This window comes from Phenylobacterium sp. (assembly GCF_036963605.1).
GTDB lineage: Bacteria > Pseudomonadota > Alphaproteobacteria > Caulobacterales > Caulobacteraceae > Phenylobacterium.
Genome location: NZ_JBALUY010000004.1, coordinates 1 through 55726, shown reverse-complemented (window position 1 = coordinate 55726; position 55726 = coordinate 1). Strand labels below are relative to the sequence as shown.

Annotated in this window: 56 protein-coding genes and 1 pseudogene (1 of these 57 cut by a window edge); 30 read left to right on the top strand and 27 right to left on the bottom strand. The window is 67.8% G+C overall.

Going from position 1 to position 55726, the window contains the following annotated elements; all coding sequences use genetic code 11:
• From alr to V7702_RS01790, 7 genes are all read right to left on the bottom strand, one after another.
• Positions 1-427 carry the beginning of an alanine racemase gene (gene alr / locus V7702_RS01820; protein WP_335648432.1) on the bottom strand. The gene continues 692 nt to the left of window position 1, outside the view, so the window shows 427 of its 1119 coding nt (coding positions 1-427); it begins with the start codon at positions 425-427; its stop codon lies beyond the left edge, outside the window.
• Positions 428-473: 46 nt separating this feature from the next.
• Positions 474-1934 (bottom strand): replicative DNA helicase, encoded by a 1461-nt coding sequence (locus V7702_RS01815; protein WP_335648442.1) that lies wholly within the window; start codon positions 1932-1934, stop codon positions 474-476.
• A 180-nt stretch (positions 1935-2114) separates the two neighbouring features.
• Entirely contained in the window at positions 2115-4535 is a 2421-nt protein-coding gene (locus tag V7702_RS01810; RefSeq protein ID WP_335648431.1) for a TonB-dependent receptor plug domain-containing protein, read from the bottom strand.
• 188 nt (positions 4536-4723) lie between these two features.
• On the bottom strand, positions 4724-5308 hold the full coding sequence (gene rplI / locus V7702_RS01805) for a 50S ribosomal protein L9 (RefSeq protein WP_335648430.1): 585 nt from the start codon (positions 5306-5308) through the stop codon (positions 4724-4726).
• A gap of 12 nt (positions 5309-5320) precedes the next feature.
• A complete protein-coding gene (gene rpsR / locus V7702_RS01800; protein ID WP_335648429.1) occupies positions 5321-5596 on the bottom strand; it encodes a 30S ribosomal protein S18 in 276 nt (91 codons plus the stop codon).
• Between the two features lie 17 nt (positions 5597-5613).
• Entirely contained in the window at positions 5614-6021 is a 408-nt protein-coding gene (rpsF, locus tag V7702_RS01795; protein ID WP_335648428.1) for a 30S ribosomal protein S6, read from the bottom strand.
• Between the two features lie 186 nt (positions 6022-6207).
• Positions 6208-6771 carry a peroxiredoxin gene (locus tag V7702_RS01790; protein ID WP_335648427.1) on the bottom strand — a complete coding sequence of 188 codons (564 nt, stop codon included), beginning with the start codon at positions 6769-6771 and terminating at the stop codon, positions 6208-6210.
• A 149-nt stretch (positions 6772-6920) separates the two neighbouring features.
• Between V7702_RS01790 and V7702_RS01785 the strand changes: the two genes are divergently transcribed.
• On the top strand, positions 6921-7319 hold the full coding sequence (locus V7702_RS01785) for a hypothetical protein (RefSeq protein WP_335648426.1): 399 nt from the start codon (positions 6921-6923) through the stop codon (positions 7317-7319).
• A gap of 4 nt (positions 7320-7323) precedes the next feature.
• On the opposite strand, the gene V7702_RS01780 is transcribed toward V7702_RS01785, so the two are convergent.
• Positions 7324-7968, bottom strand: a complete 645-nt coding sequence (locus tag V7702_RS01780) for a DsbA family protein (RefSeq protein ID WP_335648425.1) — start codon at positions 7966-7968, stop codon at positions 7324-7326.
• Between the two features lie 177 nt (positions 7969-8145).
• Between V7702_RS01780 and fabD the strand changes: the two genes are divergently transcribed.
• The 7 genes from fabD to gmk all read left to right on the top strand — a co-directional run bounded on the left by fabD (position 8146) and on the right by gmk (position 14408).
• Positions 8146-9090 (top strand): ACP S-malonyltransferase, encoded by a 945-nt coding sequence (gene fabD / locus V7702_RS01775; protein ID WP_335648424.1) that lies wholly within the window; start codon positions 8146-8148, stop codon positions 9088-9090.
• A 27-nt stretch (positions 9091-9117) separates the two neighbouring features.
• Positions 9118-9858, top strand: a complete 741-nt coding sequence (gene fabG, locus V7702_RS01770) for a 3-oxoacyl-[acyl-carrier-protein] reductase (RefSeq protein WP_335648423.1) — start codon at positions 9118-9120, stop codon at positions 9856-9858.
• Positions 9859-10043: 185 nt separating this feature from the next.
• On the top strand, positions 10044-10283 hold the full coding sequence (locus tag V7702_RS01765) for an acyl carrier protein (protein WP_293318447.1): 240 nt from the start codon (positions 10044-10046) through the stop codon (positions 10281-10283).
• A 112-nt stretch (positions 10284-10395) separates the two neighbouring features.
• Positions 10396-11691: a beta-ketoacyl-ACP synthase II gene (gene fabF / locus V7702_RS01760; RefSeq protein ID WP_335648422.1), complete on the top strand. Its 1296-nt coding sequence runs from the start codon at positions 10396-10398 to the stop codon at positions 11689-11691.
• Positions 11692-11695: 4 nt separating this feature from the next.
• Positions 11696-12796 carry an endolytic transglycosylase MltG gene (gene mltG / locus V7702_RS01755; protein ID WP_335648421.1) on the top strand — a complete coding sequence of 367 codons (1101 nt, stop codon included), beginning with the start codon at positions 11696-11698 and terminating at the stop codon, positions 12794-12796.
• Positions 12797-12842: 46 nt separating this feature from the next.
• Positions 12843-13727 carry a YicC/YloC family endoribonuclease gene (locus V7702_RS01750; protein WP_335648420.1) on the top strand — a complete coding sequence of 295 codons (885 nt, stop codon included), beginning with the start codon at positions 12843-12845 and terminating at the stop codon, positions 13725-13727.
• Positions 13728-13766: 39 nt separating this feature from the next.
• Entirely contained in the window at positions 13767-14408 is a 642-nt protein-coding gene (gene gmk, locus V7702_RS01745; protein ID WP_335648419.1) for a guanylate kinase, read from the top strand.
• On the opposite strand, the gene V7702_RS01740 is transcribed toward gmk, so the two are convergent.
• From V7702_RS01740 to lptF, 7 genes are all read right to left on the bottom strand, one after another.
• Positions 14405-15655 (bottom strand): mechanosensitive ion channel family protein, encoded by a 1251-nt coding sequence (locus tag V7702_RS01740; protein WP_335648418.1) that lies wholly within the window; start codon positions 15653-15655, stop codon positions 14405-14407. The genes gmk and V7702_RS01740 overlap by 4 nt on opposite strands.
• A gap of 46 nt (positions 15656-15701) precedes the next feature.
• Positions 15702-16532: a 16S rRNA (adenine(1518)-N(6)/adenine(1519)-N(6))-dimethyltransferase RsmA gene (gene rsmA, locus V7702_RS01735; RefSeq protein WP_335648417.1), complete on the bottom strand. Its 831-nt coding sequence runs from the start codon at positions 16530-16532 to the stop codon at positions 15702-15704.
• Complete coding sequence (gene pdxA, locus V7702_RS01730) at positions 16529-17533, bottom strand: 4-hydroxythreonine-4-phosphate dehydrogenase PdxA (RefSeq protein WP_335648416.1); 1005 nt, start codon at positions 17531-17533, stop codon at positions 16529-16531. Before pdxA ends, rsmA begins: the two co-directional genes overlap by 4 nt.
• A complete protein-coding gene (locus V7702_RS01725; RefSeq protein ID WP_335648415.1) occupies positions 17530-18786 on the bottom strand; it encodes a peptidylprolyl isomerase in 1257 nt (418 codons plus the stop codon). Before V7702_RS01725 ends, pdxA begins: the two co-directional genes overlap by 4 nt.
• A 133-nt stretch (positions 18787-18919) precedes the next feature.
• Positions 18920-21232: an LPS-assembly protein LptD gene (locus V7702_RS01720; RefSeq protein ID WP_335648414.1), complete on the bottom strand. Its 2313-nt coding sequence runs from the start codon at positions 21230-21232 to the stop codon at positions 18920-18922.
• Positions 21233-21290: 58 nt separating this feature from the next.
• On the bottom strand, positions 21291-22391 hold the full coding sequence (lptG, locus tag V7702_RS01715; RefSeq protein WP_442958383.1) for an LPS export ABC transporter permease LptG: 1101 nt from the start codon (positions 22389-22391) through the stop codon (positions 21291-21293).
• Positions 22391-23530 (bottom strand): LPS export ABC transporter permease LptF, encoded by a 1140-nt coding sequence (lptF, locus tag V7702_RS01710; protein WP_335648413.1) that lies wholly within the window; start codon positions 23528-23530, stop codon positions 22391-22393. The genes lptG and lptF overlap by 1 nt, the downstream gene beginning before the upstream one ends.
• Before the next feature lie 153 nt (positions 23531-23683).
• On the opposite strand from lptF, the gene V7702_RS01705 reads away from it, so the two are divergent.
• The 4 genes from V7702_RS01705 to V7702_RS01690 are packed head-to-tail and all read left to right on the top strand — an operon-like array spanning position 23684 to position 26667.
• Positions 23684-25168 carry a leucyl aminopeptidase gene (locus V7702_RS01705; RefSeq protein ID WP_335648412.1) on the top strand — a complete coding sequence of 495 codons (1485 nt, stop codon included), beginning with the start codon at positions 23684-23686 and terminating at the stop codon, positions 25166-25168.
• Between the two features lie 32 nt (positions 25169-25200).
• Entirely contained in the window at positions 25201-25902 is a 702-nt protein-coding gene (locus V7702_RS01700) for a hypothetical protein (RefSeq protein ID WP_335648411.1), read from the top strand.
• Positions 25895-26350 (top strand): DNA polymerase III subunit chi, encoded by a 456-nt coding sequence (locus V7702_RS01695; protein WP_335648410.1) that lies wholly within the window; start codon positions 25895-25897, stop codon positions 26348-26350. The genes V7702_RS01700 and V7702_RS01695 overlap by 8 nt, the downstream gene beginning before the upstream one ends.
• On the top strand, positions 26347-26667 hold the full coding sequence (locus V7702_RS01690) for a peptidase inhibitor I78 (protein WP_335648409.1): 321 nt from the start codon (positions 26347-26349) through the stop codon (positions 26665-26667). The genes V7702_RS01695 and V7702_RS01690 overlap by 4 nt, the downstream gene beginning before the upstream one ends.
• 104 nt (positions 26668-26771) lie before the next feature.
• Here the strand turns inward: V7702_RS01690 and V7702_RS01685 are convergent, their stop codons facing one another.
• Together V7702_RS01685 and V7702_RS01680 are read right to left on the bottom strand one after the other, a co-directional pair.
• Positions 26772-29120: an ATP-binding protein gene (locus tag V7702_RS01685; protein WP_335648408.1), complete on the bottom strand. Its 2349-nt coding sequence runs from the start codon at positions 29118-29120 to the stop codon at positions 26772-26774.
• Positions 29121-29209: 89 nt separating this feature from the next.
• Positions 29210-31096, bottom strand: coding sequence for an ABC-F family ATP-binding cassette domain-containing protein (locus V7702_RS01680; RefSeq protein ID WP_335648407.1), 1887 nt, complete (start codon positions 31094-31096; stop codon positions 29210-29212).
• A 268-nt stretch (positions 31097-31364) separates the two neighbouring features.
• On the opposite strand from V7702_RS01680, the gene ndk reads away from it, so the two are divergent.
• The gene (gene ndk / locus V7702_RS01675; RefSeq protein WP_304754518.1) at positions 31365-31784 is read left to right on the top strand and encodes a nucleoside-diphosphate kinase; all 420 of its coding nucleotides are present in this window, start codon (positions 31365-31367) and stop codon (positions 31782-31784) included.
• Between the two features lie 80 nt (positions 31785-31864).
• Here the strand turns inward: ndk and purM are convergent, their stop codons facing one another.
• Positions 31865-32890 carry a phosphoribosylformylglycinamidine cyclo-ligase gene (gene purM / locus V7702_RS01670; protein WP_335648406.1) on the bottom strand — a complete coding sequence of 342 codons (1026 nt, stop codon included), beginning with the start codon at positions 32888-32890 and terminating at the stop codon, positions 31865-31867.
• A 97-nt stretch (positions 32891-32987) separates the two neighbouring features.
• Here purM and rnd point away from each other — a divergent pair, with 97 nt between their 5' ends.
• Entirely contained in the window at positions 32988-34160 is a 1173-nt protein-coding gene (gene rnd / locus V7702_RS01665; RefSeq protein WP_335648405.1) for a ribonuclease D, read from the top strand.
• Positions 34161-34171: 11 nt separating this feature from the next.
• Here rnd and V7702_RS01660 read toward each other — a convergent pair whose 3' ends face one another.
• Genes V7702_RS01660 through V7702_RS01650 form a run of 3 tightly spaced genes read right to left on the bottom strand, consistent with a single transcriptional unit; the run spans position 34172 to position 38590 of the window.
• Positions 34172-35674, bottom strand: a complete 1503-nt coding sequence (locus tag V7702_RS01660; protein ID WP_335648404.1) for a Ppx/GppA phosphatase family protein — start codon at positions 35672-35674, stop codon at positions 34172-34174.
• Entirely contained in the window at positions 35655-37868 is a 2214-nt protein-coding gene (locus tag V7702_RS01655; protein ID WP_442958382.1) for an RNA degradosome polyphosphate kinase, read from the bottom strand. The genes V7702_RS01660 and V7702_RS01655 overlap by 20 nt, the downstream gene beginning before the upstream one ends.
• Positions 37869-37924: 56 nt before the next feature.
• On the bottom strand, positions 37925-38590 hold the full coding sequence (locus tag V7702_RS01650) for a DnaA ATPase domain-containing protein (RefSeq protein WP_335648403.1): 666 nt from the start codon (positions 38588-38590) through the stop codon (positions 37925-37927).
• A gap of 184 nt (positions 38591-38774) precedes the next feature.
• Here V7702_RS01650 and V7702_RS01645 point away from each other — a divergent pair, with 184 nt between their 5' ends.
• Complete coding sequence (locus tag V7702_RS01645) at positions 38775-38993, top strand: dodecin (RefSeq protein WP_335648402.1); 219 nt, start codon at positions 38775-38777, stop codon at positions 38991-38993.
• A gap of 9 nt (positions 38994-39002) precedes the next feature.
• Here the strand turns inward: V7702_RS01645 and V7702_RS01640 are convergent, their stop codons facing one another.
• Positions 39003-39764 carry an arginyltransferase gene (locus tag V7702_RS01640; protein ID WP_335648401.1) on the bottom strand — a complete coding sequence of 254 codons (762 nt, stop codon included), beginning with the start codon at positions 39762-39764 and terminating at the stop codon, positions 39003-39005.
• Between the two features lie 113 nt (positions 39765-39877).
• Positions 39878-40786, bottom strand: coding sequence for a flagellar motor protein MotB (locus tag V7702_RS01635; protein ID WP_335648400.1), 909 nt, complete (start codon positions 40784-40786; stop codon positions 39878-39880).
• A 96-nt stretch (positions 40787-40882) separates the two neighbouring features.
• On the opposite strand from V7702_RS01635, the gene V7702_RS01630 reads away from it, so the two are divergent.
• A complete protein-coding gene (locus V7702_RS01630) occupies positions 40883-41743 on the top strand; it encodes an NAD(P)-dependent oxidoreductase (RefSeq protein WP_335648399.1) in 861 nt (286 codons plus the stop codon).
• A complete protein-coding gene (locus V7702_RS01625) occupies positions 41740-42240 on the top strand; it encodes a GNAT family N-acetyltransferase (RefSeq protein ID WP_335648398.1) in 501 nt (166 codons plus the stop codon). Before V7702_RS01630 ends, V7702_RS01625 begins: the two co-directional genes overlap by 4 nt.
• A 10-nt stretch (positions 42241-42250) precedes the next feature.
• Here V7702_RS01625 and V7702_RS01620 read toward each other — a convergent pair whose 3' ends face one another.
• Genes V7702_RS01620 through V7702_RS01610 form a run of 3 tightly spaced genes read right to left on the bottom strand, consistent with a single transcriptional unit; the run spans position 42251 to position 44141 of the window.
• Positions 42251-42652, bottom strand: a complete 402-nt coding sequence (locus tag V7702_RS01620) for an NUDIX hydrolase (RefSeq protein ID WP_335648397.1) — start codon at positions 42650-42652, stop codon at positions 42251-42253.
• A complete protein-coding gene (hemB, locus tag V7702_RS01615) occupies positions 42649-43665 on the bottom strand; it encodes a porphobilinogen synthase (RefSeq protein ID WP_335648396.1) in 1017 nt (338 codons plus the stop codon). The genes V7702_RS01620 and hemB overlap by 4 nt, the downstream gene beginning before the upstream one ends.
• Entirely contained in the window at positions 43662-44141 is a 480-nt protein-coding gene (locus V7702_RS01610; protein ID WP_335648395.1) for a hypothetical protein, read from the bottom strand. Before V7702_RS01610 ends, hemB begins: the two co-directional genes overlap by 4 nt.
• Positions 44142-44213: 72 nt before the next feature.
• On the opposite strand from V7702_RS01610, the gene V7702_RS01605 reads away from it, so the two are divergent.
• From V7702_RS01605 to hemA, 4 genes and pseudogenes are all read left to right on the top strand, one after another.
• Positions 44214-45350 (top strand): acyl-CoA dehydrogenase family protein, encoded by a 1137-nt coding sequence (locus V7702_RS01605; RefSeq protein ID WP_335648394.1) that lies wholly within the window; start codon positions 44214-44216, stop codon positions 45348-45350.
• A pseudogene (locus tag V7702_RS01600) lies at positions 45347-46405 on the top strand (enoyl-CoA hydratase/isomerase family protein). Before V7702_RS01605 ends, V7702_RS01600 begins: the two are co-directional and overlap by 4 nt.
• 27 nt (positions 46406-46432) lie before the next feature.
• Positions 46433-47365 (top strand): 3-hydroxyisobutyrate dehydrogenase, encoded by a 933-nt coding sequence (gene mmsB / locus V7702_RS01595; RefSeq protein ID WP_335648439.1) that lies wholly within the window; start codon positions 46433-46435, stop codon positions 47363-47365.
• A gap of 157 nt (positions 47366-47522) precedes the next feature.
• The gene (gene hemA / locus V7702_RS01590) at positions 47523-48752 is read left to right on the top strand and encodes a 5-aminolevulinate synthase (protein ID WP_335648393.1); all 1230 of its coding nucleotides are present in this window, start codon (positions 47523-47525) and stop codon (positions 48750-48752) included.
• Between the two features lie 12 nt (positions 48753-48764).
• Here hemA and V7702_RS01585 read toward each other — a convergent pair whose 3' ends face one another.
• Complete coding sequence (locus tag V7702_RS01585) at positions 48765-49193, bottom strand: MucR family transcriptional regulator (protein ID WP_335648392.1); 429 nt, start codon at positions 49191-49193, stop codon at positions 48765-48767.
• 156 nt (positions 49194-49349) lie between these two features.
• Here V7702_RS01585 and glyA point away from each other — a divergent pair, with 156 nt between their 5' ends.
• The 9 genes from glyA to V7702_RS01540 all read left to right on the top strand — a co-directional run.
• Positions 49350-50660: a serine hydroxymethyltransferase gene (gene glyA, locus V7702_RS01580; RefSeq protein WP_442958381.1), complete on the top strand. Its 1311-nt coding sequence runs from the start codon at positions 49350-49352 to the stop codon at positions 50658-50660.
• A gap of 36 nt (positions 50661-50696) precedes the next feature.
• Complete coding sequence (gene nrdR, locus V7702_RS01575; RefSeq protein ID WP_335648391.1) at positions 50697-51170, top strand: transcriptional regulator NrdR; 474 nt, start codon at positions 50697-50699, stop codon at positions 51168-51170.
• A 13-nt stretch (positions 51171-51183) separates the two neighbouring features.
• The gene (locus V7702_RS01570) at positions 51184-51837 is read left to right on the top strand and encodes a RibD family protein (RefSeq protein ID WP_335648390.1); all 654 of its coding nucleotides are present in this window, start codon (positions 51184-51186) and stop codon (positions 51835-51837) included.
• A complete protein-coding gene (locus V7702_RS01565; RefSeq protein ID WP_335648389.1) occupies positions 51838-52428 on the top strand; it encodes a riboflavin synthase in 591 nt (196 codons plus the stop codon). It abuts the gene before it with no gap.
• A 45-nt stretch (positions 52429-52473) separates the two neighbouring features.
• Complete coding sequence (ribH, locus tag V7702_RS01560) at positions 52474-52935, top strand: 6,7-dimethyl-8-ribityllumazine synthase (RefSeq protein ID WP_335648388.1); 462 nt, start codon at positions 52474-52476, stop codon at positions 52933-52935.
• Positions 52932-53405 (top strand): transcription antitermination factor NusB, encoded by a 474-nt coding sequence (gene nusB / locus V7702_RS01555; protein WP_335648387.1) that lies wholly within the window; start codon positions 52932-52934, stop codon positions 53403-53405. Before ribH ends, nusB begins: the two co-directional genes overlap by 4 nt.
• A complete protein-coding gene (gene thiL, locus V7702_RS01550; RefSeq protein WP_335648386.1) occupies positions 53392-54360 on the top strand; it encodes a thiamine-phosphate kinase in 969 nt (322 codons plus the stop codon). The genes nusB and thiL overlap by 14 nt, the downstream gene beginning before the upstream one ends.
• 58 nt (positions 54361-54418) lie before the next feature.
• Positions 54419-54853, top strand: a complete 435-nt coding sequence (locus V7702_RS01545) for a hypothetical protein (RefSeq protein WP_335648385.1) — start codon at positions 54419-54421, stop codon at positions 54851-54853.
• Positions 54854-55054: 201 nt separating this feature from the next.
• Positions 55055-55726 (top strand): sodium/proton-translocating pyrophosphatase (locus tag V7702_RS01540; protein ID WP_335648384.1); only part of this gene is annotated, 672 nt, incomplete at its 3' end.

Here is a 55726-nt window from a genome sequence, read left to right as displayed (position 1 = left end):
CCACCGTAATCCCCTGGCGGTTCATGCCGGTGTCCACTTGCAGCGCGCAGGGCAGGGGCGCGCGAGCGCTAACGGCGAAGGCGCTGGCGGCCGAGACCTGACCCATGCCGCTCAGGACGGGCGTCAGGTTGGCGGCGGCCAGGCGGGGCCCTGTGCCAGGCGTGAAGCCGTCCAGGACGAGGATGGTGGCGTGGCGGGGACCCAGGGCGGCCCGCAGCGCCTCGCCCTCGGCCAGGCGGGCGACGAAGAAAGTGCGCGCCCCTTCAGCCCAGAGGCGGTGGGCGAGGGGGGCTGCGCCCAGGCCATAGCCGTCGGCCTTGACCACGGGCGCGGTCTCCGCCCCGGCGGACTCCGCGGCGATCGCGTGGAAATTGTGAGCCAGAGCGTCGAGATCGACAGTCAGCCGGGCGCGGGAGGACGGAGCCATTTCACCCCCATGAACCCCCAGAGCCCGGTGCGCAAGATCAGGGACTTCAGTGAGGATCGTAGCGTCCGTCGCGGGCCAGATTGCCGAACTTGGTGAGGTCCTCGTTGAACGACAGTTTCACAGTGCCGATCGGGCCGTGGCGCTGCTTGCCGATGACGATCTCGGCCAGGCCTTTGACCGTATCCATCTGCTCCTGCCACTTGAAGTGCTCCTCGGTGCCTTCCCGGGGCTCGGTGCGGCTGAGGTAGTAGCTCTCGCGATAGATGAACATGACCATGTCGGCGTCCTGCTCGATGGAGCCGGATTCGCGAAGGTCGGAGAGCTGCGGCCGCTTGTCCTCACGGTTCTCGACCTGGCGCGACAACTGCGACAGGGCGATCACCGGCACCGACAGCTCCTTGGCCAGGGCCTTGAGGCCCTGGGTGATGGCGCTGACCTCCTGCACGCGGTTGTCGCTGGAGCCTGCGCCGATGGTCACCAGCTGGAGATAGTCGACCATGATCAGGTCGAGGCCGGAGGTCCGCTTCAGGCGGCGGGCGCGGGCGGTCAGCTTGGCCAGGCTGAGGCCGCCGGTGGCGTCGATATAGAGCGGCGCCTCCTGGATCTCGAGGGCCGCGTCGCGGATGCGGCCGAACTCCATGGCGTCGATCTCGCCCTTGCGCAGACGGTCGCCCGACACGCCCGAGGCCTCGGCCAGCAGGCGCATGGCGAGCTGCTCGGCCGACATTTCCAGGGAGAAGAAGGCCACGACGCCGCCGCTGACCGTCTTGCGGGTGCCGTCTGGCCGGGGCTCCCAGGCATAGTTGCGGGCCACGTCGAAGGCGATGTTACAGGCCAGCGACGTCTTCCCCATGGAGGGACGGGCGGCCAGGATCACCAGGTCGGAGGGGTGCATGCCGCCGATCTTCTGGTCGAGGTCGATCAGTCCGGTGGACAGACCCGCCAGGCCGCCGTCCCGGGCGTGGGCCTCGGCGGCCATGGCCACGGCGCCGTGCAGGGCGTCGGCGAAGGAGACGAACCCCGAGCTCACCCCGCCGGTCTCGGCCAGGGCGTAGAGCTGCTGTTCGGCGGTCTCGATCTGATCCCGGGCCGAGGTTTCGCCATCGGCGGTCTGGGCGCCGGCGGCGATCTCCTGGCCGATGCGGATCAGGTCCCGGCGCAGGGCCAGGTCATAGACGGCGCGGGCATAGTCGGGCGCATGGGTCGAGGGCGGCGCCCGGTCCACCAGGTCGGCCATGTAGCGCAGGCCGCCCAGCTCCTCGAAGGCCGGATCGCGGGCGAACTGTTCGGCGATCAGGATGGGTTCTGCCAGTTGGCCCTTGCGGATCGAGGTCTCGATGGCGGCGAACAGGCGGCCATGGAAGGGCTCGAAGAAGTGCCGCGCCTGCAGATGGTCGCCCAGCCGCTCGAAGACGGCGTTGTCATAGAGCAACGCGCCCAGCAGGGCCTGCTCGGCCTCGATATTGGCCGGCGCGTGGGTGGGGGTAGGGGTGTCGTCCTGCGGCATGCGCAGGTCGAGAGCCGGAACGATCGCCATGCCTTGCTGATAGCTTAACGACGGCCCTGAGACTCCTGGCGAAGTGTCACGGTGCACAGGAAAACCTGAGCCTGTGGAAAGGTCGCGCAGGGGCCACGAAAAAGGGGCGGACTTGCGCCCGCCCCCTTCGTTCGAGTTCGTTCGGTCAGCCTACCAGCGAACGCTCATGCGGCCATAGACGAACCGGCCGTTGAAGCCGAACGGCGAGAAGGACGAGAACGGTCCCGCGCCGGTGGTGTTCAGGTTCGGCGGGACCTGACGGGGATAGACGTCGAACAGGTTGTCCGCGCCCAGGGCCAGGGTGACGCCCATCGGGAAGGTCCGGCGGGCCTCGAAGTCGACGATGCCGCGATTGCCGGTCTCGCTGTCGGCGCTGCCGTCAGCCAGGGTGCCGGGCGACAGGACCGAGCCGTAGAAGGTGGTGCGCAGGGTCGCGCCCCAGGCGTCGCGGTTCCAGTCGCCCTGCAGGGTGAGCTTCTGCTTGGGCGTGCCTTCCTCGAACCGCAGCACGGCCTGGCGGCCGAACAGGCTGGTCGGGGTCGGCAGGATCGAGGTGCTGGTGGTCGGGGTCTTGGTGACCTCGAACTCGTTGATATTGCCAGCCGCGGTCAGGTCGAAGGTCCCGGCCTGCGGATCGACGATCCGGTAACGGGCGACCACATCGACGCCGTTGGTCTCGGTGTCCACGCCATTGATGAAGAAGCGCGCAGCCGTGGCGCCAAAGGGCGCCAGCAGGTCGGCGATGACCCGGGCGTTGGTGCCGGGCGCCGCCGTGGCCGAGCCCTGGAAGGTCTCGCTGAGGACGATCCGGTCCTCGACCTCGATGCGATAGGCGTCGACGGTCAGTTCAAAGGCGCCTTGGCGATAGACGAGGCCCAGGGAGTAGTTGCGCGAGGTTTCCGGATCGAGGTCCTGGCCGCCCAGCGCGACGCCGATCGGGCTCACCGACGGATAGGTGCCGGTCTCGAAGGGCACGCCGTTGATATAGAGGATCGAGGTGGCGGTGTAGTACTGCTGCTGCAGGCTGGGCGCGCGGAAGCCCGTCGAGACCGCCCCGCGGAGGGCGAAGGCCGGGGTGAAGTCGTAGCGGGCCGAAATCTTGCCCGAGGTGTTCGAGCCGAAGTCCGAATAGTCCTCATAGCGGACGGCGCCCGACGCCGAGAACTTCTCGGTCAGCTGGCCTTCCAGGTCGACATAGACGCCGACGGCGTCGCGATCGACATCCACCTCGTTGCTCGGGGTGAAGCCGGTGAAGCCGCGCGAGCCGAACGAGACATTGGTGATCGGGCCACGGCTGTAGGAGGCCGGCTCGCCCTGGTTGATCTCGAAGGTCTCGGTGCGAGCCTGCAGGCCGAAGGCCACGTTCAGCGGTCCGGCCAGGCCGACGTCGACGCCGCGGCTGAAGTCGGCCGAGAACACCGTCTGGCTGTACTCCAGGCCGCCGGCCTCGAACGAGGTCGGGGAGGCCGCGCCGAAGGACGGGTTGATGGTGTCACGAACGCCGAAATTGATGTCGTTCTTGCCGTAGGCGACGTTGAAGTCGGCGTTGAAGCCGGCGATCTCGCCGCGCAGGCCCAGGGCTGCGCTCAGGTCGCTGGTGTCGGTGGCGAGCTTGGGCAGGTAGCCGTTGGGATAGACCGAAGGCACGTTCTGGTTGGCGTCGGTCGGGGTGCGGAAGGTGGCCGCGCTGGAGGCGTCGCGCTCCTGCACGCCGAACCAGCCATAGGCTTCCCAGACATCGCCCAGGGGCTTGCCGGCGTTGGCGTAGAAGGAGATGTCCTCCACATCGGCGTCGCCGAAGCGCGAGGTGATGCGGTTGGGGGTCACGCGACGGTCGATGTCGCTGCGGTTGGTGTTTTCCCGGTCGCGATATTCCGCCGACAAGGTGAGGAAGCCGTCCGCGCCCAGGGGCAGGCCCTGCCAGCCGGACACCGTGGTGGTGGCGCCGTCGGAGATATCCTCGTCGCGGCCATAGAAGCCGTCGAACTGGGTCTCGTACTGGCCGTAGGTCACCGACAGGCCGCCGCCGCTGGCGGCTTCGCGCAGGCGCAGATTGACCACGCCGGCGATGGCGTCGGAGCCGTACTGGGCGGCGGCGCCGTCCCGCAGGACTTCGATGCGCTCAAGGGCGGTGGAGGGGATGGCGTTCAGGTCGACGGCGGCCGAACCGCGGCCCACCGAGCCGTTGGTGTTGAGCAGGGCGCTGACATGGCGCCGCGTGCCATTGACCAGCACCAGGGTCTGGTCAGGGCCCTGGCCGCGCAGGGTGGCCGGCCGGACGGCGTCGGTGCCGTCGGTGTTGGACGGCCGCGGGAAGCTGATGGACGGGACGGTGCTGGCCAGGGCCGAGGCCAGCTCGGTCACGCCGCGCTGCTGCAGGCTCTGGCTGGTGACCACGTCGACCGGCGCCAGGGTGTCCAGGCGGCTGCGGCCGGTGGTGCGGGTGCCGGTGACGACGATCTCCTGGACCTCGGCGGCCGAGGCGCTTGTTGTCGCGGTCTGGGCGAAGGCGGCGGTGGAGGTCAGGCTGGCGGCCGAAGCCGCTGCGAGAAGAAGCGTACGATACTGCATGTTGTCCCCGTTGTTTTGGGTGCGGCGATCCCGCCCCAGGTCCTTGTTGGCCCTTGGGGCTTTAGCTAGTGCGCTTCCTTCGCCAAAAGAATGACATATTTACAACACGCGGCCGTCGTCTTGCGGCCAAAGAAAAACGGCCCGGGGCGCGAGCCCCGGGCCGTTGATCATGCAGACTATTTGGCAGATCAGGATTCGACGTAATCGCCTTCAATCTGACCGGCGCCACCTTCCAGCAGATCGGCGGCGGCTTCTTCGGCGGCCGCGCGCTCTTCCTCGAACTGGGAGGTGATGATGTTTTCGCCGCGGGCCTGACGATCGGCTTCGTCCTGGCTGCGGGCGATGTTCATGGTCACCGTCACGATGACTTCGGCGTGCAGGCGGACCTTCACCTCATGCATGCCGAGCGTCTTGATCGGCTTGTCGAGCACGACCATGGCGCGCTCGATCTTGCCACCCTCGGCGTTGACGGCGTCAGCCACGTCACGGCCGGAGACCGAACCGTAGAGCTGACCGCTTTCACCGGCCTGACGGATGAGCACATAGATCTTGCCGTCAAGACCTTCGCCCGACTTGGCCGCGTCGGCGCGAGCCTCGGCGTTGCGAGCTTCGATCTGGGCGCGCTGGGCCTCGAACACCTTCATATTGGCGGTCGTGGCGCGCAGAGCCTTCTGGCGGGGCAGGAGGAAGTTACGGGCGTAACCGTCCTTGACGGTGACGACTTCGCCGAGGCCGCCACGGCCTTCGACGCGTTCAAGCAGAATGACCTTCATGATCCTGGTCCCTTACTTCACGACGTAGGGAAGAAGGGCGAGGAAGCGGGCGCGCTTGATGGCGCGGGCCAGTTCACGCTGCTTCTTGGCCGACACGGCGGTGATCCGCGACGGCACGATCTTGCCACGTTCGGACACGTAGCGCTGAAGCAGCTTCACATCCTTGTAGTCGATCTTCGGCGCGCCGGCGCCCGAGAACGGGCAAACCTTGCGGCGACGGAAGAAGGGGCGGCGGGGCGCGGCGGCGGCGGCGGCCGGCGCGGCGTCGGTGTTGGTCGTATCAGTCATGATTCCAGATCCTCCCCTTAGGCGTCGTCGCGGCGCGGTTCGTCACGGCGGCCTTCGCCGTCACGACGGGGACCGTCTTCACGGCGGGGCTCACGATCGCGGTCGCGACGGGCCAGAACCGGAGACAGCTCCAGGTCCAGTTCTTCGACGCGGACGGTCATGTAGCGCAGGACGTCTTCGTTGAGGGAGAGCTGGCGCTCCATCTCCTTGACGGCCTCGGGCTTCGCATCGATGGCCAGCAGGGAATAGTGACCCTTGCGGTTCTTCTTGATGCGGTAGGTGAGGTTGCGGAGGCCCCAGTACTCGATCTTGGCCACGGCTCCGCCGGATTCCTCGATCATCGCCTTGAGCTGGTCGTTCAGGGCTTCGGCCTGTTGCGGTGAGATATCCTGCCGCGAAATGACCACGTGTTCGTAAAGCGCCATTGTTCCTCTTCCGTTGGGGAGGGCGGCGCGTCTGGGGCGGAAGTTCCGCAGACGCGATGGATCTCAGGCGCGGCGGTCGAGCTTATCCCGACCTGTTCGCGTTCCGGCTAGAGACCGCCATCCGTGAAGAGGCGGGCTAGTACGCGAAATCCCCCCCAAGAGCAAGGGCTTGGCTAAGACGCCGCCTCAGCGGGCCGCGCTCTTCCAGGCCTTCACGGCGCTCAGGGTCTCGGTGACGTGGTCGTTCGGCGACGAGGCGCTGAAGGCGTGCAGCACTTTGCCGTCCGGGGCGATCACATAGGAGGTCCGGCTGGACCAGCCCGGACGCACCGCGAGGGTGGCGTCATACTGGCTGGCGATCCTGGCGCCCGGGTCGCTGGCCACCGGGAACTTGCCGGAGCACTTCTCAATGTCGGCGGAGAAGGCCTGCAGGCGGTCGAGATTGCCGGCGGTCACGCCGATGACGGTGGCGCCATTCTTCTTGAACTCGTCCACGGCTTCGGCGAACAGCCGGGCTTCCAGGTTGCAGCCGGCGGTTTCGGCGGCGGGAAAGAAGTAGACGACGACGGGGCCCTTGGCCCGGGCCTCGGCAAGCGAGAAGGCCATGGGTTTGCCCGCCAGGAAGGCCGAGGCCTTGAAGTCCGGCGCGCGGACGCCCGGGGCCAGCGCGGCCTGGGCAGGCGCCGCAAAGGCGGCGGCCAAGGCGACCGCGGGCAGGGTGGAGGCGAGAAGGCCTTGCAGGCGTGACATGGTGCAGCTCCGATCGAACCTGGCGTCTGTTGTACGGCCCAGGGCGACGCTTGTCTGCGCGCCCTCGCTTCGGCGGCAAATGAAAATTAATCAAGCCGATCTAAGTTGCGAAGGTCCGGACAGCCAAGAGTCCGGCAGGGAGGAAGCGTATGTCTTCCGTAATGACGTCCTCGTACCGTCGGACCGTCTCCGACCATTTCGAACCGCAGGACGATAGCGACCCGGCCGCCCAACGGCGGCTGCGTGGTCTGCTCGAACAGATCGACTACACCGCCTTCGCCTCCAACCGCGAGGTCGTCGCCCAGATGCTGGGGACGGTGGACGTGGCCAAGTTCCAGCGCCTGGCGATCGCGGCAGCCCACGCCCGGGCCGCCTGGGTGGCCGAAGCGGTCGCTCTGAGCCAGCGCTCCCACCTTCTCGGGCCAGCCGAGGTGGAAAGGCTCGCCCATCTGAGGTCGGCCTTCGAGGAACTGACCGAAGCCTATGAAGCCATGCGGCGCATGGTGGAGCGCGGCTATCTCAACTGTGGACCCGCGCCCACCACCTGAGCGTCTAGTGCATGGGCCGGCCGATCCAGTCGGCCAGGACCGGCAGCACCTGCTGAGCGGGCGCAAAGCCGCGGGTCACGGCGCCGTACTGCCCCGACTCGTCGGGTCCGCCGACCAGGGTCGGGAAGCCGGTGACGCCGGCCTTCTGTGAGATCGCATAGTCGGCCCAGGTCTCGTTGCGGGCGTCTTCGCTGCGCCAGTTGACCTGGAAGGCGTCGATATCCGCGCCGGGGACGATCTCGGCCAGGATGTCGCTCAGCACCTGTTCCTGGGTGACGTCGCGCCCCTCGCCATAGAAGGCGTGCTGGATGGCGCCCAGATAGTCCAGGGCCAGGTCCGGCCGCTCACGACGGATCACCACCACGGCCCGGGCGGCCGGGTCGGTGTCGTAGGTGAATCCCGGTTGGGCCATGGCCTGATCGCTGAAGCTCTGGCCGGAGGCCTCGGTCACATGGACCCAGTGGCCGCGAAGTTCGACCTTGGCCGCCTCGGTCATCGGCTCGGCGACGCCGGGGCGCAGGCCGCCCATGACCAGACGGATCGGCAGGGTCTCGCCGAAGGCCGCCCGAACCGCCGCGATCACCGGCCAGAACCCGTAGCACCACGAGCACATGGGATCGGCGAAGTAGATCAGATGGCGGTCGTCCATGGGCGGCTCCCGGGTCGGTTGAGGCCGCTGAGTCTGACTCATCGGAGCGCGCCCGTCACCCCGGGGCGGGGCCCCACGCTTGCCGCCCTTTGACTAATCCCCTAACCCTCGCGGCTCGGAATCGACCAGAGCGCGCGCCGCCAGCCGGACGCCGCCATGCTAAGGGAGCGCAAGCCCATGAGCCTCGCCTTCATCTTCCCGGGCCAGGGCAGTCAGGCCATCGGCATGGGGGTCGATCTGGCCACCGCCTTCGCCCCGGCCCGCGAAGTCTTCCAGGAGGTCGATGACGCCCTGGGGCAGAAGCTGTTCGCCCTGATGCGCGATGGCCCCGAGGGCGACCTGACCCTGACCGAGAACGCCCAGCCGGCCCTGATGGCGGTCAGCCTCGCGGTCACCCGCGCGCTGGAGCACGAGTTTGGCCTCGGTGTCGATAAGGCCGCCTTCGTGGCCGGCCACAGCCTCGGCGAATACTCCGCCCTGGCCGCTGCCGGCGCCATCAGCCTGGCCGACACCGCGCGCCTGCTGAAGCTGCGCGGCCAGGCCATGCAGCGCGCCGTACCGGTGGGCGAGGGGGCCATGGCCTCCCTGATCGGACCCAAGACCGATGTCGCCCTGGCAGAGGCCGCCGCAGCCGCCGGCGCCGAGGTCGGCGTCTGTGTCGTGGCCAATGACAACAACCAGGGCAATGTGGTGATCTCCGGCGCCAAGGCCGCCGTTGATCGGGCCGTAGAGAAGGCCAAGGAGCTGGGCGCCCGCGCCATTCCGCTGAACGTGTCGGCGCCCTTCCACTGTCCGCTGATGCAGCCGGCCGCCGATGAGATGGCCGAGGCCCTCGCGGCCGCCACCATCGTCTCGCCCCGCGCCCCGCTGGTGGCCAATGTCACCGCTCGCCCGGTTCATGACCCCGAAGAGATCCGCCGCCTGCTGGTGGAGCAGGTGACCGGCCGGGTGCGCTGGCGCGAGAGCATCGCCTGGCTGGTGGAGACCGGTGGCGTGACCCGTTTCGCCGAGGCCGGCGCCGGCAAGGTGCTTTCGGGCATGGTCAAGCGCATCGCCCCGGACGCCGAGGCGACGCCGCTGAATGCGCCCGCCGACCTCGAAGCCTTCGCCAAGTCCCTCTGAGCCGAAACCGCCATGGAGGCCCTCTAGATGTTCGATCTTTCCGGAAAGACCGCCCTGGTGACCGGGGCGACGGGGGGCATTGGCGCAGCGCTCGCCCGCGCCCTGCACGCCCAGGGCGCTCACGTGACCCTGTCAGGCACCCGCGAGGCCGTGCTCGAAGAGCTGGCCGGCGAGCTTAGGGACCGGGTCAGCATCGCCTCGGCCAATCTGTCGGACGCTGAGTCCGTCGACGGGCTGGTGGCCAAGGCCGAGGCGGCCGCGGGCGCGCCGCTCGACATCCTGGTGGCCAATGCCGGTATCACCCGCGACGGACTGCTCATGCGGATGAAGGATGAGGACTGGGACGCGGTGATCCGGGTGAACCTCGAATCCTATTTCCGGCTCAGTCGCGCAGCTGTGAAGGGCATGATGAAGCGCCGCCATGGGCGAATCATCGGCATCACCTCGGTGGTCGGGGTGATGGGCAATCCCGGCCAGACCAACTATGCGGCCTCGAAGGCCGGGATGATCGGCTTCTCCAAGGCCCTGGCCCAGGAAGTCGCCAGCCGGGGAATCACCGTCAACTGCATCGCCCCCGGCTTCATCGAAAGCCCGATGACCGAGGCGCTGAACGAGGCTCAGAAGGGCCAGATTCTCTCGACAATTCCGGCGGGCCGCCTGGGCACGGGGGACGAAATCGCCGCCTCCTGCGTCTATCTGGCCAGCGCCGAGGCCGCCTATGTCACCGGTCAGACTCTGCATGTGAATGGTGGCATGGCGATGATCTGAGGGCCGGTTTTAGGCGTCCGCTGCCCGCTGGCTTCGCCGGTGGGAACATGCTACGGCGCACGCCGATTGAGCTGGCCTGGACTGCCCGGGACCATGTCCGAGGTCTCAAACCCAACACCGCCAACGGTTGACAAGCAGTCTCCCGTCGCGGATGCATCAGTTGAAATTAGAGGGACTAAAAGCGAATGTCCGACATTCTGGAACGCGTGCGCAAGATCGTCATCGAGCACCTCGACGCCGATCCCGAGAAGGTCACTGAGAAGGCCAGCTTCATCGACGACCTGGGCGCGGACAGCCTCGACAACGTCGAGCTGGTCATGGCCTTTGAAGAAGAATTCGATATCGAAATCCCGGACGACGCCGCTGAGCATATTCAGACGGTCGGCGACGCCGTGAAGTTCATTCAGGAACGTCTGGGCGCCTGACGCCTGGGCGTCTCGCCCTGAAGTACCGACAATGACCGCCGCGTCCCTTAGGCCCCTGCGCCGGAGAGGCGCGGCGGTTTTCGTTTAGGCGGCTGGGGAGTAGAAAAACGCCATGTCGAACGCCAACACCCGCCGCGTCGTCGTGACCGGCCTCGGCCTTGTGACCCCGCTCGGCTCGGGCGTCGAGGTCACCTGGAAGGCGATCCTGGCCGGCAAGTCCGGCGCCGGGAACATCACCACCTTCGACGCCAGCGACTATGCCTGCAACGTCGCCTGCGAAGTGCCGCGGGTCGACGGTCGTGGCGGCGGCGGTCCGGATGTGGAAGGCGCCTTCGATCCCGACGCGGTCATGTCGTCCAAGGACCAGCGGCGGATCGACGACTTCATCCTCTACGCCATCGCCGCGGCCGATGAAGCCGTGCGCGATTCCGGATGGGCGCCCGAGGACGACGAGGGCCGCGAACGGACCGGCGTCATCATCGGTTCGGGCATCGGCGGTCTGGCGACCATCGAAAAAACCAGCATCGAGCTGCACGAAAAGGGCCCCCGCCGGGTCAGCCCGTTCTTCATCCCCTCCGCCCTGATCAACCTGGCCTCGGGCCAGGTCTCGATCCGTCATGGCTTCAAGGGTCCGAACCATTCGGTGGTGACGGCCTGCGCCACGGGCGCCCATGCGGTCGGCGACGCCGCGCGCCTGATCAAGTATGGCGACGCCGACGTGATGATCGCCGGCGGCGCCGAGGCGGCCATCTGTCCGGTGGGCATCGCCGGTTTCATCGCCTGCCGCGCCATGTCGACGGACTTCAACGACAACCCGACCAAGGCCAGCCGACCCTATGACAAGGACCGGGACGGCTTCGTGATGGGCGAGGGCGCCGGCGTCCTGGTGCTGGAAGAGTACGAACACGCCAAGGCTCGCGGCGCGAAGATCTATGCCGAAGTCGCGGGCTACGGCCTGGCCGGCGACGCCTATCACATCACCGCCCCGGCCGATGACGGCGATGGCGGCTTCCGCGCCATGCAGGCGGCCATCAAGGACGCCGGCATTTCGCCGGCCGATATCGACTACATCAACGCCCACGGCACCTCGACGCCCCTGGGCGATGAGATCGAGCTGGGCGCCGTGGAGCGCATGCTGGGCAATGCGGCGTCCAAGGTGACCATGTCGTCCACCAAGTCGGCGACGGGGCATCTGCTGGGGGCGGCGGGCGCCATCGAGGCGGCCTTCACCTGCCTGGCCATTCGCGATCAGATCGCGCCGCCGACCATCAATCTGGACAATCCCTCGGTGCAGACGCCCATCGACCTGGCCGCCAACAAGGCTCAGCCGCGGGAGATCAAGGTGGCCCTGTCCAACAGCTTCGGCTTCGGCGGCACCAACGCCTCCGTGGTGTTCAAGCAAGTCTGAGCCGATGGCCCGAAAGACCCGCGCCCGACCGGCCCGAAAGCGCGCCGGGTCTTCACCCCTGCGTCGCCTGGTCGTGACGCTGAGCAGCGCCGCCTTGACCTTTGTCCTGGTTCTGGCGCTGGCTGGCCTTTGGGCGCTGTGGATGTACCGGGGACCCGGCCCGGAAGCCGCGTCCGAGACCACGACGGTGATGCTGCGCCGGGGGGCCGGCCTGCCTGAAATCGCCAGCACGCTCGAAACCTCCGGGGTCATCTCCTCGGCGCCGATCTTCCTCGCCGCGGCCCAGGCGACGGGTGCGGCGCGGGAGCTCAAGGCCGGGGAGTATGAATTCCCCAACCGCGCATCCATGGCCCGGGTCTTGGATGATATCCGCGCCGGCAAGGTGGTCCGCCATTTCGTCACCGTGCCGGAGGGCATGACCTCGGAGATGGTCGTCGAGATTCTGGCCGAGAATCCCCTGCTGACCGGTGTGGCGCCGGCGCCGCCGGAGGGCGCGCTCCTGCCCGAGACCTACCAGATCGAGCGGGGCGAGGACCGGGCCGCGGTCCTTCAGCGGATGATGGACGCCCACGACGAGGTCCTGGCGCTGCTCTGGTCCAAGCGTCAGCCGGGCCTGCCAGTGCAAAGCCCGCAGGAGGCGGTGATCCTGGCCTCTGTCGTGGAGAAGGAGACGGCGGTGGCCAGCGAGCGCCCGCAGGTGGCCTCGGTGTTCGTCAACCGCCTGCGCCGGGGCATGCGCCTGGAGAGCGATCCGACCATCATCTATGGCCTGACCAAGGGCCGGCCGCTGGGGCGCGGCATCCGCATGTCTGAGCTGACCGGCGCGACCCCCTACAACACCTATATGATCGATGGCCTGCCGCCGACGCCGATCTGCAATCCCGGCCGGGCGGCCCTGGCGGCCGTGCTGGATCCGCCGCAGACCGACTATCTGTTCTTCGTGGCCGACGGCAGCGGTGGGCACGCCTTCGCAGCAAGCTATGAAGAACACCGCCGCAATGTGAGCCGCTGGCGAGAGCTGGAACGCAACCGCGCGCCCGCGCCGCCAGCCGCCGGGGCGCCACAGGCGCCCGCCGGCTCGCCTGAACTCTCGGCGGAACCTTGAGGGGCCGACCGATCGACGGGACCGTTTCAAGGGAAGACGACTGATCATGCCGATTTCGGGGATGACGGGCTTCGGCCGGGTGGAGGGCGCTCAGGACGACTGGAGCTGGGCGGCCGAGGCGCGCTCGGTCAATGGACGCAATCTCGACGTGCGCTTCCGCGGTCCTCCCGGCTTCGACGGACTGGAGCGGGCGGCGCGGGAGGGCGCTCAGGCGCGGTTTCAGCGCGGGCAGGTGACCGTCGGCCTGCAGGGTAAGCGGGCCGAGGGCCAGGTCCAGGTGCGGATCAATCTCGACCAGGTGGAGCGCTACCTGGAGGCCACGGCGCCCCTGGTGGCGGCCGGTCGCGCCGCACCCCCCAGCCTCGATGGCCTGCTGGCCCTGCGCGGGGTGATCGAGGCCGCCGAGCCCGACGCCGACCCCGAGGCCCAGGCGAGCCTGGAGCAGGCCATGGCCGCTTCGGTGGGGCAGGCCCTGGACGCCCTGAAGGCCGCGCGGGACGCCGAGGGCGCGGCCCTGAGCGGTGTGCTGACTGGCCTGACCGAGAAGATCGCCCAGCTCACCGCCCAGGCTGGCGCCCTCGCCGACGAGCAACCGGCGGTGCTGAAGGCGCGGTTCGAGCGGCGGATGCGCGAGTTGATCGGCGATCCGGCCGGCCTCGATGAGCGGATCGTCCAGGAGGCCGCGGCCATGGCGGTCAAGGTGGATGTTCGCGAGGAGCTGGACCGCCTGGCTGGCCATGTGGACTCAGCCCGCGAACTGCTGGCCAGCGATGGCCCGGTGGGCCGCCGGCTTGATTTCCTGACCCAGGAATTCATGCGCGAGGCCAACACCCTCTGCTCCAAGTCGGCCCTCGCCAATCTGACCGCCGTGGGCCTGGAACTGAAGGCTGTGATCGAGCAGCTTCGCGAGCAGGTGCAGAATGTGGAATAGAGAGCGCGATCCCTCCCGCCGCGCACAGATCGAATCCTGATGCCCCACAGCTCCATCCCCCGCCGCGGCCTCATGCTGCTGATCTCCAGCCCTTCTGGAGCCGGCAAGACCTCGCTATCGCGCCGCCTGGTGGCCGATCACGCGGACCTGAACCTGTCGATCTCCGCCACCACCCGCGATCCGCGGCCGGGCGAAGAGGATGGACGCGAATACCATTTCGTGGACCGGCCGGCCTTCGACGACATGATCGAACAGGAGGCCTTCCTCGAATGGGCCAATGTCCATGAGCATCGCTATGGCAGCCCCAAGGCGCCGGTGATGGAGGCCCTGGGGATGGGCCAGGACGTGCTGTTCGACATTGACTGGCAGGGGGCGGCCCAGATCGCCGAGAAGGCTCCGGACGATGTGGTGCGGGTCTTCATCCTGCCCCCCAGCATGGCCGAGCTGTCGCGCCGGCTCCATGCCCGCGCCCAGGACCGCGAGGATGTCATCCAGCGCCGTCTCGGGCGGGCCTACGGGGAGATCGAGCGGGCGGTGGACTACGACTACGTCATCGTCAATGACGACTACGACCGGGCCTTCGCCGATCTCGCCCATATCTATCACGCCGAGCGCCAGAAGCGGGTCCGCAACCCGGGCCTGAAGACCTTTGTGCAGGCCCTGCTGGACGAGCAGATCTAGGCTTCGGGCGCCGCCCTCATGCCCTCGGCCACGGCCCGCATGTCCCGGCCCGTGGGGGCCTGGAAGAGGCGCAGGTCAAACTCCGGCAATATGGAGAGGAAGTGATCGAACAGGTCGCTCTGGATCGCCTCGTAGGCGTTCCACTCGACCGTATTGGCGAAACAATAGACCTCGATCGGCAGGCCTTCCGGGGTGGGGGCGAGCTGGCGGACCATCAGGGTCTTCTCCTTGGCCACGCCTGGATGGACCTTCAGATAGGCCTCCATATAGGCCCGGAAGGTGCCGACATTGGTCAGGCGCCGGGTGTTGACCGGATCGCGACCCGACCGGACCAGAGACTCGTTCCAAGTCTCCAACTCCCTGGCCTTGCCATCCAGATAGATGTCGAGCAGCGCGAAGCGGCGCAGGGCTTCGCGCTCTTCAGGGCTCAGGAACCGGATGGTGGTCTGATCGAGCAGGAGGGCGCGCATGATGCGGCGGCCGCCGGACTCCTGCATGCCGCGCCAGTTGACGAAGGACTCATTGATCAGCCGCCAGGTGGGAATGGCCGTGATCGTCTTGTCGAAGTTCTGAACCTTGACCGTATGCAGGGCCAGATCGACCACGTCGCCATTGGCGTTCAGCTGCGGCATCTCGATCCAGTCGCCGACCCGGATCATGTCATTGCTGGTCAGTTGCACCGAGGCCACCAGCGACAGGATGGTGTCCTTGAACACCAGCAGCAGCACGGCCGCCATGGCGCCCAGGCCGGAGATGAGCAGCAGGGGCGAGCGATCGAGCAGGGTGGCCACCACCAGGATGGCGGCGGCGGCGTAGAGGATGATCTTGCCAACCTGGATATAGCCCTTGATCGGCCGTTGTCTGGCTTCTGGCCGTCGGGAGTAGAGCTCATTGGCCAGGTTAAGCGCCCCGGTGAGGGCCAGGATCACCGTCAGGATCATGAAGGCCGCGGCGACATTCCTGACCACGGTTTCGGCCTCGGTCGGCAGGTTCGGGACCACCAGGACGCCCTGATAGATCACGATGGCCGGCGCCACATTGGCCAGACGGGCGATGACTTCGCGGAAGACGGTTTCGGCCCGGTCCTTCAGCGACAGGCTGAGCGCGCGACGAACGATGCGCAGCAGGACATGCTGGGTCAGCCAGTTGACGATGACGGCCAGCAGCGCCAGCGCGCCGAGGCTCGCCAGGGTCTGGAGGTGCGGGTAGTCGTTGAGGCTGCTCAGGGTCAGATCAAGTTCGAACATGGCCCGGTCCTAGAGGAGCCGACCCAGCCGGGGCAAGGCTTGTGAGCTAGGGACGCTCAAGGAGCTTGTTCGCCAGGCTCAGAAACTCCTCCAGCGCCAGGGTCTCAGCCCGCCGTGAGGGATCGATACCTGCGGCTTCGCAGAGCTCAGCGCCGCCCAGGACCTTGAGGCTGGAGCGCAGCATCTTGCGACGCTGACCGAAGGCGGCCTGGGTGACCTGTTCGAGCGCCGACAGCACAGGCTCCGGCGGCCGGATCTCATGGGGATCGAGGCGGACCACGGCGGAGTCGACCTTGGGCGGCGGGGTGAAGGCGCGGCCCGGCGCCTCCATGACGATCTTGGCCTTGGCCGTGGCCTGGGCGATGACGGCCAGGCGCCCATAGGCCTCGTCCCCGGGGCGGGCGACGATCCGTTCGGCGACCTCCTTCTGGAACATCAGGGTCATGGAGGCGGGCCGATAGGTCCCCGTCAGCCACTTGATGAGCAAGGCGGTGCCTACATTGTAAGGAAGGTTGGCGACGATCGGCACGGGCTGGTTCGCCGCCAGTTCAGCTTCATCCGCCTTGAGGGCGTCGCCCATGACGATTCGAAGCTTGCCCTCAGATACATCGGACAGCTCGTTGAGAAGTGGAAGAAATCTGGCGTCTTTCTCAATCACCGTAACCGTCGCGCCAGTCTCCAACAGGGCTCGGGTCAGGCCGCCGGGGCCCGGGCCGACCTCAATCACGGATAGGCCTTCAAGCGGTCCCGCCAGGCGGGCGATCTTGCGGGTGATGTTGAGGTCGAGGAGGAAGTGCTGGCCCAGGCCCTTGTCGGCCATCAGGCCGTGGGCCTCGAGGCTCTGACGCAGGGGCGGCAGGTCTGTCAGCGCGCTCATAGCCGACGGTCAGCGATCTCTTTGGCCATGCGGATGGCGGCGATCATGCTGTCGGGGCGGGCCAGGCCGCGGCCGGCGATGTCGAAGGCCGTCCCGTGGTCGGGCGAGGTGCGAACGATGGGCAGGCCCAGGGTGATGTTCACCCCGCCCCAGAAGTCCAGCATCTTCACCGGGATCAGGGCCTGGTCGTGATAGAGGCAGAGCACGGCGTCATACTTGGCACGCGCCGCCTCGTGGAACAGGCTATCGGCGGGGCTAGGACCCGAAGCCTCGACGCCCAGGTCGCGCAGGGCGCGCACCGCCGGGCCGACGATCTGCACCTCTTCGCGGCCGATCGTGCCGTTCTCGCCAGCGTGGGGGTTAAGTCCTGCGACCGCCAGGCGCGGGCGATCGATGCCGAAATCGCGGCGCAGGGCCTGGGCGGTGACCAGGCCGGCATTGACGATCTTCTCCACGCTCAGCGCCGCCGGCACCTCAGCCAGGGGCTTGTGGACCGTCACCAGCGAAACCCGCAGGCCCGGCGCGGCCAGCATCATGATCGGCCCGCGGGCGCCATCATAGCGGTGCGCCAGGGTCAGTTCGCCGAGGAATTCAGTGTGACCAGGGAAGGGGAAGCCTGCGCCATAGAGGCTCTCCTTGGCGATCGGGGCGGTCACGACGCCGCCGACTGCGCCCGACAGGGCCAGGCCAACGGCGGTCTCGATCCAGGCGATCACGGCCTTCGCCGCCCGTGGCGAAGGATTGCCGGCGACCACCGGCTCCAGCAGGGGAATGTCGATGACCGGGACGGCCTGCCCGAAGACGCGGTTGGCGTCCTCCGCGGCGCTGACCTGTCGCACAAGCCCCGCTGTGCCCCCTGAGCCTGCCGCAACCTGCCGAAGATCGCCGACCACGACAAAGCTTGGCCCCGAATGCCGAAGGGCGCTCCAGGCCTTGAAGACGATCTCTGGGCCGATACCGGCCGGGTCGCCGAGGCTTACGGCGAGAGGGCGATTTTTCAACGGGTCTCGATGGTCGCGGAATTGCGAAGGTCACGCATATAACGCCGGGCGATCAGGCCCAGTTGCTGGAAGAACAACCGGCGCTCGACAAGCTCGGCCGTAGGTTGGTCGCCGCCGGTGGCCCGTTTGCCGCAGACGGCGACAATATGCATGCCTGCCTCGGTGCGGATCGGCTCGGAGAGCTGGCCCACCTCAAGCGATTCAGCCGCCGCCCGGAAGGCTGGGGCCAGATCGCCGATCTCGGCCTCGCCCAGATCGCCCGCGACGACGCCTTCCTGGCCGCTGGCCACGGCTTCAAGGTCACCGCAGCCGGTGATCTGCGCCCGCAACGCCATGAGACGCGCCCGCGTCGCCTCGACCACTGAAGGGGCAGAACCCGCCGGCAGGCCGATGGCGGCCTGCTTGAGGTTGACCATCGTGGCGCCAGCGCCGGACCGCTTGTCCCGCAGATAGACGATGTAGACCCCGTCGGAGACCGGGATCGGCTGCGACAGCTGGCCCGGCCGCATCTGTTCCAAGGCCCGCTCGACCTCGGCCGGCATTTCGCCGGGACCGATCCAGCCGGCGTCGCCGCCAGCCGCGGCGGTCGGTGCGGCGGAGAACTGGCGGGCCACGGCCTGGAAGGGCGCGCCCTGCTGCATCTGGGTGACCAGCTGCTCACCGCCTCGCAAGGCGGTGTCCATGCCGCCGACCCGGGCGGCGTCGATGAAGACTTCGCTGACCTGGAACTGCGGACGCGAGGCCTGGGCGGCCTGCTGGGCCAGCACCGCCTGCACCTGGTCATCGCCGATCCGCAGGCGTGAGCCATAGCGACCCTGGATCCAGCGCTGCCAGCTTGACTGGGCGCGGAGCTGCTCGCGGAGGGAACCGAGCACGCCCTGGCTCTGAAGCATGGAGGTGAACTGTTCGGGCGTCATCTCGTTGCCCGCGGCCATCTCGGCCAGCTCCTCGTCCACATCCTCGTCCGAGGCGATGATCGAGAAGTTCTGTTCCTGCTCCACGCGCCGCAGTTCCTGGAACTGCAGGGCCTCGTCCACCAGGGAGATCAGGGCCTCCTGCTGGATCTGCGGCAGGGTCTGTTCGCTGGGCTGAACGCCCGTGGTGGCGATCAGCAGGCGCATCCGCTGCGCCAAGTCATAGGTCGAGATGATCTCGTCATTGACCACGGCGGCGGCGTATTCGGTCATGCCCTGCGGCTGGGCCGGGGCGGCGGGCGCAGCCGCAGGCGCCTCGGCCTCGGAGGATTGAGCCATCGCCACGCTGGAGGGAGCGGCGGCCGCCAGAAGGGCCGCAAGGGCGACGCCGCAGGCCGCTTGGCCGCGGACTGAACGCGCAGAAAACATCGCTTGGGTCATTCCTTCGTGGCGGCTTGAAGCGCCGCTGGTCCTAATTGGCATAGATAGGTTCGCCCAATGTGGCGAGGGTTAGGCGCACGGCGACCGACTCGCTGGGCCCCAGGCGACCTATGACGGTGTCCTCGCGACGGTAGATGACTTCGATCCGCGTACATTCGTCCCGATAGACCACGCCGATGTCGCGCACCACCCAGGCGTCCTGCACCATGTCGCGATTGCCATAGGCGGTGAGGCCCCAGTTCTTGGTCAGGAACACTTCGCCGCCCAGGTCGAGATTCTCGCGCTTCACGCCGTTGATGTCGAGATCATCCCAGAGATAGCGGAAGAAACCCGACCCCCGGGCCATGGCCAGGTTGGCGCCGGATTCGGCCCGGCGGACGTCCAGGCTCTCACCGTCGAGGCGGGCGCGGCTGAAGACCGAGAGGCCTCGGATCGGCTGGGCCTCGGCGGCGACGATCCAGTCGGACTCGGTGTCGCGAAGGCCGGTGCGGGTCGAGAAGGCCTGCTCCTCGGAATCACGGAAGCTTCGGCCGATCAGGAGGCTGGCGCGACGGCCGTCATCCCACAGCACGCTGGCGCGGCCCGCCACACTGGCGCGTAGGCCGCCCTCCATGAGGTCAAAGCCCGGAAACTTGTCGGCCAGGAAGAGATTGGTCTCGTCGAACTCGAAGGCCAGGCTGTCCTCGTCCAGATAGACCGGGTCGCCATTGGCGTCGACGTCCACCTGAATCTGATTGGGACGCGGAGAGGCGGCGATCTGGACTAGAGGTTCAAGAACTACCGTCTTATCATTGAATCTACGGTAGAAAGGCCAGCTGAGATCAACGCCGACTGTGGCCATGCCCCGGGTCTCGGTCTTGCCGCCGTGGTTTTCGGATGGAACATCGCCCAGGCTATAGGCGTCGGCCCGGAGGTTGACGAAGGGCTGGATGCGCGTCCCACCGGCCAGGATGTAGTTGGCGCGCCAGTCCGCCTGGCCGATCACGCGGCGGCTGTCCAGCCCGGGCAGGTTCGAAAGGGCCGGGCTCGAAGGCGAGCGGTCGCGTTCCAGGGCGACGGCGTCCAGTTGGAGATTCAGCCGGCCGCCGGCCAGGCGGGCGTCCGGCGACCAACGGCCCTCGATCAACGGGGCGACGGTCGGGAAGGTGGCGTCATCATCACCCGGGCGCAGGCCCTGAATGTCCAGGACGGCTGTGGAGAGGTAGGAATTGTCGTTCTGGCGGATCGCGTAGATCTGCGAGATCAGTCGGCGGTCATCGGCGATATAGGGGCCGCGGGACTGGAAGACGTCGCCGACCTCGTACTTGTCGAACAGCAGGTCCTCAGAGGCCCGTTCGGCGGTGAAGCCCCACTCCCAGTTCTGGTCGATGGCGAAGGCGCCCCGGGCCAGGATGTAGCTGCGCGACGTCCGATCGCCGAACCGGCCATTGCTGTCGAAGTCCTGGGCGTAGGTATAGCCCCCGCGCACATCGATCTCGCCGGAATAGAATCGCTTGCGGTAGCGGGCGTTGAGGAAGGGCGCGACCTTGGTGTTGATCTGCGGGCTGACAGTCAGGTCGGAGTAGGGCGACAGGACGAACAGATAGGGCTGCTCATACGAAAACCCCCGCCGATCCGAGGCCGAGATGTCCGGAGTGAGCAGGCCGGACTTGCGCTCTGCGGTAGGGTCGGGATGCCAGAAGAGCGGCAGATAGAGCACGGGCGCGCCGAACAGGCGGAACACTGCGCCGCGATAATAGACCAGTTGGCGCTCGCGATCCTGGACCACCTTGTCGGCCTGGATCGACCAGGTCGGGGTCTTGTCGGTGTTGTCGGCGCAGATGTCGCAAGGGGTGTAGATCGCCCGGTTCAGCTCGTTGACGTTCTCATTGCGCCGGACCGCGCTGGCCGCCGCCAGCTTGACGTTCATCGGCAGTCGCGCGGAGAAGCCGCGGGCGACCCCGGCCTTCATCTGGTCGTCGAACACGATCTCGCGGGCGAACTCCACGCTGCCGTCGGGATTGAAGATCTCGACATTGGAGGCTTCCAGCACGCCCTGGGCCTCGTCATAGACCAGGGCGTCAGCGCGCAGATTGCGACGGTCGTAGCGGGCCTCGACCTCGCCTGTCGCGGTCGTCCGCTTCCGGGTGTCGTCGCGCACCATCGAGTCGGCTTCCATGTAGATGGAGCCGGGCAGGAGGCCGTCGGGGCCCGGGACCGGCGCCTCATTCGCCGCTGCGTCGGCCATGGGCTCATCCGCCGTCTGGGCGGCGGCTGCGCCGGCGCACAGGCTGGCCGCCGCCGCCCCGGCCAGGAGGCTGCGCTTGACCGAGGCGAGCGATACGCGCCGAGGTGACGTCTTCAAGCGTGAATCCCTTCTTGCCCCGCCCAGTGTGCAGGGAATAGCGGCGTGGCGGCGTGTTTCAACCGTCTTCGGTGTAGCAGAGCAGCGTAACGCCCGACAGGAGGGCGATCACGGGCGGCGCCCAGGCGGCCGCAGCCAGGGGAATGACGTCGGCATTGGCCAGGGCGCCGGCGAACTCATTCAGGAAGAAGAAGACGAAGCCCAGGCCCACGCCCGCCCCGGCCAGACCCGCCAATCCGCCCAGGCGGACCAGGCGCAGGGAGAAGGCCGCGGCCAGTATGGTCATGGCGGCGAACAGCACCGGCGTGGCCAGAAGCTGGTGAAACCGAAGCTGGTACCGGCTGGCGCTGAAGCCGGCCTGCTCGGTCGTGCGGATGGCCGCCGGCAGCCGCCAGAAGGCGATGGCCTCAGGGGAGGCGAACCGCTCCATGGCCGACTCGCTGTCGAGGCTGGAGCGGAGGGAGAGACTTTCGGAGCGTACCGAGCTCTCGCCTGCGGCGGCTTCGCGGACATCGGTCAGGCGCCAGAAGCCGGGCAGAAGCCTCGCCTCGGCGGCTTCCAGCCGGCGGGTGAACTGCGGTGTGCCATCCTCGTCCTTCTGGTAGACGAAGAGCGACACGCCCCGGAGCACGACCGATCCCTCGATGATCTCGCGATCGCGGGCATGGATCACGATTTGGCTGCGTTCGTCGCCCTGGCGCAGCCAGACATCCTGCGGCGTATCGACGAGATAGTTGTCCATGACCCGGGCACGTTCGCTGGCGAACCTGGCGTTCGATGCGGCGGCCAGGGGATTGAGCAGGGTCACGGTGATCACGCCGACCACGGCCGCCGCCGCCGCCGTCGGCAGGATGAAGCGCCACGCCGAGACGCCGGCGGCCCGCATCGCCACCAGTTCGCTGCGCCGATTGAGGCTGACATAGGCCGACATGCAGCCGAACAGGAATACGAACGGCAAGAGCACCAGGATCAGGGACGGCATGCCCAGGGCGGTCAGACCGAAAAGCTGGCTGACGCTGACCTCGGCCCGCACGCCCACGGAGCGGGAAAGTTCCACAAACTGCACCAGCAGGATGACCGCCGAGATGACGGCCAGGGCGACCCCGACGCTGAACAGGCTGCGGCCCAGGACATAGGCCTCGATCCGACCAAATCGCATCAGGCAGCGCCTCCCCGGGCGATCCGGCTGGGGCGGTTGCGCATGTCGATGAAGCGCGACACCTTCTGGCGGAACACGTTGCGCAGGGCCAGACTCATGGCGGCCAGGGGCATGGCGTACTGGAGCAGGTTCAGCCAGGCGTGAGACTCGCTGGCCGCCTGGACGATGAAGCCCAGGATCCGGGTGATCGCCGCGGCGGCGCCGGCCCAGGCGATCCGCCGGCCATAGCCCATACGGTCGTAGCCGCCGCCCAGGATGGCGGCCAGGGCCATGGCCATGAAGGCGATGTTGTATAGCGGGCTGGACAGCCGGGCGTGCCCTTCGGCCAGCATTTCCAGGCGGTTGCGCTGCTCCCAGTCCTGGGTGAGGTCAGGGAAGAACAGCTCGTGGAGATAGCGGTCGGAGGGCTTGTAGTGGACGAGCTCCTCGGACGCGACGAGGGGACTCAGGTCGAAGATGTACTCGTCAAAGGTCAGATAGTTCAAAACCCCGGTTTCGCTGAATTCCTGGGTCGACCCCCGGGACATGACCAACACGGGCGAACCGGCGCGGGTCGCCAGCCGGCCCTCGTCGGCCGTGTAGGTGGTGGCCATGCCATCGGTTTCGGCCACATGGATGAAGAGGTTGCCCATTCCCCCGCGGCTGTCGACGTTCTGGGCGTAGACGGTCAGGCCAGGCGCCGGCTCGGTGAACTCGCCCTCGCGCACCAGGGTGGCGGCCAGGTCGGTGCGCACGTCGAACAGCGTGTCGCGCAGTTCTCGGAACGCGGCCGGTTGAACAAAGAGGTTCAGCACCAGGGCCGCCAGGGCGATCACTGCGGCCAACCGCATGGGCGGGGCGATGACCCGCCAGCGGCTCATGCCGCCTGCATAGCAGACGACCAGTTCCTGCTCGCTCTGCAGCCTGTTGAGCGCCACCAGGGCGGCCACGAACAGGGCGATGGGCATGACCATGTTGATCAGTTGCGGCATGGCCAGCAGCGTGATCTTCAGAAACACGCCCGCGCTCTGACGCTGGTTGATGATCACATCAAGCGCCGAGAGGCTCTGACTCAGCAGGGCCACCGAACTCAGGGCGAGCGCCGCCAGCAGGGTGGGTCCCAGCAGTTGGCGCAGCAGATATCGATCGATCAGGCGCATGAAAAAAAGGCGTCGCCGGCGTGATTTGGCGCGCCCTTGGCGCGAAGCTGTTCTAAACCATGCGTTGCTGCGCCACACAACCGCCGCAGGAGACGCCAGTCTGGGCGCCCTGGCGGCGGAGCGCCTTCAGCTTTGCTTTTGTAGAGAATTCGCATGGACATCCAATTCGTCACGCCCGGTTCCGAGATCGCCGACAAGACGGCGCTCGCCCTCATCGTCTTTGAAGGTTCTGTCCTTTCCGGGGCGGCCGCCGAGGCTGACCAGCAGGCCGCAGGTGTGGTGGGCCGCGCCCTGGCGCAAGGGCGCTTCACCGGCGCCAAGGGACAGGTCCTGGATCTGACGGCGCCGGCCGGCCATGCGGCGGATCGGATCGTCCTGGTGGGCGCCGGCAAGCGCGAGGCCTTCGATGATGTCGGCGCCGAGCACGCCGCGGCCAGCGCCTATGGCGCGGTCAAGCTCTCGGGACTCACCGTGCTGCGCGTCGCCTTCGCCGATCCGACCGCCGGCAAGCCGGAGCGGGCGGCGCTGGGCCTGCGCCTGGCCGCCTATCGCTTCGATCGCTATCGCACCAAGGAGCCGGTCGACAAGAAGCCCTCCATCCTCAAGGCCGAGATCGTCAGCGCCGACGCCGTGGCCGCTCAAGGCGCCTATGTGGAACTGGCGGCCCTGGCCGACGCCATTTCGTTCGCCCGCGACCTGGTGTCCGAACCGCCCAACGTGCTCTATCCCGCCGAATTCGCCCGCCGGGTGAAGGGGCTCGAGAGCCTCGGCCTCGAGGTCGAGATTCTCGGCGAGGCCGAGATGGAAGAGCTCGGCATGGGGTCGCTGCTCGGCGTCGGCCGCGGCAGCCGCAAGGACAGCCAGCTGGCCATCATGCGCTGGAACGGCGGGACCGATCCCGCGGCCCAGCCGATCGCCTTTGTCGGCAAGGGCGTCTGCTTCGACACCGGCGGCATCTCGCTGAAGCCGGCTGACGGCATGGAAGACATGAAGTGGGACATGGGCGGCGCCGCCGCCGTGGCCGGCCTCATGCATGTGCTGGCCGGCCGCAAGGCCAAGGTCAACGCCGTGGGCATTCTCGGCCTGGTGGAGAACATGCCCGATGGCGACGCCCAGCGTCCCGGGGACGTGGTCACCAGCATGTCTGGCCAGACCATCGAGATCATCAACACCGACGCCGAGGGCCGCCTCGTGCTGGCTGACGCCCTCTGGTACTGCCAGGACCGTTTCAAGCCGAAGTTCATGGTCGATCTAGCCACCCTGACGGGGGCGATCATCATCAGCCTGGGCAACGACTACGCCGGCGTCTTCTCCAACAATGACGAACTGGCCGACAATCTTCTGGCCGCCTCCAAGACCGAGGCCGAACCTCTGTGGCGGATGCCGCTGCCGGCGGCCTACGACAAGCAGATCGACAGCATGATCGCGGATGTGAAAAACACCGGTGGCCGTCCCGGCGGCTCGATCACGGCGGCGCTCTTCCTGCAGCGGTTCGTCAACGGCCTGCCCTGGGCGCACATGGACATCGCTTCCACGGCCTGGAAGAAGCCTTCCAGCGTGCCGACCAGCCCCGAAGGCGCCACCGGCTACGGCGTTCGCCTGCTGAACCGCATGGTCGCCGACAAGTACGAGGGCTGATCGGTTCGCGCGGTGCGATTTAGGAGGCCGCGGTGAAGTTCGTCCTGCTGCATAGCCCCCTGCTGGGTCCTCTGACCTGGCAGGGCGTGGCTCAATCGCTCGCCGACCGAGGCCTTGCTGCGGAAGCGCCGGCCTGGACGCCTCTGACCGAGGTGGATGGTGACTTCTACGCGAGCCTGGCCAAGGCCATGGCCCGCACCGTCGAGGCGCGCGGCGACGATCCCGTCGTGCTTGTGGCCCACAGCGGGGCAGGGGCGCTGGCGCCGGCGATGACCCAGGCGCTCAGCATCCCAGTGGTCGGGACCATCCTTGTGGACGCCATCCTGCCGCATCCCGGACTCAGCTGGCTGGACACTGCGCCGCCGGCGCTTCGGGAGGATCTGACCCTGGGCTCGCAGGGCGGAGAGCTTCCATCCTGGGACGCCTGGTGGCCGCCGGGCGCGTTGGAGCGGCTCGTTCCGGAGCCCGAAGTGCGGGCTGCGCTACTGGCCGAGCTTGGTCCCCTGCCGCTGGCCTATTTCGAAGAGCGCGCCCCGCCCGGCGAACTGTCGGGCCCGGGCGGATATCTGCAGCTCAGCGGCGCCTATGAGGATCAGGCCGAGGCGGCGCGGCGCATGGGCTGGCGCGCCCGGCGCCTGCAGCTCAACCATCTCTCGCCGCTCACGGCGCCGCGGGAGGTGGCCGGCATGGTCCAGGCCCTGGGACGTGAGATCGCGCAGGACGCCCATGGCTGACCCCTGCGAGGTCTGGTTCTACCATCTGGAGCGTTCCGGCCTCGACCAGGTGCTGCCCGATCTCCTGGAGAAAACCCTGGCCCGCAACTGGAAGGCGCTGGTCAGGTCGCGGCTTCCGGAACGCCTGGAGCATCTGGACAGCTGGCTCTGGAGCTACCGGGACGACAGCTTCCTGCCGCATGGGGAAGCCGACGAGCCGCACGCCGCCGCCCAGCCGGTGCTTTTGACCACAGGAATGGACAACCCGAACCACGCCGATGTGGTTTTCCTGCTCGACGGCGCCGACGCGGGCGTGCTTGACGGGTTTGTCCGATGCATCGTGCTGTTCGATGGCCGTGATGAGGCCGCCCTCGCCACAGCACGGGCGCAATGGGGCGCTATCAAGAAGCAGGGGCTGCCAGTGAGCTACTGGCGGCAGTTGGCCCGAGGCTGGGAGAAACAGGCATGACACGCAATCTCGTCCTGGCGATGGCCGCAGGGCTTCTCCTCTCGGCCTGCGCAAGCGAGCCCGCGCCCGCGCCACCACCTGAGCAACCCGCAGCGCCGCGTCCGACCCAGCCGACCGAACCTGCCGATCAATGTGGCGCGGCGCAGGCCCAGCGCCTGGTCGGCCGCCATCGCAGCGAGATTCCGGTGCCGGTGAATCCGGGACTGCAGCGGGTGGCCTGCACGACCTGCCCGGTGACCATGGACTTCCATCCGCGACGCCTGAACTTCTTCTATGACGCCGAGACCGGGCTGATCAAAGAGGTGCGCTGCGGGTGAGGCCTATCTCCGGTTCATCCAGCGCCGGATGATGGCGACGCCGGCTGGCGCCAGCAGCGCCAGGAGCAGCAGGAGATAGATCAGCCGCGCCCAATCCGGCATGGCTAGGACTCGCTGTCGGGGCTGAGGACGGCGTCCAGGGCGCCCAGCAGCCGCTCGAGCTCGATAGGCTTGGGCGTCAGGGCGTCCATGCCAGCGTCGAGATATTCCTTTTCATGGTGGGACATGGCGTTGGCTGTCAGGGCGATGATCGGCGTCCTCGGTCGCCCCTCGGCCTCTTCCCGGGCGCGGATGGCGCGGGTGGCGGTCGGCCCGTCCATCCTCGGCATCTGTACGTCCATCAGGATGACGTCCCATGCGCTGTCGGCCCAGGCTTCGACCGCTCGCTCACCGTCGTCGACGATGTGCAGATCGATCATCATGGGCGAGAGAAGGGTCTTCAGAACCAGCTGGTTCATGGGGTTGTCCTCGGCGGCCAACACCCGGATGAGTCGGCCCGCATGGGCCGTCAGGCCGGGCGGGCCCGCCTGCGATGGGGCGGGCTCCGGCGCATCGGCGGGGGGAAGGGGGAGGCGCACCGTGAAACTCGACCCTTGGTCCACCACGCTCTGGACCGTGATCGTCCCGCCCATCAGGCCGCAGAGCTCCCGGCAGATCGCCAGGCCCAGGCCCGATCCCCCGAACTTGCGGGTGGTCGAGGCGTCGGCCTGGACAAACTTGTCGAAGAGCGTTTCCAGCCGGTCCGGTGCGATCCCAGGCCCGGTGTCGATGACGTTGAGGACGAGGTGAGAACCTTTGCGGGCGACATTGACCTGCACCGACCCCCGCGCCGTGAACTTCACGGCGTTTGAGACCACGTTATAAAGCACCTGCCGCACACGGGTCGGATCGCCGCGCCAATAGCCACGGGCGGAGTCTTCGATCTCGAGGCAGAAATAGAGATCCTTTTCAGCCGCCAGGGTGGTGAAAGTCGCCTGCGTGCCTTCAGCGATCCTGACAATGTCCACCAGCCCGTCTTCCAGTTCCAGGCGCCCAGCCTCGATCCGTGACAGGTCGAGAAGATCGTTCAACAGCACCAGCAGGGTTTCCCCCGCCTGCCGGATCACCGCCAGGCGTTCGCGCTGAGCTTCAGGCAGTTCGTCCCGCGCCATGGCCTGGGCCATGCCCAGCACGCCGTTCAGAGGCGTCCGGATTTCGTGGCTCATGGTGGCGAGGAAGGCGCTCTTGGCCACATTGGCCGCATCGGCCTGGTCGCGAGCGCGCTTGAGGTTGGCGTTCAGTGTTCGCAACCGGCGCTCGGAGCGCTTGAGGTCGGCCACCGACTGGGTGAACAGCACCGCCCGCACTGGGCCCTCGCCACGGAAGCGCGACGCACTGAGGCGGAACCACTCGCCGTCCTTGGCTTCATAGGCCCTGATGAAGGTCTCGCGCTCGCCGGCCAGCACGCCGCGCACGCCGCGCTCCAGGGCGCGCCCATGGCCGCTGGGGAGGCCCCTGAAGATATCAAACATGCTCCGGTCCATCGGATAGTCATCCCGACCCCGAATAGCCGCGCCTGTCTCGCGGAATGTGCGATTGGCTTCCACCAGGCGCCCATCGGCGTCGATCACGGCGACCATGGCGGCGATGCCGTCGATGACGCCGCGGGCGAACCCCTCGGATGATCGCAGATCCGCCAGGGCGCTGCGGGTGGCGGTTATATCCTGACTGGCGCCGCGGATGGCGACGCAGACGCCGTCGACGATCTCGGCAGCTCCCATGACCCGCAACCAGATGCGCGCGCCAGCCGCCGTCATGGCCTCGGCTTCGAAGTCCATACGCGTGCCGTTCTGGGCGGTTTCGACCAGGGCGGCCAGCACGGCTTCGCGGTGTTCAGGCAGATAGACATCCATGGCTGACCGGAAGGAGTCAGCCTCGAGAGGATGCCCCATCATGGCGCGGAGCTCTTCGGTGTAGCGCACCTCACCCTTGCGGAAATCGATCTCCCAGCCGCCTAGCCCGGCCAGTCGTGCGGCCTCGCGCAGGGCGCTCGAGGCGGCTTCTGAGCGGCGCTGCTCTTCCCGGCTGGTCGTGACGTCAACCAGGGTGAGAACAAAGCCGTCATCCGAGCCGTCCTCGGCCGAGACGACGCGAAGGTCAGCGTCCGCCCAGAAGGTCTCGCCGGATTTTCGTCGGCCCGCAACCTCTGCGCGGCGACCCGGCTCGCCCGGCTTAAGGCTGAACCAGGCCCCGGCTTGTTCATCGTCGAACAGCAGTTGGCCGACGCGCTGTCCCAGGGCGTCGGCGGCGGTGTAGCCGGTGATGTCCGTAAAGCCGTCATTGATCCAGGACATCAGGCCGTCCGGTTCAATGAGCGCCACCCCATGGGCGGCGGCGCTGAGCGCCCGCGAAAGTCGATCCGCGAAGGCGGCCGCCGCGGGGTCGGGGCTGGCTGAGCTCTCTGAACCGTCCATACGCATCTTGGGGCCGAACCTAGGCCTCGGGGGTGAACAAAGCTGAAAAGGCCAGGGCGATTCGCTTAGCCCGACACCTTGCAGCCACCCTAGCCGACGCCGGCCTTCAAGGCCTCATATGCCTCGACGGCGGCCATCCATTCGGCTTCGGCCGCCTCCAACTTGGCCTGCGCGGCGTCACGTTCCCGGCCCAGGGCTGCGGCCTTGTCTGGATTCTGGGCGAAGACGTCAGGGTCGCTCAGCCGCCTGTCGATCTGGGCGACGGCTTCGGTGGCCCTGGCCAGGGCCGCCTCGGCCGCCTCGGCGCGGCGTCGCGCATTGCCGGTCGGCGGCTTGCGTCCTGTCGGCGGCGGCGGGGCCGGAGCTGGTGCGGGCGCCTCATCCCGCACCTGGGTCGGCGCCCGGACGCGGGCCTTGGCCCGCTCGATCACATAGCGGGAATAGTCTTCAAGATCGCCCTCGAAGGGGACGATCGTTCCGTCGGCGGCCAGCCAGAGACGGTCGGCGACCATCTCCATGAGGGAGCGGTCGTGGGTGATCAGGATCACGGCCCCGGCGAAGTCGTTCAGCGCCTCCAGCAGGGCGCGGCGGGAGTCGATATCCAGATGGTTTGTGGGCTCATCGAGGATCAGCAGATGGGGGGCCTCTGCGGCCACCATGTTGAGCAGCAGTCGCGCGCGTTCGCCGCCGGACAGGTCGGCGACCGTGGTCTCCACCTTGTCGCGGTTGAAGCCGTACTGGGCGAGCCTTGAGCGCCGCGAGGCCTCCGACGCCTCGGGCATGGCGCGGCGAATGATGTCGAGCGGGGTGTCCGTCGGATCCATGGCCTCGATCTGATGCTGGTGGAACCAGCCCACCCGCATGCGGCGGTCCCGATGCAGGTGGCCGTGCTCGATGGGCAGGGCCTCGGCCACCATCTTGGCGAAGGTGGACTTGCCCGCGCCGTTGACGCCGAGCAGGCCGATGCGGTCGTCGATATCCAGCCGCAGGTTCAGGTCGCGCAGAATGGGCGGCCCGCCGTAGCCGACGCTGACCCCTTCCATCCGCACCAGGGGCGGGGCCAGGGGGCGTTCCGGCGAGGGCAGGGTGAAGGGGGCGACGCTCTCGCTGTCGATCGAATCGATCACCGGCAGCTTGGCCAGGGCCTTCAGGCGCGACTGCGCCTGGGTCGCCTTGCTGGCTGTGGCCCGGAACCGGTCGACGAAGGACTGCATGTGCGCCCGCTTGGCCTCGATCTTCGAGCGCATGGCCTCCTGCAGCCGCGCCTTCTCGGCCCGTTGGGTTTCGAAGGCGTCGTAGCCGCCGGCATAGAGGGTCAGCTTGCCGTCGGCGAGATGCAGGGTGTGGTCGATGGAGTTGTTCAGCAGCTCACGGTCATGGCTGATGATCAGGGCGTTGTAGGGATAGACGCGCAGGCGCGCCTCCAGCCAGAGCGCGCCTTCCAGGTCGAGATAGTTGGTAGGCTCGTCCAGCAGCAGCATGTCGGGCTCGGAGAAGAGGGCCGCGGCCAGGGCCACCCGCATCCGCCAGCCGCCGGAGAACTCGGCCATCGGCCGTTCCAGGTCCTCGGTGGAAAAGCCTAGGCCCGCGAGGATTTCGGCGGCCCGCGACGGCGCACGGTCAGCGTCGATCTCGATCAGGCGGGCATAGATTTCGCCCATCTGCTCGGGCTCGGCCGTCTCGAGGTCAGCCAACAGACCATGACGGATCTCGTCGGCGGCCAGCACCGTGTCAATCAGTGACACCGGGGTGGCCGGATGCTCCTGGTCCACAGAACCCAGGCGCGCGCCCTTGGGCAGGCTGATCTCGCCCGAGCCCAGAACCAGTTCGCCCTTGATCAGCTTGAACAGGGTCGACTTGCCCACGCCGTTGCGGCCCACCAGGCCCACCTTGGCGTTGCGCGGCAGGCTGACCGTGGCGCCGTCGAAGAACCGGCGGCCCCAGGCGTCGAAGACGAGTTCGTGAATTTGCAGCATGGGCGTCAGGGCACAGCAATAAGAGGCAGGCAAGATTGCGCGCGGCCGCTCGCACGCAGGCGGGCTCGCCGTCACAGGGGGGAGGGGCCGGGAGTTTCGAGATCTGCGCCGCCGCCGTCCCGACCGTGGCCGCGCTCATAGCAGACCTGGCCTCGCCCGTCAGGGGGTATCGCCCCGCTGCGGCTTGGCGCGGGCCGGAGGGGAAGCTATACACGCGCGCCTCTGGGCGAAGCCCCGCCCCTAGACCCCATTCCTGAAGAAAAATCCCATGACCGAACGCACCTTCTCGATCCTGAAGCCGGACGCCACCGAGCGGAACCTGACCGGCAAGATCAATGCGGTCATCGAAGACGCCGGCCTGCGCATCGTCGCCCAGCGCCGCATTCGCATGACCGAAGCCCAGGCCAAGACCTTCTACGAGGTCCACAAGGAACGTCCCTTCTACGGCGAGCTGGTCGGCCAGATGACCTCGGCCCCCGTGGTCGTCCAGGTCCTGGAAGGCGAAAACGCCGTGGCCAAGTATCGCGAGATCATGGGCGCGACGAACCCGGAACAGGCCGCCGAAGGCACCATCCGCAAGCTGTTCGCCAAGAATGTCGGCGAGAACTCGGTCCACGGCTCCGACAGCCAGGACAACGCCAAGCTGGAAATCGCCCAGTTCTTCACCGAAGACCAGATCGTCGGCTGATCGGCTTAACGCCGGAAGCTTAGAGGGCCGCAGCGGTCAACGCTGCGGCCCTTTTTTCGTGGGCCAAGGGCGAGCGCGGCTCAGGCCGCCGCCAGCTCCCCGCAGATGAAGGCGTCCTCACCAGCGGCCAGCAGGGCTTCGAGGACCGCCGGGGCGTCCTCGGCGCCGACGATCAGCACCATGCCGAGGCCGCAGTTGAAGGTGCGACGCATCTCCGACTCGGCCACGCCGCCGATCTCCTGCAGCCAGCCAAAGACCGGCGGCAGGGCCCAGGCGCTCCAGTCGAAGCGCGGGACGAGGCCCTCGGCGATGGCCCGGGGCGGGTTCTCGGTCAGGCCGCCGCCGGTGATGTGCGCCAGACCCTTGATCTGGCCCGCCTTGATCAGCGGCGTCAGGCTGCGGGCATAGATGCGCGTCGGCGTCATCAGCGCCTGGGCCAGCGTCTGGCCCTCGGCGAACGGCGCGGCCGCGTCCCAGGCCAGGCCTGAGCGCTCGACAATCTTGCGGATCAGGGAATAGCCGTTGGAGTGCGGACCCGACGAGGCCAGACCGATCAGCAGGTCGCCCGCGGCCTGGTCGTCCATTCGCGGCAGCACGCGATTGCGATCCACCGCGCCGACGGAGAAGCCCGCCAGGTCATAGTCGTCGCCGCCGTACATGCCCGGCATTTCGGCGGTCTCGCCGCCGACCAGCGCCGCCCCGGCCAGCTTGCAGCCCTCGGCGATGCCGGCGACTACCCGGGTGGCGACGGCCACGTCGAGCTTGCTGGTGGCCAGATAGTCCAGGAACATCAGCGGCTCGGCGCCCTGGGCCAGCAGGTCGTTGACGCACATGGCCACCAGGTCGATCCCGACCGTGTCGTGCAGGCCCGTCTCAATGGCGATCTTCAGCTTGGTGCCGACGCCGTCCGTGGTCGTCACCAGCAGGGGGTCGTGATAGCCGGCCGCCTTGAGGTCGAACAAGGCGCCAAATCCCCCCAGGGAAGCCTCGGCGCCGGGGCGGCGCGTGGCCTTGGCCAGGGGCTTGATGGCGTCCACAAGGGCGGCGCCGGCGTCGATGTCGACACCCGCCTGGGCGTAGGTCAGGCCGTTTGGCCGATCGGTCATTTCGTATGCCCTGGCCCCTTCGGGGGCGGAAAGAAATTGATGCGCCCATGCATCGGGCGCTTGCAGACTCGGTCGCGCGCGAGGCTATAGCTACCGGATGACGCCGATTACAACCACCGCCGAACTCGCGGCGTTCTGCGACAGACTGAAGGGCCAGCCCTTCGTCGCCGTGGACACCGAGTTCATGCGCGAGACCACCTACTGGCCCAAGCTCTGCCTGATCCAGGCCGCGACCCCCAGTGACGAAGCGGTCATCGACCCCATGGCCGAGGGCATGGACCTTGAGCCGTTCCTGGAAATCATGCGTGACGAGACCATTCTCAAGGTCTTCCACGCCGCCCGCCAGGACGTGGAGATCTTCAATAACCTGAAGGCCATGCCCAGGCCCCTGTTCGACACCCAGGTGGCCGGGATGGCTGCAGGTTTCGGCGAGCAGATCGCCTATGACGCCCTGGTCCGACAGATGCTGAAGATCGAGCTCGACAAGTCGAGCCGCTTCACCGACTGGGCCAGGCGACCTCTGGCGGAGTCGCAGCTGACCTATGCGCTGGCCGACGTGACCCACCTGGCCAAGCTCTATCCCATGCTGCGCGCGCGGCTGGAAAAGGAGGGCCGCCTCGTCTGGGTGACCGACGAGATGCAGGCCCTGACCGACCCGGCCAATTACGATGTCGAGCCGGAGAACGCCTGGAAGCGGCTGAAACCCCGCCGGCACACCTCCAAATACCTGTCGGTCTACAAGGCCGTGGCCGCCTGGCGCGAACGCACGGCCCAGAGTCGCGACCAGCCCCGCGGGCGCATCCTTAAGGACGACGCCATCGACGAGGTGGCGACCCAGGCCCCCACCGATGCGGCCGGCCTTGATCGCCTGCGTTCGGTGCCCAAGGGCTTTTCGGGCTCCAAGTTTGGCCCGGACCTGCTGGAAGCCATCCGCGAGGGGCTGAAGAACCCTGAGGCCAATGCGCCGCAGGTCGAGCGCGCCCGCAGCACGAACTCACCGGCCGCCGGCGCCGTGGTCGAGCTGCTCAAGGTGCTGCTGAAGGCCCGCGCCGAGGACGCTGGCGTGGCCTCCAAGCTGATCGCCACCGTCTCCGATCTCGAGCAGATCGCCAATGACGATGAGGCCGAGACGCCTGCCCTGCAGGGCTGGCGCCGGGAAGCCTTCGGCGAGGACGCTTTGCGGGTGAAGCGCGGCGAACTGGCGCTGGTGCTCGACGGCGCCCGCGTGCGGGTGGTCGAGGTTCGCCGGGCGCCCCGCGCCTCAACCTAGGCGGCGTCGAGCTAGAGCGCGTCCAGCTCGAGCTTGAGCTTCAGGGCGGCGGCCAGGGTCGCCGCCCTTTTTCTTGTCTGTTCCCCCAACAGCAGGTCCGACCAGCCGGCAGCCGCCGTTAGCCGCAGCACCGGCCCGTCGATCTCCAGTCGCGCTTCGGAGAGCAACTGCCCGTTGCGGCCCGAGAGATCGGCGCCCAGGCGCAGGGCGGCCCCCAAAGCTCGGGCGCGGCCCCGACGCTCGGCGCTCAGAACCCGCATGATGGTGGCGGACTCCGGGATATTGCTGGAGGCGGAGTGACGGGCGAAGGTCGTTAGCGCCAGGAAGCACCGCTCGGCGTGGCTCATGCCGGCGATGGGCGCCCTCAAGACCTGGGCGAAGGCCAGTTCGGCGCGATGGTCGGGGTGGAGACGCCCGCCGAGATCGGCCAGCCGGCAAGCCGCGGCGATCAGAAGCGGATCTCGGTCTTCGAAGACGGGCGGCAGGACGCGCAGGGCCGGCGTGACCCAGGCGTGCAGGGCGCTGGTCAGATCGCCTGCCGACAGGCCGCGCATGGCGCTCATGGCCACACAGCCCTCCAGCAGCGGATCGCGCCGGCGGACCGCCTCGTCCATGCCGTGCCACAGTAGGCCTTCGCGCAGGCCGAAAGCCGAGATCACTATGCGCTCAAGACCCAGGCGCTCGATCAGAGATTCCAGCACCAGGGCGGCATAGGGCAGGGTCTCGTAGCGCTTCTTCGAGAGGCCTTCGATCCGCTCCAGCGAGGTTCGCGATTGCCGGACCACGAAGCGGCTCAGATCAAGGGCCTCGGAGCGCGACATCTCGTACTGGTGGGCCACCCGCAGGGGATAGTCCGTCATGATCATGTGCAGCAGGCCCAGGTTGCGCCAGGCGCCGCCGACGGCATGGAATTCCGCACAGTTGAGGCCGTCGGCCAGGGGATCGAGGCTGGAGTCGATGAGCCGGCGGGCGTCATCCACCGCCAATGGCCGCGGCGCCCCCAGGGCGAATGGTCCAAGGGGCAGGGTCACCCCCGGCTCGGGTCCGTCATGGCCCAGCCGCACCAGCTCGAGGCTGGACCCCCCGAGATCGCCTGCCAGGCCGCGGGCGCCGGGATGGCCCGCCTGCACGCCGGCGGCGGCGAAATAGGCCTCTTCTTCGCCAGACAGCACCCTCAGCGGCAGGCCGAGCTCGCGGCGCACGCGCTCGGCGAAATCGGGGCCGTCCTCGGCCTCGCGGACCGCGGCCGTGGCCACCGCCACCACCTCATGCGGCTCCCAGCCCTGGAGGATGGCGCGGAACCGCCGCAGGGCGCTCAGGGCGATCTCCACGCCGTCGGCGGCCAGTCGCCCGGTGTCGGCCATCTCGCGGCCGAGGCCCGCCAGGGCCTTTTCATTGTAGACGGTCCAGATGGCGCGGCCTTCCAGCCGGTAGATCACCAGTCGGACGGAGTTGGAGCCAACGTCGATGACCGCCGCCTGGCGGCTTTCAGGCCTAGCTTCGTGCGGCGACATGGTCGATCGCGCGCGGCATATCCTTCACACGTTGTCCCCGGCCCGAGAGGCTTGGATTGGTCATGAAGTACTCGTGCGCGGAAAAGGCGCTGGGATGGTCCCAGTTGGGATCGCGGGTGTAGCGCCCCGAGGCGTCCAGCGTCCAGCTCTGGGCTTCATCCTTGAGGTTGGCCACCATGATCTGCTGCAGCACCTGCTGGTGAACCGTCGGGTTCTCCACCGGCACCAGGCTTTCGACCCGGCGATCGAGATTGCGCGGCATCCAGTCGGCCGACGAGATGAAGACCCGCGCCTTGCTCGACGGCATGGTCTGGCCGTTGGCGAAGGCCACGATCCGGGAGTGCTCCAGGAAGCGCCCGACGATGCTTTTGACCCGGATATTCTCCGACAGGCCCGGCACGCCCGGGCGCAGGCAACAGATGCCGCGGATGACCAGGTCGATGGAGACACCGTCCTGGCTGGCGGCATAGAGGGCGTCGATAACCTCGGGATCGACCAGGGCGTTCATCTTGCCCCAGATGGCGGCAGGCTTGCCCGCCTTGGCGTTGGCCGCCTCCTGGCCGATCAGGCTGACCAGATCGTCCTTCATGGTCACCGGCGAGAAGGACAGCTTCTCCAGCTGGGTCGGCCGGGCGTAGCCGGTGATGAAGTTGAACACCCGCGAGGAATCCCGCGCCAGGGCCGGATCGGTCGTAAACAGGGAGAGGTCGGTGTAGATGCGCGCGGTGACGGGATGATAGTTGCCCGTGCCGTAGTGACAGTAGGTGCGGACCTGATCGCCCTCGCGGCGGACCACGACCGAGAGCTTGGCGTGGGTCTTGTACTCCACGAAGCCGAAGACCACGTGGACGCCGGCCCGTTCCAGATCCCGGGCCCACTTCAGATTGGCCTCCTCGTCGAACCGCGCCTTGATCTCGATGACCGCGGTGACGTTCTTGCCGTTCTCGGCCGCCTCGATCAGGGCCGCGACGATCGGGCTGTCCGATGAGGTCCGATAGAGGGTCTGCTTGATCGCCAGGACGTGCGGGTCCCGCGCGGCCTGGCGGACGAACTGCACCACCACGTCGAAGCTCTCGAAGGGATGGTGGACCAGGATGTCCTTTTCGCGGATCGCCGAGAAGCAGTCGCCCCCGTGATCGAGGATGCGTTCGGGGAAACGGGCGGTGAACGGCTTGAACTTCAGGTCCGGACGATCGGGCGGAATCAGCTGCGACAGCTCATCCAGACCCAGCAGGCCATCGATCAGCAGGACGTCGTCGGGCTGAGCGCTGAGATTTTCGCAGATGAAGCCGCGGAGGCTCTCGGGCATGGCCTGCTCGATCTCGACCCGGACCACCGAGCCCAGTCGCCGCTGCTTCAGGCGGGCCTCGAACTCACGGACCAGATCCTCGGCCTCTTCCTCGATCTCCACGTCGGAGTCGCGGATCAGGCGGAACACCCCGCTGGCCTCGACATCGCAGCCGGGGAACAGGTGATCGACGAACAGGGCGACCATGCCCTCAAGGGAGATGAAGCGCCGCTGCGGCTTGGCCGGCTTGCGGCCCCCCCGCGGGGCTTCAAGTTGCCAGAACCGCGCCACCTGGGCGGGGATCGGCACCAGGGCGTTGAACTTTTTCCCATCGGAATCCCGACGAAGCGTCAGGGCCAGGGAGAAGGCGAGGTTCGGAATGAACGGGAAGGGGTGGGCCGGGTCGATGGCCAGCGGGGTCAGGATCGGAAAGACCAGGCTGAGGAAGGCCGCCTCCAGGCTCGCTCGCTCGGCCGGCGTGACCTCGTCGGCCTCGACCAGCCGCAAGCCCTCGGCGGCCAGCTCGCGGCGGAGATCGCGCCAGCGGTTTTGCTGATCGGTCATCAGCATGGCGGCCTCGGCGTTGACCTTCTCCAGCTGCTCGCCGGCGGTCAGGCCGTCCTGGCTGATGGAACGAACCCGCTCGCGCACCTGGGCCTTCAGGCCCGCCACCCGCACCATGTAGAATTCGTCGAGATTGTTGGCCGAGATTGACAGGAACCGCAGCCGCTCCAGCAGCGGGTGGCGCGGGTTCTTGCTCTCCGAAAGCACGCGCTCATTGAAGGCCAGCCAGGAGATTTCCCGGTTGAAGAACCGGTCGCGCGAGGCGGCCATTTCGGCGTCCCAGCCCAGGTCTGTCCCCGTCTGGGGTTCGCCTTTGGGCGGTTGGGACGCGACATAGGACATGGAGGCCTCTCAAAGGTCAGGGAACCGCGCAAGCCTCGCTGATCCCGGCCTGAGGGTCACTCGAAAAGGTCAAGATTTTCGGTGTCGGTTTCAAGAACCTGCCGCGCCAGGACCCGGGACACAGGCCGGTGGCTTTCCCCCGATGCGGCGTCCAGACGGCGGACGACATCCCAGGCCGCCGGCGCCGAGCGCTCGATCCGGCGCAGGATGTAGGGGATGACGTCGTCGTGCGGGGTAATGTTGCAGCGGGCGAATTGCCGCCGCAGGATCGCCTCAAGCACCTCATCGTCCGGCGCTTCGATCTCGGCCACCTGAATGGCGTTGAGGCGGGACCGGAGGTCGGGCAGCTGCGCGGGCCAGCTGGCCGGGGCGGTCCGGGCGGTCAACAGCAGACCTGCGCCGGGGCGGCTGGCCATATTGATCCTGTGAAACAGGAACTCTGCGTCAAAGCCCCGGTCAACATCCTCGATGAGCACCGGCGCCCCCTCCGATAGATCCCCGCCCTGCGGGTCAAGCCGGGCGGCGCCGACATCCTCGGCCCAGAGGCTGGCCAGATGGGTCTTGCCCACCCCCTCAGGCCCCACCAGCACCAGGGCGCCCCCATGCCAGTGCGGCCAGGCGGCCAAGGCGGCGCGCGCCGCGGCGTTGGAAGGACCGGTGGCCAGGGCGTCCCGGTGATAGGACGGCGGGCGTCGAAGCTTCAGCCGAAGCTGCCGGGCCATGGTCCATGTCCTAAGGAGTTCATTTCACGAACGAATCTATCAGGACCGCCCCGGCCGGTCGATGCGTATGGGCGCAACCCTTGGGGATGAACGCCACGCTCCTGTGCAGAGGCGGCGGAACGGGGAAGGGGCTGGGGACGCTTAGAGGTGCTGCGCCATCGGGGCGCCTATGAGGGAGTTCATCATGTCGGAGCATGTCTACAGGGTCGTCGAGCTTGTCGGTTCGTCCAAGGACAGCATCGATGATGCGATCCGCAACGCGATATCCGAAGCCAGCAAGTCCCTGCGCGAGATGCGCTGGTACGAGGTCACGGCCACCCGTGGCGAGATCGTGGACGGCCAGGTCGGCCACTTCCAGGTCTATCTGAAGGTGGGCTTCACCATGGAAGACTCCCGCGACTAGGGAAGCCGGTCAGCCGCGGGGGCCCAGCGCCTCGCGGCTGGCCATCCGCACCCAACCCTCGGGACGCAGCAGTTCGATCGGCGAGAAGCGGGCCTTGTAGTCCATCTTGTCGCTGCCCCGCACCCAGTAGCCCAGATAGACGCAAGGCAGGCCTATGAGTCCTGCCTGAACGACATGGTCGAGGATCATGAACGAACCTAGGCTCCGGCGGGTCTCGGCCGGGTCGTAGAAGCTGTAGACCATCGACAGGCCGTCCGACATCAGGTCGATCAGGGCGCAGGCGATCAGGTCGCCCGGGCCGCCGTCGTCGGACTGGATGCGATACTCCACCAGATGGGTGCGGACGGCGGTGTCCTCGACCATGGCCACATAGTCAGGCCAGCTCATCTCGGCCATGCCGCCCTCGGCGTGGCGGGTCACCAGATAGCGCCGGAGCAGATCGAACTGCTCCATGGTCGCCTCGGCCTCGACGACCGAGCGGATGATATCGTCGTTGCGCGCCAGGATGCGCCGCTCCGAACGCGAGAACACATAGTCTTCGACGGGCAGGCGGGCGGAGACGCAGGCCACGCAGGCTTCGCAGGCGGGGCGATAGGCGATGTTCTGGGAACGCCGGAAGCCGATCTGGGTAAGGGAGTCGTTGACGCTGGGGCCGTCGGCCATGGGCAGGTGCGCGAACACCTTTCGCTCATAGCGACCCGGCAGGTAGGGGCATGGCGATGGCGCGGTCAGGAAGAACCTGAGCTGTCGCGTCGGGAAATGCTGCGTCACGGACCTGCGTTCGCCCTCGAACCCCTGCGGATAAACCAATTAGGAGCCATGTCTGGCTCTCAGGCAAGCCGACACATTTCGGTGAGCTGTTTGGGCGCGAGCCGGAGTCGGGGTCAGGGCCGAACATCCGGGGGAAGCACAGGCGCCTCTCGCAGCAGGACGATGGCGATCCGCCGATTGCCGGGCAGGGTCGGGTCATCGGGATAGAGCGGTTCTGAGTTGGCCTTGCCGGAGACCTGGTAAATCCGGTCCGATGCGACACCGGCGCCCTGGAGCACCCGGCGCGAGGAGTCGGCGCGGGTCGCCGACAGGGCCCAGTCGCCCTCGGCGCGGGCGCCGTCGGCGTTGACGCTGGTATGACCGTAGACGCTGACGCGGTTCGGCAACTGGTTGATCACCTTCGAGACCGCCCGCAGCAGCAGCCGGGCCCGGTCGTTGGGCTGGCCGGAGCCTTCGGCGAACATGGAGCGGCCTTCCTGGTCCACCAGCTGAATGCGCAGCCCTTCGGGCGTCTGGTCGATGATGATGTTCTTCGACAACTCGGCCAGTTCGGGCATGTCCTGCAGCGCCTGGCGGAGGGACTGGGCGGCCGACTGGAAGGCGGCTTCCTCGCGCTTTTGCAGGGCCTCGCGCAGGGCCTCGGTGCTGGCTTCCTGCAGCTGGCTCTTGGCTGAGGGGTCCTGGGTCTCGCCGTCCTCTTCCGGGTTCGGCGATTCGGGGGACATCTGTTCGATGATCGACATCGAGCCCGACGACTTGGCGCCGTCGGCGCCCAGGGCCGTGCCCCCAAGGATGCCGCCCGACCCTGAGGTGGTCGAGGAGATGCTGGCCGGCGCGAAATAGTCGGCGATGCCGCGCTTCTGCTCCGGGCTGGTGGTGTTGATCAGCCACATCAGCAGGAAGAAGGCCATCATCGCGGTGACGAAGTCGGCATAGGCCACCTTCCAGGCGCCGCCATGGTGCCCATGACCGCCGCCCTTCTTGACCTTCTTGATAACGATCGGCCGCTCGCCCGACGCCATCGCCCCACCCCGGTTAACGCTAATTGAGCCGCAAGGTGGCGCGCGGCTCGTTAAGATGGCGTTGCCATTCAATGAGTCTGAGAAAGGCCGAACCTTATGAAACTGGCGTTTGCGGGCCTGGGCGTGATGGGATTTCCCATGGCTGGCCATCTGGCCAAGGCCGGCCACGAGGTCGCGGCCTTTAACCGTAGTCCGGAAAAGGCGGCCCGCTGGGTCGAGGTCCATGGGGGACGGGCCGGCGCCACGGCGGCCGAAGCCGCGGAGGGCGCCGAGATGCTGCTGCTCTGCGTCGGCAAGGATGACGACGTCAGCGCCGTCGTGACGCAGGCTCTTCCGGCCCTGGCGCCCCACGCGGTGATCGTCGACCACACCACCACCTCGGCCAGGCTGGCCCGCGAGATGGCGCAGCTCTGCGCCGAAGCCGGCGCCAGCTTTGTCGACGCGCCGGTCTCCGGCGGACAGGCGGGGGCCGAAGCTGGCCAGCTGACCATCATGTGCGGCGGCGATCCCGAGGCTTTCGCCCGCGCAGAGCCCGTGATCGGCGCCTATGCCAAGGCGGTCAAGCTGATGGGGCCGGCGGGCGCTGGCCAACTGACCAAGATGGTCAACCAGATCTGCATTGCCGGCCTCGTCCAGGGACTGGCCGAGGGCGTGCATTTCGCCAAGCGCGCGGGCCTAGATCCAAGCGACGTGCTGGAGGCCATCTCCAAGGGCGCGGCCCAGTCCTGGCAGATGGACAATCGCTGGCCGACCATGGCCGAGGGGCGCTTTGACTTCGGCTTCGCCGCGGACTGGATGCGCAAGGACCTGGGCCTGGTGCTGGATGAGGCCGCCGACAACGGCGCTCGCCTCGACGTGACCCGCCTGGTGGACAGCTACTATGCCGAGGTCCAGGCCATGGGCGGGGGCCGTTGGGATACATCGAGCCTTGTGGCGCGGCTGGAGCGGCCGGAATGATCCTGGAGACGGCGCGGCTGCGGTTGCGGGCGGCGGAGGCCGGCGATGCGGCCTTCGTCCTCGAACTGCTCAATGCGCCGGGCTTCGTCCAGGGGATCGGCGATCGCGGCGTGCGCACCCTCGATGAGGCGCGAGCCTATGTCGAGACGCGGATCGTCAGCAGCTATCGCGACCATGGGTTCGGCATGTGGGTCGTGACGCCGAAGGACGACGCCGAGCCCCTTGGTCTGGCGGGTCTCGTCAAGCGAGAGGTGCTGCCCCATGTCGATGTCGGCTACGCCTTCCTCGAGCGGGCCTGGGGCCAAGGCTACGCCCAGGAGGCGGCCGCCGCCGTACTGGCCTACGGTCATGGCAGCCTGGGACTTGAGACGATCGCGGCGATTGTCAATCCGGAGAACCTGGCCTCGCGCCGCGTGCTGGAGAAGATCGGCCTGCGGTTCATCGACGTCCGCCAGTTGGACGGATGGGACCAGCCCAGCGCCTACTACTGCAGCTAGAGCGCGACCTTCAACGCGTACCCGGCCCGAGACGCGGCAGAACCTCGACCTCCAGCAGGGGGGCCAGCGGCGCGGAATACGGGGGGGCGGGATTCAGCCAGAGCATCTCGGCGATTTCCGCAGCGACGACCGGGGCGTCGGCTGTTTCCGCGGCGTAGATGGCCCCCACCACCTGCAGGCCGGGTTCATTGGCCGCGGGGGCCTCGAACTGGCCGAGGAACTCGGACACCGTCACGACAATACCCAACTCCTCACGAAGCTCTCGGGCCAGGGCTGTGAGGTCATCCTCGCCAGCTTCGCGCTTACCTCCAGGCAGCATGAACCGCGACGCGCCGGCTTTGCGCGCGGTGAGCACGCGGCCGGCGTTGTCGCGGATAACCGCAGCTACGACCTCGATCGCCGGTCCGCTCACGCGCCCAGCAGCCGTGCCGCATGGGGGGCGAAATAGGTGATGGTTCCGGCCGCGCCGGCGCGCTTGAAGGCGCCGAGGCTTTCCAGGATGGCCCGGTCCTCGTCGATCCAGCCATTGGCGCCGGCGGCCTTGATCATGGCGTACTCGCCCGACACCTGGAAGGCGAAGGTCGGAAGGCGATAGGCCTCCACAAGCCGGCGAAGGATGTCGAGATAGGGCAGGCCCGGCTTGACCATGACCATGTCGGCCCCCTCGGCGATATCCAGGGCGACCTCGCGCAGGGCCTCCTCGGTATTGGCCGGGTCCATCTGGTAGGTCTTCTTGTCCCCAGGATTATCCACAGCGCCTGTGCCCAGTTTCCCCGAGCCGATGGCGTCGCGATAGGGGCCGTAGAAGGCCGAGGCGTACTTGGCGGCATAGGACATGATCATCACGTCCTGCAGGCCCTCGGCCTCGAGCGCCGTGCGCAGGGCGCCGACCCGGCCGTCCATCATGTCCGACGGGGCCAGGATGTCGCAGCCGGCCCTGGCCTGGACCATGGCCTGCTCCACGAGGCGCTCAATGGTGGCGTCGTTGAGGATGCGGCCGTTCTCGATCAGGCCGTCGTGGCCGTGGTCGGTGAACGGATCGAGCGCCACGTCGCACATGATGCCGACTTCGGGGGCGGCGTCCTTCATGGCCTTGACGGCCCGGCAGATCAGGCCGTCCGGGTCGGCGGCCAGCGAGCCTGCGGCGTCTTTTCGGGCCATGTCGATGTGCGGAAAGATGGCGATGGCCGGGATGCCGAGCTGGCGGGCCTCGACCGCAGCCTTGGCGGCCTCGGCCACCGATAGCCGGGCGACGCCGGGCATGGAGGCCACGGGAACCTGACCCTCGCCCTCATGCACCACCATCGACCAGATCAGGTCGGACGGGGTGAGGACGGTCTCGCGGACAAGGCTGCGGATCCAGTCGGCCTGGCGCAGACGGCGCAGGCGCAGGGCGGGGTAGGCGGCGAGGGGAGGCAGGGTCATGGGACCCGGCTCTTACCCATCGTCTTGTCCGACGCAAGCCTGACGGCGCCGATGATGGAGGCCCCAATCAGCCAGAGGCCCGACAGAAACCCCAGGGCGATGGCGCCGACGATGAGGAACAGCAGGGTCGCATCGATGGCGACCTGGCCAATCACCACCTCCATCTGATCGACGCCGCCCCAGCCGGCCGTGTAGGCGAGGCCGTAAAGCGAGGCGAGGATGTGGATGACGGCGGCAAGGCCACAGATTCCGGCCAGCAAGGCGAGGAAGAAGGCCACCCAGAAGCTGCGGATCTGGAACCCGAGATGACTGTGCGCCGGCTCTGGGGCCGAATCGCGCTGGGTATAGGCGATGATCACCGCCGCCAGAGCCGGCACGCCGGCGAAGAACACCGCCGCGAACATCAGGGCGTAGTTCAGGAGGGCCAGGTTGCGGGACGACTCGACGGAGCTGGCGCCGCCGCTGTTGAAGGTCATTCTGATCTCCCCCTGTCGTTGACAGGGTGCGCCGCCCGCGCGACTTCCTCAAGCCCAGGGAGACCCAAGGCCATGGATTTCGAGCTCTCAGAGGACCAGCGCGCCCTTCAGGCCGCGGCCCAGGCCTTCGCCGCGGCCGAACTGGCCCCCTTTTCGGCCCAGTGGGACCGCGAAAGCCATTTTCCCGTGGAGACTCTGCGCAAGGCGGCGGGCCTCGGGTTCGCGGGCGTCTACCTGTCGGAGGATGTTGGCGGCTCTGGGCTCTCGCGCCTGGACGCCTCGCTGATCTTCGAGGCCCTGGCCTATGGGGATGTGGCCACCACGGCCTACCTCACCATCCACAACATGGCCGCCTGGATGATCGACCGGTTCGGCGATCCCGAGCTTCGCGCCCGCTATCTGCCACGGCTGACGACCATGGAGCTGGTGGCGTCCTACTGCCTGACCGAGCCTGGGGCCGGATCGGACGCAGCAGCCCTGGCTACGATCGCCAAGCGCGACGGCGAGGCCTATGTGTTGAATGGCTCCAAGGCCTTCATCTCCGGCGGCGGGACCTCCGACATCTATGTGGTCATGGCCCGCACCGGAGGGGCAGGGGCCGGCGGCGTCTCGGCCTTCGTGGTGGAGGCGGGGACGCCAGGGCTCTCCTTCGGCGCACGAGAGCGGAAAATGGGCTGGAACGCCCAACCCACCGCCCAGGTAAATTTTGACGGCGTGCGCGTGCCGGCCAGCAACCGGATCGGCGGCGAGGGCGAGGGCTTCCGCTTCGCCATGATGGGTCTGGATGGCGGGCGGCTGAACATCGCCTCCTGCTCCCTGGGCGGGGCGGGGCTCGCCCTGGACACCGCCCAGGCCTACCTCGCCGAGCGCCGCCAGTTCGGCCGACCGCTACGCGACTTCCAGGCCCTGCAGTTCAAGCTGGCGGACATGGCCACCGAGCTGGAGGCCGCCCGGCTGATGGTCCGGCGCGCCGCTGCGGCCCTGGACGCCGGGCGTCCGGACGCCACCAAGCTCTGCGCCATGGCCAAGCGCTTCGCCACCGACGCCGGCTTCCATGTGGCCAATGAGGCCCTGCAACTGCATGGCGGCTATGGCTACCTGGCCGACTACCCGCTGGAGCGAATTGTCCGCGACCTGCGCGTCCACCAGATCCTGGAGGGGACGAATGAAATCATGCGGGTGATCATCGCCCGGGAGATGTTTCGATGACCGACGAGCCCGAAGTCCTGACGCGCATCGAGGGCTCGGTCGGGCGGATCACGCTGAACCGTCCCAAGGCCCTGCACGCCCTGACCACGGACATGTGTCGGATGATGATCGACGCCCTGGTGGACTGGTTGGGCGACCCGGCCGTGGATTTCGTCCTGATCGATCATGCCGGCGAGCGGGGATTCTGCGCCGGCGGCGACATCCGCATGCTGGCCGAAAGCGGCGCTCGCGACGGCTTCGCCGCCCGGGAGTTCTTCTTCACCGAGTACCGGCTGAACCACCTGATCTTCGAATAACCCAAGCCGGTGATGGCGATCATGGACGGGGTGACCATGGGCGGCGGCGTGGGCCTCGCCCTGCCGTCGCGCTATCGGGTGGCCACCGAGCGGACCACCTTCGCCATGCCCGAGACCGGGATCGGCCTGTTCCCCGATGTGGGTGGCGGCTGGCACCTGCCGCGGCTACCGGGGAAGTCCGGCCTGTGGCTGGCCCTGACCGGCGCGCGCCTCAAGGCGGCGGACTGCGAACTGCTGGGCCTGGCCACCGACTATGTGGAGTCCGCCGATATCGAGCGGCTGAAGGCGCTGGTGATCGCCGATCCTGCTGCGGTCGAGACACACCTCACCTTGCTGGAGGCTGACGCGGGACGCCCGCCCCTGGGTCTGCATCGTGACGAGATGGACCGCCTGTTCGACGGCGAGAGCGTCGAGGCGATCTTCGCCGCCCTGGAAACCGACGGTGGCGCCTGGGCCGCCACCCAGTTGGAGGTCCTGAAGACCAAGTCGCCCCAGACCCTGAAGGTCGCCTTCCGTCAGTTGGCGCTAGGCGCCCAGGCTGAGACCTTCGCCGAGAACATGGAGATGGAGTACCGGATCGGCGCCCGGGTGGTCGGCCTTTACGACTTCATCGAGGGCGTGCGCGCAGTGATCGTCGACAAGGATAATGCGCCGCGCTGGAATCCGACCAGCCTGGAAGGCGTGAGTGAGGCCATGCTCGACGAGATATTCGCCCCCCTGCCTTCCGCCCAGACCTGGCGGCCGCTACCCTTGGAGTAAGGCGGCGTCCGTCCGCCACCAAGGGAGATCCGCCATGAAAACCGCCGGTCCCGCGAGGGGCGCATGACCTGCTACGGCTTTATCGGCCTGGGAAATATGGGCGGCGGCATGGCCGCCGTCCTGGCCGCGGCGGGTCACAGGGTTCAGGCCTTTGATTTGTCCGCCGAGGCCCTGCAGCGCGCCGTCAGCGCCGGCGCGCAGGCTACTGAAACGGCGGCGGCTGCGGTCGCAGGCGCCGAGGTGGTCATCACCATGCTCCCGGCCGGCTCCCACGTGCGGGACGTCTATGAGCAGGCGGTCCTGCCGGCCGCCGCTAGAAACGCGCTGGTGATCGACTGCTCCACCGTCGATGTCGACACCGCCCGCGCCGTGGCCGAACAGGCGCAGGGGCTGGGCTTTCGCGCAGCCGATGCGCCGGTCTCCGGTGGCGTGGCCGCCGCCGCCGCGGGCGCGCTGACTTTCATGGTCGGGTGTCGCGAAGCCGACTTCGCTGCGGTGGAGACGGCTCTGGCGCCGATGGCCAAGACCGTCGTACGGGCCGGCGAGGCCGGCGCCGGGCAGGCGGCGAAGATCTGCAACAACATGCTGCTCGGCGTCTCGATGATCGGGGCCTGCGAAGCCCTCTCCCTCGCCGAGGGTCTGGGCCTGGATCCCGAGCGGTTCTTCGAGATCGCCTCGGCCTCGTCGGGCCAATGCTGGTCGCTGACCGCCTACTGTCCCTGGCCAGGGCCGGTGGAGGCCGCTCCGTCCAACCGCGGATACGAGGGCGGCTTCGCCGTCGCCATGATGCTGAAGGACCTGAAACTGGCTCAGGGCGCTGCGGCCTCGGTCGGGGCCTCAACCCCCCTGGGGGCGCAGGCCGAGGCGCTTTATGCGCTGTTTGACCGTCTCGGCTATGGCGAAAAGGACTTTTCGGGCCTAATTCAGATGCTTCGCGGGCGACTGGACCTGCTGGCCTGAGGGTCGGCGAAGACTGGGCGTACGTTGACGCAGATCAAGCCGGCGTGACACAGCGCCTTATAGACATGCTCCGAACCCGGTGCGAAAAGCCGGGCGGAATCTTTAGGGGACCGGTTGCGGCGTGAGATCGTCGAGCGTGCAGCCGGATTTCGTGTCGATGGATTACAGGACCGCCTTCCACAACGCCCTCGAGCGGGTTCACGCCGAAGGCCGCTATCGGGTCTTCGCCGACCTGAAGCGCCACCGCGGGAATTTTCCCCGCGCCACCTGGACGCGCCCAGACGGCGAGGCCCAGGACATCGTGGTCTGGTGTTCCAACGATTATCTCGGCCAGGGGCAGAACCCGGTCGTGATCGAGGCCATGAAGCAGGCCATCGACGAGGCCGGCGCCGGCTCCGGCGGCACCCGCAACATCTCGGGCACCACCCACTATCATGTGGAGTTGGAGCACGAGCTCGCCGATCTGCACGGCAAGGAAGCCGCCCTGCTGTTCACCTCGGGCTATGTGTCCAACGAGGCCTCGCTCTCGACCCTCTATAAGATCCTGCCCGGTCTCATCATGTTCTCTGATGAGCTGAACCACAATTCGATGATCTCCGGCATCCGCGCCGGCGCCCGCGAGCAGCGCCGCGTATTCCGCCACAACGACCTGGCGCACCTGGAAGAGCTGCTGGCCGCTGCGCCGGCCGACGCGCCCAAGCTGATCGCCTTCGAGAGCGTCTATTCCATGGATGGCGATATCGCCGACATGCCGGCCATGGTCGCCCTGGCCAAGAAGTACGGCGCCATGACCTATCTCGATGAGGTCCATGCGGTGGGCATGTATGGCCCCCGCGGCGCCGGCGTGGCCGAGCGCGACGGGGTGATGGATCAGATCGACATCATCGAAGGCACGCTGGGCAAGGCGTTCGGGGTCATGGGCGGCTATATCGCCGCCGATGCGGTGATCATCGATGCGATCCGTTCCTATGCCGACGGCTTCATCTTCACCACATCGATCCCGCCGGCCCTGGCCGCCGGCGCGGTGGCGTCGATCCGCTATCTGAAGGAACACAATGAGGTCCGCGTCGCCCATCAGGGTCGCGCCCAGGCCCTCAAGGAACGCCTGACCCAGGCCGGTCTGCCGGTCATGCCGTCGGAAAGCCACATCGTGCCGGTGCTGGTGGGCGATCCTGTCCACTGCAAGATGATCTCGGACATCCTGCTCAGCGACTACGGCGTCTATGTGCAGCCGATCAACTATCCCACCGTCCCGCGCGGCACTGAGCGGCTGCGTTTCACGCCGTCTCCGGCGCACAGCGATGAGATGATCGACCATCTGGCCAAGGCGCTGGAAGCCCTCTGGGTCCACTGCAACGTGCAGCGGGTCGGCGGCGTCGCCGCCTAAGACGGCCCGGCGCTAGCTGCGCCGGCGCACGCCGCGGCCCAGGCCAATCTGCTTGGCGAAGTCAGAGCGCCGCGCGGCATAGGTCGGCGCCACCATCGGATAGTCCGGCGACAGGCCCCAGCGGCGACGGTAGTCTTCCGGGCTCATGTCGTAGCGCGAGCGCAGATAGCGCTTGAGCATCTTCAGCCGCTTTCCGTCTTCCAGACAGACGATGTAGTCATCCTGGACGGACTTGCTGATCGGCACGGCGGGCTTGGGCCGTTCTTCTGGCGCAGGGGGCTCAGGCTCTCCCAGGCTCGCCAGGGTGTCGTGGACGGCGCGGATCAGGTCCGGCACGGCGTCTGTGCTGACAGGATTGCGGCTCACATAGGCGGATACGATATCGACGCCCAGGCGAAGCATATCGCTCGAACGCTCCGTGAGGCCGCTGTCAACACTCATACTTTTCCCCTCTGGATACTGGCCCGGCGCGACGCTCGGAGGCTCTCCAACGTGCGATGAACGCGACCGATTAGACTTCGTTCCAACAGATTGCGCCGATGGTTGGAACCCGGGCAGGAATGGGAGTAAAAGGCGCCTCCGCCCCAGCAGATTCCGATGCGAGCCCCGCCCTTGACCGCACAAGCCCAGACCGCCTCCGCCGCCGACGCCTTCTTCACCCAGGGCCTGGCCGAAAGTGATCGCGAGATCGCTCAGGTTCTCGGCCGCGAGCTGAAACGTCAGCAGGACCAGATCGAGCTGATCGCCTCGGAGAACATCGTCTCCCGCGCGGTGTTGGAGGCCCAGGGCTCGGTCCTGACCAACAAGTATGCCGAGGGCTATCCGGGCAAGCGCTACTACGGCGGCTGCGAAGAGGTCGACGTGGCCGAAACCCTGGCGATCGAGCGGGCCAAGCGCCTCTTCGGCGCCGAGTTCGCCAATGTGCAGCCTCACTCCGGCAGCCAGGCCAATCAGGCGGTCTTCATGGCCACCATGAGCCCGGGCGACACCTTCATGGGCATGGATCTGGCGGCGGGCGGCCACCTGACCCACGGCAAGAACGTCAACCAGTCGGGCAAGTGGTTCAATCCCGTGTCCTATGCGGTTCGCCAGCAGGACCAGCTGATCGATTACGATCAGGCCGCCGAGGTGGCCCTGGCCGCCAAGCCCAAGGTGATCATCGCCGGCGGTTCGGCCTATAGCCGCGAGATCGACTTCGCCCGGTTCCGGGAGATCGCCGACAGCGTCGGCGCCATCCTGATGGTGGACATCGCCCACTATGCCGGCCTGGTGGCCGGCGGCGCCTATCCCAACCCCATGCCGCACGCCCATGTGGTGACCACCACCACCCACAAGACCCTGCGCGGTCCCCGGGGCGGCATGATCCTGACCAATGACAAGAAGCTGGCCAAGAAGATCGACTCGGCCGTCTTCCCCGGTCTGCAGGGCGGCCCGCTGATGCATGTGATCGCCGCCAAGGCCGTCGCCTTCGGCGAGGCCCTGCGGCCGGAATTCAAGCTCTATGCCCGCCAGGTGGTGGAGAACGCCCGGGCCATGGCCGACGCCTTGGCGGCCGGCGGTCTGAAGATCGTATCCGGCGGCACCGACAGCCACCTGATGCTGGTCGACCTAACCCCCAAGAACGTCACCGGGGCCGACGCCGAGGCGGCGCTGGAGCGGGCGAACATCACCTGCAACAAGAACGGCATTCCCTTCGACCCGCTGCCCTTCACCCAGACCTCGGGTCTGCGCCTGGGCTCGCCGGCCGGCACCTCGCGGGGTTTTGGCCCGGCCGAGTTCCGCCGCATCGGCCAGATGATCGCCGAGGTGGTCGATGGCCTGGCGGCCGGGGGTGACAATTCGGCGGTCGAGGCCAAGATCCGTGACGAGGTGCTGGCCTTGACCCGCCGGTTCCCGATCTACAACTAGGCCTCAAGAGGATACGGCCGGGGAGGGGCTGACCTGATGCGATGCCCATTCTGCGGCCACACCGAGAGCCAGGTGAAGGACAGCCGCCCGTCGGAAGACGGGGCGGCGATCCGTCGCCGGCGGCTCTGTCCTGCCTGTGGCGGCCGCTTCACCACCTTCGAGCGCGTGCAACTGCGCGAACTGACCGTGATCAAGCGGTCAGGACGGCGCACGCCCTTCGACCGTGAAAAGCTGCTGCGCTCCATCGACATCGCCACCCGCAAGCGCTCCATCGACCCCGAGCAGGTCGACCGGATGGTCAATGGGATCACTCGCCAGCTTGAGAGCATGGGCGAGACCGAGATCGGCTCCGAAGTGGTCGGCGAACTGGTGATGAAGGCTCTGAAAGCCCTCGATGACGTGGCCTATGTTCGCTACGCCTCGGTCTATCGGGATTTCCGCGAAACCCGCGACTTCGCTGACTTCCTGGGCCGCGAGGGCCTCTCCGAAATCCCGGAGGAGGAGCGCTGAGGGGCGCCCGCCCATGGCCTCGCCTCTGATTACCCTGAAGCTCGCCACCTCGCTGGATGGCCGCATCGCCACCGCCGGCGGCGAGAGCCGCTGGATTACCGGACCTGAGGCCCGCGCGCAGGTCCACCGGCTGCGCGGCGAACACGACGCCGTGCTCGTCGGCGCGGAGACGGCCCTGGCCGATGACCCCGAGCTCACCGTGCGCCTGCCCGGCTATACAGGCCCCCAGCCGGCGCGGGTGGTGCTCGACAGCCGGCAGCGATTGCCGACCACCTCGCGGCTCGCCCGATCCGCAGGCGAGATCCCGGTCTATGTGGTGGCCACCGGCGTCCCGTCGCATGATCTCGTCGAGGCCGGCGTTCAGATCGTGCAGGCCCCGGGACCTGGCGACGGCCGGCCGGATCTGCCCGGCGTCGTTGTCGCCCTGGCGGAGCGCGGCCTGACGCGTCTCTTCGTCGAAGGCGGCGGGCAGGTGGCCGCCAGCTTTCTACGCTGCGGCCTCGTGGACCGCCTGGAGTGGTTCCGGGGGCCGCAGATCATCGGCGGCGACGGCCGTCCGGCCGTGGGCGACCTTGGCCTGGCAAGCCTCGACCAGGCGCCGCGCCTGCGCCGGATCGACGTCTCCGTCCTCGGCGAAGACCTTTGGGAACGCTACGAAAGGATCTGAATGTTCACGGGAATCGTCACAGATGTCGGCAAGGTGCGCGCCGTGCGCGACACTAATCGCGACCGCCGGTTCGAGATCGAAACCGACTTCGATCTGTCGACCGTCGAGCTCGGCGCCTCCATCGCCCATGCCGGCTGCTGCCTGACCGTGGTGGAGAAGGGCGAGGGCTGGTTCGCCGTCGAGGTCTCCGGCGAAACCCTGGATCACACCACCCTGGGCGAATGGAGCGAAGGCCGACCGGTCAACCTGGAGCGCTCGGCGCGGGTCGGCGACGAACTGGGCGGCCATATTGTCTCGGGCCATGTGGATGGGGTGGGGGAGATCATCTCCATCGTTTCGGAAGGCGGCTCGCACCGGGTGAAGGTGCGCGTGCCGCGGCCGCTGCATCGCTACATCGCGCCCAAGGGCTCGATCGCCATCGAGGGCGTCTCCCTGACCGTGAACGAGGTCGAGGACGACGTGTTCGGCGTCAATCTGATCCCCCACACCTGGGAAGTGACGACGCTGGGCGGGCTTTCGGTCGGGTCTAAGGTCAATCTGGAGATCGACATGCTGGCGCGCTATCTCGCGCGATGGCGCGAAACCGCCTAAAGGCTGTCCCCTTAGGATCGCCTCCCGCGATCGCTGGATTTTGTGATGCAAGACGAGAAGCTGCGCGTCCTCGTGGTCGAGGCGCGGTTCCATGGCCAGATCGCCGACGCCCTGCTGGCCGGCGCCACTGACGTCCTGTCGGCCCATGAGGTCGAGTTCGACGTGGTGAGCGTGCCTGGCGAGCTGGAAATCCCGGCCGCCATCGCCTTCACTGACGCCGCGGGCAGCGGCGGGGGCGTGGCCTATGACGGCTACGTGGCCCTGGGCTGCGTGATCCGCGGTGAGACCCACCATTTCGAGGTGATGGCCAACGAATCGGCGCGGGGCCTGATGGACCTGGCGATCAGCCGGCGACTGTGCATCGGCAACGGTATCCTGACCGTCGATGAAGAGACCCAGGCCTGGGAACGCGCCCGGGTCAGCCAGGGCGACCGCGGCGGGGCGGCGGCGCGCGCCTGCCTGGAAATGATCAGCCTGAAGGCGCGGCTGTCGGGACACGACCAATGAGCCAGGACATCCCCGTGCCCACCGGTCCGGTGTCGCGTCAGTCCCGGTCGGTCGCGCGCCTGGCGGTTGTCCAGGCCCTCTATCAGATGGAAGTGTCGGGCGCCGGCGTCGAGGCGGTGATCCGCGAGTTCTCCGACCATCGCTTTGATCGCGACGTGGAGGGTTTCGCCCTGAGCGGCGCCGACGAAGCCTTCTTCGCCGAGCTCCTGCGCGGCGTGATCACGCGCCAGGCTGATGTGGACAAGGCCGTGGTCAAGCGGCTGGCCCAGGGCTGGCGGCTGGAGCGCCTGGACGCCACCGCCCGCGCTATCCTGCGCGCCGGGACCTATGAGCTGGTGGAACGCACCGACATCCCCACAGAGGTGGTGATCGACGAGTATGTCGAGCTCGCCAAGTCCTTCTTCGAGGGGCCTGAGCCTGGCTTCGTCAACGGCGCCCTCGATGGCGTGGCCCAGGATGTCCGGGCCTGAGGACAGCCCAGCCCAGCCGGACGAGTTCGAGCAGATCGCGCGGCTCTACCGGCCCCTGACCCGCGGGGCGCCCGAAGCCCTGGGGCTGCTGGACGACGCCGCGGTGATCCCGCAACGCCCGGGCTTCGACCTAGTGGTGACCAAGGACGCCCTGGTGGAAGGCGTGCACTTTCCGGCGGGCGAGGCTCTCGACCTCGTGGCGCGGAAGCTGCTGCGGACCAATCTCTCCGATCTGGCGGCCATGGGCGCCGAGCCCTATGGCTATTTTCTCGCCGTGGCCTGGCCCTCCGGGACCGACTTCGCCGCGCGCCAACTCTTCGCCGATGGCCTGCGCCTGGACGGCGAAGCTTTCGAACTGAACCTGCTGGGCGGCGACACCGTGTCGATCTCCGGGCCGATGGTGGCCAGCCTGACCCTGTTGGGCTGGGTCCCGCAGGGGCGCGCCGTGCGTCGCGCCGGCGCGCGGCCGGGGGATCTGGTGATGGTCGGCGGGCCGATCGGGGACGGCGGGCTGGGTCTCAGGGCCGTCATGGGTCAGCTCGACGATCCAGACGGCTACCTGGCCGAGCGTTACCGCCTGCCGCGACCACGCCTGGACCTCGTCGCATCCCTTCGAAACCAGGCCAGCGCCTGCGCCGACATCTCCGATGGCCTGATCGCCGACGCCGGCCATATCGCCAGGGCCAGCGGCGTGGCCCTTCGCCTGGCGCTCGATCGAATGCCCCTGTCGCGCGCCGGCGCCACCTGGCTCGCCGATCAACCAGATCGCCGACAGGCCCTGATGACGCTGGCGACATCGGGGGATGACTACGAACTCGTCCTGACCGCGCCCCCTGAAGCGGCCGCCGGGCTCGGGTTGCCGGTGATTGGCGTGGTCGAGGCCGGGGAGGGGGTTGAGGTCCTGATCGATGGAAAGCCCGCGACGACGGGACAGAGGGGATGGACTCATCCCTGAGTTCTGACCCCGGGCAGCGTAAAGACTGCGGCAACCCTGTTGGCCCTAGGCTAGACCCATGCTGCGCCGCGTCTTCATTTCAGCCCTTCCCCTGACCTTGCTGGCTGGACCAAGCCTTGCGGCGGGTGGCGCGCCCGCCGAGAAGGCCCCGACGGGCCAGCACGTGGACATTTCCCCAGTGGCCCTGCCGGTGGTGGTGCGCGACCTGGTGGTCAACTACGTCTTCGTCGCCGTTCGGCTGAACCTGTCTCAGGTGGCCAATATCCAGAAGCTTCGCGAGCGTGAACCCTTCTTTCGCGACGCCCTGGTCCGCGCCGGTCATCGCACCCCGTTCACGCGCAAGGACGACTATCTGAGCCTCGACGTCGATCGCCTGAAGGCGGTGATGCTGAAGGAGGCCGTGCGTCTGGGCGGCAAGGACATTCAGTCGGTCTCAGTCATGTCCCAGACGGCCAAGCGGCGCACGGGGCTGCCCAAGCCTCCCAGCGCCTGATCGCGCGCGCCTGAAGGCGAGCCACCCGTCAACCACAACCGTTGCGCCCCCCTGGCAACCTTGGCACAGTCCCCGGGCTAGGAAGAACAAGGGCCAGCGCATGTACGCCGGCCCACCCAAGAGGAAACGTAGCGACCGGCGGCGGCCTCCATCCGGGGGCGGGCCTGAGCCGGTTCGCGCCATCAAAGGGGCGCCTAAACGATGAGTCTCGTGCTTACGCTGGTGATTGTCGCCGGCTTGCTGGCGGTGCTTTACGGCATCGTCCAGTCCGCATTCCTGATGCGGGCTTCACCCGGCAACGAACGGATGCAGGAGATCGCTGCGGCGATCCAGGAAGGCGCCCAGGCCTATCTGCGCCGCCAGTACACCACCATCGCCCTGGTCGGGGTCGTGATCCTGATCGCGGTCTGGCTGCTGCTGGGCCCGGAGCCGGCCATCGGCTTCGTGGTCGGCGCCGTGCTGTCAGGCGGCGCAGGCTTCGCCGGCATGTTGATCTCGGTCCGCGCCAATGTGCGCACCGCCCAGGCCGCTTCCGAGAGCCTGGAGAAGGGCCTTTCGCTCGCCTTCCGATCCGGCGCGGTCACCGGCATGCTGGTGGCGGGCTTCGCCCTGGTGGGCGTTGCGGGCTATTTCTTCGTCCTCACCGGGCCGCTCAATCATGAACTGACCAGTCGCACCGTGGTCGACTCCCTGGTCGCCCTGGGCTTTGGCGCCTCGCTGATCTCGATCTTCGCCCGCCTGGGCGGGGGCATCTTCACCAAGGGCGCCGACGTGGGCGGCGACATGGTGGGCAAGGTGGAGGCCGGCATCCCCGAGGATGACCCGCGCAACGCCGCGACCATCGCCGACAATGTGGGCGACAATGTCGGCGAC

Bases quoted from the DNA above. Each gene is read 5' to 3' on its own strand.
- V7702_RS01610 (WP_335648395.1), bottom strand. From the start codon at position 44,141: ATGACCTTCAACAGCGGCGGCGCCAGCTCCGTCGAGTCGTCCCGCAAC.
- V7702_RS01740 (WP_335648418.1), bottom strand. From the start codon at position 15,655: ATGTTCGAACTTGATCTGACCCTGAGCAGCCTCAACGACTACCCGCAC.
- lptG (WP_442958383.1), bottom strand. From the start codon at position 22,391: ATGCGATTTGGTCGGATCGAGGCCTATGTCCTGGGCCGCAGCCTGTTC.
- V7702_RS01690 (WP_335648409.1), top strand. From the start codon at position 26,347: ATGACACGCAATCTCGTCCTGGCGATGGCCGCAGGGCTTCTCCTCTCG.
- V7702_RS01790 (WP_335648427.1), bottom strand. From the start codon at position 6,771: ATGTCACGCCTGCAAGGCCTTCTCGCCTCCACCCTGCCCGCGGTCGCC.
- nusB (WP_335648387.1), top strand. From the start codon at position 52,932: ATGAGCCAGGACATCCCCGTGCCCACCGGTCCGGTGTCGCGTCAGTCC.
- V7702_RS01625 (WP_335648398.1), top strand. From the start codon at position 41,740: ATGATCCTGGAGACGGCGCGGCTGCGGTTGCGGGCGGCGGAGGCCGGC.
- rplI (WP_335648430.1), bottom strand. From the start codon at position 5,308: ATGAAGGTCATTCTGCTTGAACGCGTCGAAGGCCGTGGCGGCCTCGGC.
- lptF (WP_335648413.1), bottom strand. From the start codon at position 23,530: ATGCGCCTGATCGATCGATATCTGCTGCGCCAACTGCTGGGACCCACC.
- V7702_RS01785 (WP_335648426.1), top strand. From the start codon at position 6,921: ATGTCTTCCGTAATGACGTCCTCGTACCGTCGGACCGTCTCCGACCAT.
- V7702_RS01815 (WP_335648442.1), bottom strand. From the start codon at position 1,934: ATGCCGCAGGACGACACCCCTACCCCCACCCACGCGCCGGCCAATATC.
- V7702_RS01780 (WP_335648425.1), bottom strand. From the start codon at position 7,968: ATGGACGACCGCCATCTGATCTACTTCGCCGATCCCATGTGCTCGTGG.
- gmk (WP_335648419.1), top strand. From the start codon at position 13,767: ATGCCCCACAGCTCCATCCCCCGCCGCGGCCTCATGCTGCTGATCTCC.
- V7702_RS01655 (WP_442958382.1), bottom strand. From the start codon at position 37,868: ATGTCCTATGTCGCGTCCCAACCGCCCAAAGGCGAACCCCAGACGGGG.
- V7702_RS01605 (WP_335648394.1), top strand. From the start codon at position 44,214: ATGGATTTCGAGCTCTCAGAGGACCAGCGCGCCCTTCAGGCCGCGGCC.
- rpsR (WP_335648429.1), bottom strand. From the start codon at position 5,596: ATGACTGATACGACCAACACCGACGCCGCGCCGGCCGCCGCCGCCGCC.
- V7702_RS01660 (WP_335648404.1), bottom strand. From the start codon at position 35,674: ATGTCGCCGCACGAAGCTAGGCCTGAAAGCCGCCAGGCGGCGGTCATC.
- ribH (WP_335648388.1), top strand. From the start codon at position 52,474: ATGCAAGACGAGAAGCTGCGCGTCCTCGTGGTCGAGGCGCGGTTCCAT.
- V7702_RS01645 (WP_335648402.1), top strand. From the start codon at position 38,775: ATGTCGGAGCATGTCTACAGGGTCGTCGAGCTTGTCGGTTCGTCCAAG.
- V7702_RS01635 (WP_335648400.1), bottom strand. From the start codon at position 40,786: ATGGCGTCGGGCGAGCGGCCGATCGTTATCAAGAAGGTCAAGAAGGGC.
- V7702_RS01725 (WP_335648415.1), bottom strand. From the start codon at position 18,786: ATGGCTCAATCCTCCGAGGCCGAGGCGCCTGCGGCTGCGCCCGCCGCC.
- glyA (WP_442958381.1), top strand. From the start codon at position 49,350: ATGCGAGCCCCGCCCTTGACCGCACAAGCCCAGACCGCCTCCGCCGCC.
- V7702_RS01570 (WP_335648390.1), top strand. From the start codon at position 51,184: ATGGCCTCGCCTCTGATTACCCTGAAGCTCGCCACCTCGCTGGATGGC.
- fabD (WP_335648424.1), top strand. From the start codon at position 8,146: ATGAGCCTCGCCTTCATCTTCCCGGGCCAGGGCAGTCAGGCCATCGGC.
- V7702_RS01585 (WP_335648392.1), bottom strand. From the start codon at position 49,193: ATGAGTGTTGACAGCGGCCTCACGGAGCGTTCGAGCGATATGCTTCGC.
- thiL (WP_335648386.1), top strand. From the start codon at position 53,392: ATGTCCGGGCCTGAGGACAGCCCAGCCCAGCCGGACGAGTTCGAGCAG.
- V7702_RS01810 (WP_335648431.1), bottom strand. From the start codon at position 4,535: ATGCAGTATCGTACGCTTCTTCTCGCAGCGGCTTCGGCCGCCAGCCTG.
- purM (WP_335648406.1), bottom strand. From the start codon at position 32,890: ATGACCGATCGGCCAAACGGCCTGACCTACGCCCAGGCGGGTGTCGAC.
- V7702_RS01685 (WP_335648408.1), bottom strand. From the start codon at position 29,120: ATGGACGGTTCAGAGAGCTCAGCCAGCCCCGACCCCGCGGCGGCCGCC.
- rnd (WP_335648405.1), top strand. From the start codon at position 32,988: ATGACGCCGATTACAACCACCGCCGAACTCGCGGCGTTCTGCGACAGA.
- V7702_RS01650 (WP_335648403.1), bottom strand. From the start codon at position 38,590: ATGGCCCGGCAGCTTCGGCTGAAGCTTCGACGCCCGCCGTCCTATCAC.
- fabG (WP_335648423.1), top strand. From the start codon at position 9,118: ATGTTCGATCTTTCCGGAAAGACCGCCCTGGTGACCGGGGCGACGGGG.
- fabF (WP_335648422.1), top strand. From the start codon at position 10,396: ATGTCGAACGCCAACACCCGCCGCGTCGTCGTGACCGGCCTCGGCCTT.
- nrdR (WP_335648391.1), top strand. From the start codon at position 50,697: ATGCGATGCCCATTCTGCGGCCACACCGAGAGCCAGGTGAAGGACAGC.
- rpsF (WP_335648428.1), bottom strand. From the start codon at position 6,021: ATGGCGCTTTACGAACACGTGGTCATTTCGCGGCAGGATATCTCACCG.
- rsmA (WP_335648417.1), bottom strand. From the start codon at position 16,532: ATGAGCGCGCTGACAGACCTGCCGCCCCTGCGTCAGAGCCTCGAGGCC.
- V7702_RS01680 (WP_335648407.1), bottom strand. From the start codon at position 31,096: ATGCTGCAAATTCACGAACTCGTCTTCGACGCCTGGGGCCGCCGGTTC.
- V7702_RS01765 (WP_293318447.1), top strand. From the start codon at position 10,044: ATGTCCGACATTCTGGAACGCGTGCGCAAGATCGTCATCGAGCACCTC.
- V7702_RS01705 (WP_335648412.1), top strand. From the start codon at position 23,684: ATGGACATCCAATTCGTCACGCCCGGTTCCGAGATCGCCGACAAGACG.
- V7702_RS01565 (WP_335648389.1), top strand. From the start codon at position 51,838: ATGTTCACGGGAATCGTCACAGATGTCGGCAAGGTGCGCGCCGTGCGC.
- V7702_RS01630 (WP_335648399.1), top strand. From the start codon at position 40,883: ATGAAACTGGCGTTTGCGGGCCTGGGCGTGATGGGATTTCCCATGGCT.
- hemB (WP_335648396.1), bottom strand. From the start codon at position 43,665: ATGACCCTGCCTCCCCTCGCCGCCTACCCCGCCCTGCGCCTGCGCCGT.
- V7702_RS01545 (WP_335648385.1), top strand. From the start codon at position 54,419: ATGCTGCGCCGCGTCTTCATTTCAGCCCTTCCCCTGACCTTGCTGGCT.
- hemA (WP_335648393.1), top strand. From the start codon at position 47,523: ATGGATTACAGGACCGCCTTCCACAACGCCCTCGAGCGGGTTCACGCC.
- ndk (WP_304754518.1), top strand. From the start codon at position 31,365: ATGACCGAACGCACCTTCTCGATCCTGAAGCCGGACGCCACCGAGCGG.
- V7702_RS01695 (WP_335648410.1), top strand. From the start codon at position 25,895: ATGGCTGACCCCTGCGAGGTCTGGTTCTACCATCTGGAGCGTTCCGGC.
- V7702_RS01750 (WP_335648420.1), top strand. From the start codon at position 12,843: ATGCCGATTTCGGGGATGACGGGCTTCGGCCGGGTGGAGGGCGCTCAG.
- mltG (WP_335648421.1), top strand. From the start codon at position 11,696: ATGGCCCGAAAGACCCGCGCCCGACCGGCCCGAAAGCGCGCCGGGTCT.